Below are 52,974 nucleotides of genomic sequence, written 5' to 3'. Positions count from 1 at the left end.
GCCGGTGAGGGGCGGGCCGTCCGGGCACGGGCTTTTGACGAAGCGATACTAGTCATATCGTGTGATTGGAGTGAAAGCCCGTTCGCTGCCTAGGTGGTACTTGGGCACGAACCGGACACAATGTCACCCGCACGTTGACCGTTTGTGCTCGAAGCACCCGCTTCCAGCCGTGCCCGTTCCATCCTCGGGGTGGCCCGCAGCCGCTGGATGGACTCGGTGTGAAAACTGTGTGACGCCCCGGCAGCCCGTCCCCGTCCGCCCGGCCGCCCGTCCCCGCTTGCCCGACTGCCGGCCTCCTGAGCGGCCCTCAGGAGGCCAGCAGTCGGGCCCGGGTCGCCTCCAGCTCCGCCGCCAGCACCCGCCCGGCCTCCGCCGGATCGCCCGCGTGCAGCGCCCGCACCAGCTCGGCGTGGGTGTCGTAGCCCTGGTTCGGGTCGCCCTCGCGCAGCCCGAACAGGCCGACCAGCTCGACCAGGTGCTCCCGCAGGATCGGGGCGAACTGGGCGAACAGGTCATCCAGGACGGGGTTGTGGGCGGCGGCCACGATCGCCGTGTGCAGGGCGATGTCGGCCTCGACGAAGTCCTTGTCCTTCGCCCCGCCGGCGGCCCGGCGCGCGGCCAGCGCGGCGTCCACGGCGGCGAGGTCGGCGGCCGTGCGGCGCTCGGCGGCCAGTCGGGCGGCCTGCACCTCGACCATGGTCCGCACCTCGTAGATGTGCGCCAGCTCGGCGGCCCGCAGCCGGGTGGCCCAGTCGTCCCCGGTGCTCGGGCGGTCGGCGGTCACGAACACCCCGGAGCCCTGCCGGGCGTGCACCATCCCGGCCGCGGCGAGGGTGCGCAGCGCCTCCCGGACGGTCGAGCGGCCGACGCCCAGCTCCTTGGCGAGCGCCACCTCGCCGGGCAGCTTGCCGCCGACCGGCCACTCGCCGGACCGGATCCGCTCCTCGATCTGCGCGGCGGCCTGTTCGGCGAGGGGGGAGGGGCGGAGGGCGGGCATCGTCGTCACCTGTCGGGTTGTCTGAGGACTTCTCTTCTGGCTACTCTACCCGGCATGAAGCCGTGGAGCGCCCTCCTTCTTGGTGGCCGCAGCGGGGCGTGACCTGACCGGCACCCCGCTGCGGGGCGCCGTCCTGCCGGTCCCCGGCCTCCCGTCATGAGGACAGCCCCGTGCGATTCCCGACCCTGCACGCCCCCGCCGGCCCCGTCCCGGCCGACGCCCCCGCCTGGAACCCCCAGCGCGGCGGCGCCATGCCCTCCCACCGCTACCGCCCCGCCCACGAGCGGGTGCACGTCCCCGCGCTGCTGCGCCGCTGGCCCGGCCGCCGGATCGAGCGCGCCCCGCTCTGGGTGCCCGTCGACCTGCGCGACGGCAACCAGGCGCTCGCCGAGCCGATGGACCCGGCACGCAAGCAGCGGATGTTCGACCTCTTCCTGGCCATGGGCTTCAAGGAGATCGAGGTCGGCTACCCCTCCGCCAGCCGCACCGACTTCGACTTCGTCCGCCGCCTCGCCGAGCACCCCGAAGCCCTGCCCGCGGACGTCACCGTCGTCGTCTTCACCGCCGCCCGGGCCGACCTCATCGACCGCACCTTCGAGGCCGTCGAGGGCCTGCCCAACGTCGTCGTCCACCTCTACACCGCCACCGCCCCGCTCTGGCGCGAGGTCGTCCTCGGCAAGGACCGGGCCGAGCTGCGGGCGCTGATCACCGCGGCCGCCGAGCGGATGGCCCGGCTCGGGGAGGGCCGGGACGGCCTGCGCTTCCAGTTCTCGCCCGAGGTGTTCAACCTGACCGAGCCGGACTACGTGCTGGAGGTCTGCAACGGCCTCAGCACGCTCTGGGACGCGAGCCCCGACCGGCCGGTCGTCCACAACCTGCCCGCCACCGTCGAGATCGCCACCCCCAACGTCTACGCCGACCAGATCGAGTACCTCGACCGCCACCTGGAGCGCCGCGACTCCGTCATCCTCTCCGTCCACCCGCACAACGACCGCGGCACCGGCGTCGCCTGCGCCGAACTCGCCGTGCTGGCGGGCGCCCAGCGGGTCGAGGGCTGCCTGTTCGGCAACGGGGAGCGGACCGGCAACGTCGACCTGGTCACCCTGGCACTCAACCTGCACACCCAGGGCGTCGACCCGATGCTCGACCTCTCCGACATCGACGAGATCCGCCGCACCGTCGAGCACTGCAACCGGCTGCCCGTGCACGAGCGGCACCCGTACGTCGGCGACCTGGTGCACACCGCCTTCTCCGGCACCCACCAGGACGCCATCAGGAAGGGCTTCGCCCGGCACGCCGAGACGGCCGCCGACCTCGGCCTGCCCGAGCGCGAGGCGCCCTGGTCGGTGCCCTACCTGCCGATCGACCCGGCCGACCTGGGCCGCGACTACGAGGCGGTGATCCGGGTCAACAGCCAGTCCGGCAAGGGCGGCATCGCCTACCTGCTGCAGACCGGCGCCGGGCTGGAGCTGCCCCGGCGGCTGCAGATCGAGTTCGCCCGGGTGGTGCAGGAGGCGACCGACGACAGCGGGCGCGAGGTGACCGGGGAGGAACTGTACGGGCTGTTCCGCGCCGAGTACCTGGACCCGGGGGCGGAGCGGGTCTGGCGGGTCGGCGAGGACCGGGCCGGCGAGGACCGGGCCGAGGTGGACGGCCGCCCTGGCACCGGCGCCGGACCAGTGGCCGCGGTGGCGGACGCGGTCGGGGTGGAGATCCTCTCCTTCAACGAGCACGCCGTCGGCCCGGGTTCGGGCGCGGACGCGGTCGCCTACGTCGAGGCGCGGGTCGGCGGCGCCGTGGTCTGGGGCGCCGGACGGGACGCCTCGGTGCTCACGGCGGGCATCCGGGCGGTGCTCAGCGCCGCGGAGCGGGCGGCCGCGCGGGCGGAACCCGCCGGGGCCGCCGCGTCCCAGGGACGGCTTGGGAAGCGGGGACGCTAGCGGGACGTCCGTGTGCCTCCTAGCGTCTCCCGACAGCGGCCGCTCGCGGTCGAACCGCCGTCGCGGCCGCCGCTTCCCTCTCCTGCGCCCCGCGCGCCGTCCGTCAGTGAGGAAACCTCATGAAGCGCATCCCGGCCATCGTCGCCGCGATGTTCGCCGCGATACTCGCGGCACTGCTCGTCGCCCCCGCCGCCCAGGCCGCGAGCTGGCCGCTCGTCCGCAACGGCGACCACGGCGACAACGTGTCCACGGTCCAGTACCTGCTGAACGCCCACGGCGCCGGGCTGTCCGTCGACGGCGCCTTCGGCCCGGGCACCGAGGACAAGGTCAAGAGCTTCCAGAGCTCGAACAACCTGAACCCGGTCGACGGCATCGTCGGCGGGGACACCTGGTCCAAGCTGATCGTCACCGTTCGCAAGGGCGACAACGGCGACGCCGTCAAGGCGCTCCAGGTCCAGCTGAACGCCCACGGCGCCGGCCTCGCCGTGGACGGCGCCTTCGGCGACGGCACCGACGGCAAGGTCCGCAGCTTCCAGCAGTCCGCCGGCCTGAACCCGGTCGACGGCATCGTCGGCCCGGCGACCTGGGGCGCCCTGCTCGGTGGCGGCGGCAGCACCGGCGGCGGTGGCAGTGACACCCTGACCCAGTCGCAGGCCGCCTCCATGCTCTCCGGCGCCGGCATCACCTGGTCCTCCTCGGGCAACTGCTCCGACCGCAACAGCAGCAGCTGCACCTCCTTCGACGGCATCCGCCGCACCACCGTCAACGGTGCCATCAACCTCAAGCACGCCGTCGGCGGCTGCGCGCTGAACATCACCGGCGGCACCGAGACCGGCCACGCCAGCGGCACCTACAGCCACGGCACCGGTTACAAGATGGACTTCGCCATGTCGGGCTGCCTGACCGACTACATCCACGGCACCTTCACCCACAGCGGCACCCGCGGTGACGGCGCCGACCTGTGGACCGCCCCCTCCGGCAACATCTACGCCAACGAGGGCAGCCACTGGGACGTCACCTTCCTGAACTGACGCCCGCGGCAACCGCAGTGCACCAGGGCAGGGCCCGCCGGACACCTCCGGCGGGCCCTGCCCCGTTGGCGTTCGTCGCCCCCGGGTACCCGGCTTCGGATCCGGCCTCCGGGTGGCCGACACTGATCACCGGGCCGCCCGCCCCGGTCGGCCGGTCGGCCCGGTAAGTTCCGCCCAGTTCCGGTCAGTTCCGGTCGACGAGGAGCCTCCGTGTCCGCCCTGCTCATCCTGAACTACGACGTCACCGACCCCCGGCGCCTGGACGCCTACCGCCAGGCCGCCACCCCCGTCCTGCTGGGCCCGGGCGAGCTGGTCGCCAGCACCGACCGGACCGTCCACCTGGGCGAGGGCGGCCGCCCGCCCGGCGGCACCCACACCGTGGTGCTGCGCTTCGCCGACGCCGAACAGGCCCGCGCCGTCTACGAGTCGGAGGCTTACCGCGAGCTGCTGGAGGAGCGCCTCGCGGCCACCGTCCCGTTCACGGCGATGATCGTGCCCGCGCTCTGAGGCGTCGGTTCGCCGGCCGCTTCCCGGGACGGGCCGGACCCGTCCCGGGAACGGCGGGACGGTGGAGGGACGGTGCGGCGGGGCCCGAGAGTGAGGGCGTTCATCCATCGCCCCACCGCCCCATCGTTTCGGAGGACTCCGTGCGTTCCCTCACCCGCAAGGCCGCCACCGTCGGCGCCACCCTGGCCCTGGCGATGTCCGGAGCGGTGCTCGCCGCGGTCCCGGCCTCCGCCGCCACCAGCTGCTACGCGAGCAGCTGCACCGGCCTGGACCCGGCCACCACCACCTGCGCCAACGACGCCGTCACCGTGCTCACCGACGGCCCGCTGGAGCTGCGCTACAGCCCGTCCTGCCGGGCCGCCTGGGCGCGGGACCAGCACGCCGTCCCCGGCGAGTCCGTGTCGATCCGCAACCACCAGGGCGACTACTGGGACTACGGCACCACCAACTACGGGGGCGGCAACACCTGGTCCGCGATGGTCAACGACAAGGACATCCAGTCGCAGGCCCACTCCAACGGCACCAACGGGACCCACCAGACCGGCTGGTACTAGCCGACCGCACCGCGGCCCCCGTCGAGCGCTCCGCCCGACGGGGGCCGCGCCGTGAGCGGGCATCGGGGGCGACGACTGCCATAGTGATCGACGGTAAGCGCTAGGTGGCGATGTGTCACTGAACGAATCGGAGATCGACGTGTCGAACATCCCCAAGTACCTCAAGTACACAGAATCGCACGAGTGGGTGCAGAAGGAGGACGACGGCACCTTGTCGGTCGGCCTCACCGATCACGCCCAGAAGACCCTGGGCGACATCGTCTTCCTGGAGCTTCCCAAGGTCGGCTCCCGGTTCGAGGCCGGTGACGCGATCGGGGTGGTGGAGTCCGTCAAGGCGGCCTCCGACATCTACACCCCGCTCACCGGCGAGGTCGTCGCCGTCAACCAGGACGTGGCGGACGCGCCGGAGGACGTGAACGGCGACCCGTACGACGCCTGGCTGTTCAGGATCAAGCTGGCCAAGGGCGCGACCACGGACCACCTCCTCGACGCCGCCGCCTATGCGAAGCTCCTCGACTGAGGCCGGCCGGCGGGGGTCGGACGGGCGGTGGCGCTACGTGATCGACAGTCCGTTCGGGGCGGTGTGACGGGGGACGGGCACCGGTCCGGCCCGCCGCTGGTGCGCGGCGGGCCGGTGGGGGAGGGCCGCTACTTCTGGTAGAGGGTCCACTGCTGGTTCGAGAAGCCGAGCGACAGCTCGGTGGTCACGGCCTGGTCCACGCCGTTCGCCTGGAGGACGTAGTCCTCGTACTTCGCGCTGGCGATGGCGGTCGCATTGGCGCCCAGCTCGACGTACCACCGCTGGGCGAGGTCGTTCGCGTTGCAGGCCCGCTGGACGACGACCTTGCCGGGCCCGTTGGTCGTGACGCACTTGCCCCAGTGGCTGCCCTTGATGGTGTAGGTGCCGTCACCGAGGGGAGTGAGCGTCCAGATCTGCCAGGTGAGGTTGGGGTCGCGGGTCCAGACGTCGTTCCCGAGGTACTCGTCCAGGTTGCTGCTGTCGCTCTGGACCTGGAGGGATCCGGTGACCGGGACGGCGGCCGAGGCCGTGGTGCCGTTCATGACGGCGAGGCCGGTGAAGGAGACGGCTGCCGCGATGGTCGCGACGGCCTTGTGGCTGAGGCGCACTGCTTCTCCTAGATTCGGGGTGTCAGCGGGCCCGATGTGGCCCGCTCGGCCCTGAAGCTAGGTCGGCGAGAGAGGTCGTTTGTAGGCGACTCGATGAGGGTAGGCCAACTGGTTCGGGGTTTCACTGGGAAAGCTCAGCTGCGGTGGACCGTCGGGCTCAGGTCGTGGTGGCGGTCGCGGCGAAGGCCACGAAGGCCTCCCAGGCGGCGGGGGTGAAGGTGAGGTGGGGGCCGCTCTTGTCCTTGGAGTCACGAACGAGGACGGCGGTGGTGGTCTCGGCGACCTCGACGCACTGGGCGCCCTCGTTGGTGCTGTAGCTGCTCTTGCGCCAGGCGACCTCGACGCAGTTCGCGTCCTCGTTGGTGCTGTGGCTGCTCTTGAACCAGGCAGGCTGCATGCTTTTGACGGTACGCCAACGGCCCGCCGCCCGGTAGGCGGTGGGCCGTTGAGAAGAGGTCGGTCAGACCTCGGCGGTGGCGGCGAACGTCACGAACGCCTTCCACGCGGCCGGCTCGAAGGCCAGCTGGGGGCCGCTCTTGTCCTTGGAGTCACGCACGTGGACGACACCGGGTGTCTCGGCGACCTCGACGCACTGGGCACCTTCATTGGTGCTGTAGCTGCTCTTGAACCACGTCAGCTCGGACATGTTCACCGCTCTCCCAAGATCGTCTCGATCAAGGCCAGGGACTCCCTCATATCGAGCGCCTGCGCCCGGAGGGTGCCGTATCGTGCCGCCATCTTACGGACTTCCTCGGGGTCGGTGATCAGCCTATTTACGTGTTGGATTTCCACGTACGCGATCTGGGGACGCCCGGGCGGGGTGAGGAGAGTGAAGGGCCCGCCCATGCCAGCGTTCTGGGCCTTGCCGAGCGGCATCACTTGGAGTTCTACGCCTCGGATCTCAGCCACCTTGAGCAGGTGGCGAAGCTGGTCACGGTAAGTGTCCGGATCCCCTAGCGGCCGCCTCAAGGTGCTCTCGTCCAGCACCCAGCTCATGACCGGCAGGGGCCACTTGGTCAAGATCTCCTGGCGTGCCATTCGCGCGGCCACCCACTTCTCGACCTGCTCCACTGAGAGCCAGGGCCTACGCATCTCGTACAGCGCTCTGGCGTGCGCTTCGGTCTGGAGAAGACCGGGGATGGCGAACATGCAGTACTCGTGGATCTCCAAGGCCTTCGCTTCTTCCTGCGTGAAGTCCTTGTTGAATGCAGGGTTCCGTGCAGCCAGCCGGACCTTGGCCTTCATCACGTCGTCCGCGACCACCCTCAGCGCGCCACCCGCGTTGAGGACGCCCTCGGCGGCCGTCAGGAACTCGATCCTCGCCGTCCGGACGCCCCGTTCCATCGCGCCGATCTGGGCCTCGCTGTACCCGGTGAGCTTGGCCAGCTCCTTCTGGGTGAGCCCCGCCCGCTCCCGGAACAGCTTGATCAGCTTTCCCACCGCGCTGTAGAACTCCGCGACCCCGTCGAAGTCCTCCACCGGCTCGTCGTCCTCGAAGACCGTGCGCTCGACGCCGCTCACAGCCATCACCCGCCCTTTCGATCGATTAATCCGGGCGACCCACCCGGCGAACTGTCCGCACCCATACAGACACTCTGAGTGTCCGTCATCCCCATGGTCAGGGTACGTCCGTCCCGTCACGCTTTTCGCCATGACGACCGAAATCCCCCTCGACAGACCCCGCCCCCACACCACCACGCTCCCCGCCACCCCCAAGGGCGCCGCGACGTGCCGACGCCTCGCCAGGCGTCAACTCACCACCTGGGGACTGAACTCGACGCACACCGAGCCCTTCTACTCGGCGCTCTTGATCGTCGCGGAGCTGGCCGCGAACGCGATCACGCACGGACGCGTTCCGGGGCGCGGGTTCGAGCTGCACCTCGCCCTCACCACCACCGTGCGCCGGGGCACCACCCTGCGGATCGAGATCAGCGACTGCCGGGGCGACAAGCTGCCCGTCCTCCCCACCACCCACAGCCCCAACTCCCAGTCCGGGCGCGGCCTCACCCTCATCGACGCGCTCTGCGACCGCTGGGGCACCATCCCGCGTAGTCCCAACTCCAAGACCGTCTGGGCCGAACTCGACCTCACCGCCCCCGCTGCCCTCGATGCTTCCTGAACCCCGCGATAGCGCGGCCCCGGGCGGCGCGATGCTCTGCACGATCCTCCCCTTCGCGCTCCTCATCGCTCTGCTGGTCTGGGCCTACCCCCTCACCGCGCACCACCGTCACCACCCCAATCACGCCACCCCCCAACCCACTTCGAGCCCCACTGCCACCCCGTAACGCACGAGGAGTGGGAAGTCGGTCCGGCCGACTTCCCACTCCTCGTCGCGTGTAGCCTGCCGTCCCATGCAGAGCCGCACCCGAATCCGCCTGATCGAGCCCGCCGACGCCGTCCCGATCGCCGCGCACCGGGCGCGCGACATCGACGCCGAGGCCTTCCGCCGGTACGAACCGGCCCAGCCCCCGGAATTCTTCACGGCGGACGGTCAGTTGGAGCGGATCCACCGCCTTCTGGACGGCCACCGGGCCGGCACCGCCTGGCCGTGCGTGGTACTCGACCAGGACGGCCAGGTGATCGGGCAGATCACCGTCACCGGCATCCTGCCCCAACCCCATGTGCGCCGGGCCTCCCTCGGCTACTGGATCGCCACCACCGCCGAGGGCCAGGGGCACGCCGGACGGGCCGTCGCCCTCGCGCTCGCGCTGATGACCGACGAACTCGGCCTGCACCGCGTCGAGGCCGGCACCCACCTGGAGAACATCGCCTCCCAACGCGTCCTGCGCCGCAACGGCTTCACCCCGTACGGCGTCGCCCACTCCTCGATCCACCTCGACGGGCGGTGGCACGACGGTCTGCTGTGGGAGCGCATCCTCGGCGACTGAAGCGTGCCTCTTCGACGGCCGGTCAGGGACGCCAGTCCTCGCGATCACGCCCGGCGGGCCTGTCCGACCACCTCGCTACGCTCGCGCCGTGAGCATCTCCCTCTACTACCGCGCGAGCCGGGCGGCGGCGATCACGCCCGCCGAGACGGCCGCTGTCGAGCGCATCGTCGCCGCGCACAGGTCGTCCTTCCCCTACGAGGACGAGGACGGGCTCCACCTGTACGACACCGCCGGTGGCGAACCGGAGGAGGTCGTGGCCGGGTCCACCAGGATTCCGCTCGACCCCGCCCGGGTGCTGCCGGTGATCGCCCAGGTGCTGAGCTCCGTCACGGAGTTGCGACGCGCTCTGCCGGGCGCGGACTGGCACGTGCACCTGGACGACCTCGACCTCCCGTGGGACGAGGGCGAGGGCTACGCCCTGCCCGCGGATCCGGGCGGCGCGCGTCCCGGGGGGTGAGGCGACACGTGGGGGAGTCCCGGGCGGCGGGCCCGTGATCGGCGGTCAGATCAGGAGCAGGGTCTTGCCCAGGGCCGTCCGGCCCTCGATCGCGGCGTGGGCGTCGGCGGCCCGCTCCAGCGGGAAGGTCTGGCCGATGACCGGCCGGACCCGGCCCGCGACCGCCTCCGCCATCACCTGTTCGGCCCACTCGTGCATCCGGGGGCGGAACCCGTAGAGCTGCTCGATCCCGATCACCTCTACTTCGTTCTTCCGTGCCTCCTCGGGCTCGATCGCCGTCAGCCCGCCGCTGGCGGCGCCGTGCACGGAGAACCGGCCGTGGCGGGCCGTCAGTTCGAACGCGGCCCGGCCGATCTCCCCGCCCACGCCGTCGAAGACGACGTCGACCCCCGCGCCGCCGGTCGCCCGGCGGACCTGCTCGGGCCAGTCCGGTGCGGAGTAGTCGACCGCCGCGTCTGCTCCCAGGCTGCGGATCAGGTCGAGCTTGCGCGCCCCGCGGGCCAGCCCGATGACCCTGGCCCCGGCCACCCGCGCCAGCTGGACCAGCAGGCTGCCGACCCCGCCGGCCGCCGCCTCCACCAGCACCCAGTCCCCGGGGGCGATCCGGGCCCCCGCGACCAGGCCGGTCGCGGTGCTGCCGTCCGTGTGCAGGGCGGCGGCCGCGCGCAGGTCCAGCCCTTCGGGCACCGGGATCAGGCCCTCCGCCTCGGCCGCCACCCGCTCGGCGAAGGCACCCGTCGCCCCGGCGTCGGCCAGCACGGGCCGACCGAGCCAGCCCGGATCCGTCCCGGCGCCGACCGCGCTCACCCGGCCGGCCACCATCCCGCCCGGCACGTACGGCAGTTCGGGCTTGGCGTGCCACCGGTCGACGCCGCGACGGATCCGGGTCTCGACGAATGTGATGCCCACGACGGACACCTCGACCAGCACCTGCCCCGGTCCGACCACCGGCTCCGGCGCCTCGCCCGGAACCAGCACCTCCGGGCCCCCGAAACGCACTGCCTGCACCGACCGCATGCTGATCACTCCCTGTTCTGGTGTCGGCGACTCCGACGTCAGGGATTCTTCGACCTCAAGTCGGCTTGAGGTCAACCCTTGATCGTCGGGCCCGGCCGGGCGTCGACGGTCGGGGCGTCAGGCGGGCAGTCGGCCGTCCAGGGGTGTCGGCGAGCCCGCAGGGAGCTTCGCTTCGTGGTGGCGCAGCAGCGCCCTAGCCGCGAGCAGCGCGACCGGGACGGCCACGGCCGGCACCGTCCACCACGGCAGGCCGGCCCAGAACGCGAGCACGGCGGGCGCGGCGCAGATGACCAGCGTCAGGAGGAAGAGCGGCCGGGCCAGGGCGGGTACGCCGGGGCGGCCGGTGAAGTGCATCGCGCCCAGGGCGGCGGTGAACACCGCGACCAGCGCGGCGAGGGTGCCCACCCCGGCGGTGAACTGCACCTCGTCGCGCGGTGCGTCGTAGGTGGCCTGGGTGACGCCGGCCTTCTCCAGGCGCATCACCTGTCCGCGCCACACCGTGCCGTCCACCCGGTCACCGGGCTTCAGACCCTCCAGCACCGGCCCGGCGTCGCCGAACCCCGTCTCGCCGCTCCAGTACGGTGCACCGTCCAGCGTCGCCCGGAACTCGGAGCTCTTGCCCGCCCTGTGGACGACGGTGCCGTTGACGGTGAACGGCACGGTCCGCACGCACTCCTCGACCGTCGCGCCCGGGCTGTCGGCCGGGCAGGTCGCCGCGGTCGTGTACGCGCGGTACCGCTCGGTGTCGTTCGGCAGCATCACGGCGAGCAGGTACCAGGCGACCGCCGCCGGGGCGAGCGCCGTCACGGCGAGCAGTGCGCCGCCCACGCGGGTCGATGCTGAGGGACGGTGGGTCATGACGGTTCTCCCCGTGGTCCGGTGGGTGGCCGGGCCGCCCTGGTCGCCGTCGCCGGGGCGTGCCGCCCCGCCCCTTCCGGGGCCGGACGGCACCGGACGGCCGGAACGCCGGACGGTGTCGCAGTTCTCGGAATCGGTTCGGAGTCCGCCGAAGCCCTCCGGCGAGCGGGCCGGAGTCGGCGGCCGCAGGGGCGGACCTCGCGTCGAGCGCCATGCACACCACCCCCGGACCGGCCTTCGGGCACAACTGTCCCTTGCTCGCCGACCAGGCTTCCCGGCACTCCTTCGTGCACGCTACCGGACTCCGACCTTGCTTCGCACGGGGGTTCGGCCGGGCGTTCGAGCCGGTTCGTACGACCGAACACCGCTGGTGACCGGCCGTGCGCGGGGTGCTGATCTTCGCCCGTACGGCGTCCCGCACCCCGCGCGTCACGGACCCCGAGACCCCGTCATACCTGGGTGCCACGCGCCGACTTGGCTCCCCGGTATGACGGCTCGGGCCGCACCCCGCCCGTAGCGTCGGTGGCCGTGGCGCGGGACCGCGCCGGAACGAGGAGGAACAGCGATGGGCAGGCGCGGACGGGGCGTGGCGGCGGTGCTGCTGGCGGCGACGGTGACCCTGGGCGTGGTGGTCGGCGCGCCGGGCGCGATGGCGGATGCGACAACGGGTCGGGGCGGTGGGTCATCGGCCCATGCCGCGCTGCCGCGACCGACCGGGCCGTACCCGGTCGGCACGACGGCCCTGCAGCTCACCGACGACGGCCGGGACGACCCCTGGCAGCCCGGGCAGCACCGCAAGCTGATGATCAGCTTCTGGTACCCGACCGCCCGGCCCGCCACCGGCGCCGACCGGGCGCCGTACATGGTGCCCGCCGCCGCCGAGCACTTCGGCAGCGCGGGCAGCGTCGCGCAGACCCAGCACCTCTTCGAGCCCGGCCGCACCGACTGGGCGGGCATCCGCACCCACGCCCGCGCCGATGCGCCCGCGTTGCCCGGCCTGCCCGGCTCGTCCGGTTCGCCCGACGGCAAGCGGCCCGTCCTGCTGTACGAGGCCGGCCTCGGCGACCCGCGCACCTGGAACACCGAACTGGTCGAGGACCTCGCCTCGCGCGGCTACGTCGTCGTCACCGTCGACGCCACCTACGAGGCCTCCGAGGTCGCCTTCCCCGACGGCGAGTTGGCCACCTCGGTGATCCCCTCGCTGATGGTCCCCGGCACCGACATCGGCGCCCTCCTGCGCAAGATGCTGCAGGCCCGGGTCGACGACACCCGGTTCGTGCTGGACCAGTTGGCCGGGCTGCGGGACGACCGGCGGCTGCCGGCCGGCCTCGGCGCCTCCCTCGACCTCGACCGGATCGGCATGGTCGGCCACTCCGGCGGCGGTTCCGCCGCCCTCCAGACCATGCACGACGACCCGCGCCTCAAGGCCGCCGTCAACCTCGACGGCCAACTGCACTTCCCGGGCCCGGACGGGCAGACGGGGGTGAATCTGACCAGCGTCGCCGCGGACGGCCTCGACCGGCCGTTCCTGCTCATGGGCACCCAGGAATCCGACTCCGGCAGCTACCACAACCAGCCCGGCTGGGACGCCCTCTGGCAGCACAGCACCGGCTGGCACGCCGACTTCACCCTGAAGGGCTCCCGGCACGGCTCCTACACCGACTCCGAATCGCTGCTGCCCCAACTCGCCCGCCAGGGCGCGATCAGCGGCACCCAGCTGACCCAGGACATCGGCGACGTCCGCCCCGACCGCGCGGTGCTCGCCACCCGCTCGTACGTGGCCTCGTTCTTCGACCGCTGGCTGCGCGGCCACGACGACCACCTGCTGGACGGCCCGTCCGGGCGCTTCCCGGAGATGGTGCACGAGGGGTAGCGGGCGGCACCCCGGCTCACCTGGGAAGGCCGCGTGGCGGGTGGATGGGCGGCCCTCGGGGCACCCTGTGCGGGCCGTATTGGCCTGAACACGTCTACGGTGTCATCGGGCCCGGCTCCTACGCTTCCCTCCGAGCCCCGGCCGCTCGGCCGGGAACAACCACGGGGGGAGCGCTCATGCGCCTTCGCCATGCCCTCGCCGCGACAACTGCGGCCGCCGCACTTGCCTTGACCACCGCCGGAGTCGCCACGGCCGCACCGGAGTCGACGCAGTCCTGCGGCTGGTTCGACATCGGCAGCCCGGGCAACATCACGATCGGCGGCAACTACGCCGGGCAGGTCGAGCAGCAGTACGACGGCTGCGGCAACTCGCGCGGCCACTTCCAGTGGGCCGGACCGTTCCAGGCGAACTACGCGACGGTGACGGTCTTCATGTGGGCGTCCAACGGTACGCAGGCCGGCTTCTACACCGGCGACACCAACTCCAAGGACGTGTACTCGTACAACGTCGGCATCCACTCCACCAGCCCGGACGCGTGGGAGGCCTCGGCGACGGTCTCGGGATGCAACGCGACCGGCACGATGCACAACTACGCCGACGGCGGCACGTGGTGGGACCCGAACAACGCCTACTGCTGACCTGCGCCTGACCGAGGTGTGCCCGGGCACCGGCCGATGCCCGGGCACACCTCGCACCCGTACGGCGTCGCCCGTTCCGCGCCTAGGGTGATTCCTTCCGCTCGGGCCGGTCATGCGCCCCGGCCTGCTGGTAGAGCGTCACCAGCAGGCCGTGCACCGGCTCGCCGTCCGGCTCCTCCTCCGCCTCGTCGACCAGGGCGGCCAGTGCCTTGGCGAGCCGCGCCGCCTTGGCCGGGCTGAGCCGGATGTGGCGCAGGGTGAGCAGGTGGCCGACCGGGGAGCGCTCCAACTCCTGGGCCACGGCGCCGAACAGCGCCGCCGTGCCCTCGGGCTGCGGGTCGGCGACGACGAGCCGCTCGGCGGACCGCCGGTAGTACTTCTCGGTGCCGCCGCGCACCCGCCGGGTTCCCGCCTCCTGGATCAGCCCCGCCTCGCACAGCACCCTGAGGTGGTGGGAGACGCCGCCCTTGTTCACCCCCAGCTGCGCGGCGAGCCGGCTGATCGTCGACGGCCGGCTGCTCAGGGCGAAGAGCAGGCGCTGGCGCGTCGGGTGGGCGAGGGCGGTGTGCTGGGAGGGGGTGCTGATCCGCTGGACGTCGTCGACCGGTTGTTGGCTCATCGGATCAAGCGTTAAGTGTGATTGACGCTTTGACAAGCCGCTGGTCTACTCGCTGCCCATGACCTCCACCACACCCTCAGCCGCCCTGCTCGACACCGTCGCCGTCGTCGAGTCGATCGCCGACCTGGTCGCCGGGAACTACGTCTTCCCCGACGTCGCCCGCCAACTCGCCGACCTGCTGCGGCGCCGGAACACCGAGGGCGGCTACCGGGCCGACTCCGCCGAGGAGTTGGCCGAGGCCGTCACCGCGGACCTGCGGTCCGTCAACGGTGACCTGCACCTGGCCCTCAAGCACCACGCCGTACCGGTGCCGGCCGAGCGGGGCGCGGCGGTGCTCGCCGCGATGCGGCGGGACTTCGACACCTCGCTGGGCGGGGTCCCCCGGGTGGAACTCCTCGACGGCGGCGTCGCCGTCCTGGAGATCGGGCCCAAGATGTTCCCGCTGGACTGGGCCGCCCAGCCGCTGGCCGCGGCGCTCTCCCTGGTCGCCCCCGCCCGCGCCCTCATCCTGGACCTGCGCCGCAACACCGGCGGCGACCCGAACACCGTCGCCTTCGTCTGCGGCTACCTGCTCGACGGCCGCACCCACCTCAACACCCTGCTCTCCCGACAGGGGGAGCTCGCCGAGCAGTCCTGGACGCCCCCGTACGTCCCGGGTGCCCGCTTCGGCGCCGACAAGCCGGTGTACGTGCTGACCAGCGGGGACACCTTCTCCGCGGGCGAGGAACTCGCCTACGACCTCCAGCAGCTCGGCCGCGCCGAGACCGTCGGTGAGGCCACCCGGGGCGGCGCCCACCCGCGCGACGGCTGGACGGTCCACCCGCACCTGGAGCTCAGCGTGCCCGTCGCCCGCGCGGTCAACCCGGTCTCCGGCACCAACTGGGAGGGCACCGGCGTCCGTCCCGACGTGCCGTGCGACGCGGGGGAGGCACTCGACCGCGCGCTGTCGCTGGCCGTGGCGCGCCTGGCGTGAGGCCTGCCGGGCCTGGTCAGGGCTCGTAGGGGCCGCCCCGGAAGTACAGGCTCCGGTGCGCGCGGGGGTGGTCGCCGCGCTCGTACGCGGCATCGGAGCGGTCGCCGGGGGCCGTCCGGCCGGCCAGCTCCCGCAGCGTCGCCAGGCCCGCCAGCACCTCCGCGCGCTGGTCCGACCGCTTCATCCAGGCCGGCAGCCGGGCGAACATCGCCCCCGTCGGCCGTGCCCCGCCGCGCTCCCGCAGCCGCGCACCGACGTGCGCGGACAACGCGTCGACGTGCTCCTCGCCGTAGGCCCACAGGACCCGACCGGCGCACCGGGTCTGCAACCACAGCGGCCGCCGGAAGAACGGGTCCGCACTCCCGCCCGGCACCGCGCCCACCAGCCCGGCCCCCGACACCTCGGGCTGCCGGTCGGCGACGGCGCCGCACCCGCCGCAGGCCAGCCGGCGCGGCTGGAACAGCAGCTCGCCGTAGTACCGGGGCACGGCGACGCCCGGCCGGGGGACCACCAGGGCGCGGCCGCCGCAGCGCGGGCAGACCACGAGGATCCGGCCCGTGAACCGGGCCAACGAGACCCCCGGATCGTGGTGCCGGGAGGGGGTGGTGCGCGGCTCGGGATCCATGCCGGACAGCCTCCCAGGTGTCCTTGCCTGACCGGCACCGGATTCTGCCGTCGTCGCCGGTCCCGTCCTCCGGCAGCCGCCGCCACCTGCGGGATCGGTGCTGCGACGGGTGGCGGCGGCGGCCCGCCGGGGACGGTGGGGACGGCCGGCCCGGGGAATGTGCGGGGTAGTGTCATCGACCGGCGGCGAGGTCCTGACGGTTGCCGGGCAACTCGCCCGACGACGCAGGCCAGTTGGGCCGGTGCGGCCGCCGCGGTGCTCTCCCGCGTGGTGGGGAGGTGCCGCCGGGACCGGCCGATCCGATGCTCCCCGGAGTCCCGCCCCCGTGGGCTCCGGGGCCTTTCCGAGGAGTCCGCATGTCCCGCCTCCGATCGCTCCGGCCGCTGCTCGGCCTGGGCGCCGCGCTGGCCCTGATCGCCCCCGCGGGCCCCGCCGGCTCCGCGGTGGCCCAACCCGCGCACCACCGGGCCGAGTTCAAGGTGCTCGTCTTCTCCAAGACCGGCGCCTACCGGCACACCTCGATCCCCACCGCCGTCCAGGCGATCAAGGACCTCGGCGCCGCCCACGGATTCGCGGTCGACGCCACCGAGGACGACAGCGTCTTCACGCCGGCCAACCTCGCCCACTACCGGGCCGTCGTCTTCGCCCTGACCAGTGGCAACGTCCTCACCGACCCCGAGAAGGCCGCCTTCGAGGGCTACATCCACGCCGGCGGCGGCTACGCGGGCATCCACTCCGCCTCCGACACCGAGTTCGACTGGCCGTTCTACGGCCAGGTCGTCGGCGCCTACTTCAAGAGCCACCCGCACGGACAGTTCCAGGCCCGGGTGATCGTCGAGGACCACGACAACCCCAGCACCGCCCACCTGCCCGCCGTCTGGACCCGCACGGACGAGTGGTACAACTTCCGCACCAACCCCAGGAACACCGTGCACGTCCTCGCCTCCGTCGACGAGACCAGCTACGACGCGGGCCCCGACCGGATGGGCGACCACCCCGTCACCTGGTGCCAGGACGTCCAGGGCGGCCGGTCCTGGTACACCGCGATGGGACACGGTGACGAGTCGTACGCCGACCCGGCCTTCCGGGGGATGCTCCTCGGCGGGATCCGGGTGGCGGCGGGGGCCGCCGAGGCGGACTGCAGTCCGTCGGACGAGCCGGGGGACGGGTCGGGGGACGACAGCCAGTGAGCGGCGGTGGCGACGGGCGCCACGGCGAGTGCCGTCAGAGGGCGGTGCGATAGGCCTCCAGGCGTTCGGCGAGCTCCTTGGGGTGGCCGAGCATCGGGAGGTGGTCGCCGGGCATCTCGTCCGACCGGATGCCGAGTCGCTCGGCCGTCACCCGGCGCATGAACTCGGCCGGGAAGAAGCGGTCACCGGTCGCCAGCAGGGCCCTGGTCGGCACCTCCGGCCAGGCGTCCAGCGGCCAAGGGGCCCCGAACGGCGTTGCGGCCTGGGTGCGTTGGTGCCCGGCCAGCAGCTCGGCGGCGAGGGCCGGCGGGGTGTCGTGGAGGAAGAGGGAGAGCGGGTCCTCCTCGGCGCCCTCGGGCACGCCCCGGCGCCGGTCGGCCTCCTGCCGGGCCGGCCCGTACCCCGTGGCGTCCCACCACCGGCCGGGGGCCTCGCCCGGTGCCGGGATCTGCGCCTGCAGCATGACCAGCAGGTCCACCGGCAGGCGGTCGCACACCAGGGGGCCGGTGAAGCCGCCGAAGGAGTGCGCCACGACCACGAGTTCACGCCGGTCGCCGACCGCACCGACCACCGCGTCCGCGTACTCGGCGAGCCCGGCCGACTCGTCCTCGCACGGCAGGTCCGGCGCCACCACCTCGTGGCCCCGCCCCCGGAGCTCGGCGGCCAGCGGCCCCCAGCACCACGCATCCGCCGCCGCGCCGTGGACCAGCACGTACGTCGCCACCGTGCACCACCTCCGTCACCCGGAACCCACCGCCCACCGACGGCACTTCACCCACCGCAAGCTACCGCCCCGCACCGACAACCGGTGCCTCACCACGAGGGGGCGAGGTTGGCGAGGGTGTACGCCTCCGCGATGCCGAACACGCTTGCGCAGCGCGGGCACTCCGCCCGCCCGAACAGGTGACGGATGCCCTCGGCGAGTCGGGGCTGTCCGTCGCGCACGGCCGTGGCGTGCAGCCACCGGCCGAGGTCGGACAGGTCCTCCGCCGGCGCCGTTCGCAGCGCGCGCCGGTCGATGTCGCCGCGGTCCCAGTCCCGGATCGCCGAGTAGTGGCCGTGCTCGCCGATGGCGACGATCACCTCCGCGTCGCAGCGGGGGCACGGCACGGGGTAGAAGTCGTCGGTGAAGCCCTCCATGGCGGCGGCCCAGTGGTACTGGCCCGCGAGCGCGAGCAGGTCGCCGAAGGCCCGCTGGTAGTCGGACGGCCGGGACCGGAGCCGCCGGTCCGCGAGTTCCCGCAGGGCGGCGATCGCCTCCGTGCAGGTCGCGAGCAGGGCATCGCCGCCGTGGTGCTGCACGGCGCCGCGCATGATCGCGCAGGCCAGGTCGAGGGCCCGGTCTCGGTGCGGGGCCAGCGCCGCGAGGCGGGGAAGGGCCGCGAAGCTGGCCGGGGAGACGGTCTCCCCATGGAGGCAGAGACGGTCTCCCAGCTCGTCCCAGGCGGCTGGGTCGTCCGACCGTTCGACCAGCTCCAGCAGCGCCGGCACCCGCGCCGTCTCCCCGTGGGCGTCCATCACCTGCGTCCAGTTCGTCACCCAGGCATTCAACCGGCTACCGAATCCCGGGCGCGGCGGGGCGCGGCTCTGTGGGGCCGGTGGCGGTGGGGGTGGAAATCGGGGAGGCTCGGGCGCATGGTTTCGGTGGTGCAGAACGTGGCGATCGACTGTGCGGATGCCTATGGGCTGGCGCAGTTCTGGAGCAGGGTGACCGGCAGGCCGTTGGGGCCGGAGGACGGGCCGGGGGACCGGGAGGTGGCGGTGCGGCTCGCGGAGGGGCCGGTGCTGTACTTCAGCGAGGTGCCCGAGCCCAAGACGATCAAGAACCGGATCCATCTGTGCCTGCGCCCGGAGGACACCCGGGAGCGGGAGGTGGAACGCCTGTTGGCCCTCGGCGCCACCATGGTCGCCGACCGCCGCAACCCCGACGGCTCCGGCTGGGCCGTCCTCGCCGACCCCGAGGGCAATGAGTTCTGTGTGCTGCGCAGCGAGTCCGACCGGGCCGCGACGGGTTCCTGACGCCCGCGGGCGTCTCCTCGCGGCCCGGTACGGACCCGGGCCCCGGCGGTCGGCGGTCGGCGGCCGCCGGGGTCAGCCCACCCCGACCACGTTGGTCTGGGACAGCGGGAAGCAGGCCGGGGTCTCCTTGGTCAGGGAGATGTCCAGGGCGCTGACCGTCCCGGGGTGGAGCGCGCCCTCGGGCGCGGTGTCGAGCAGCAGCAGGCGCTCGCCGGGCGGGACGGCGGCGGGGTGGAGGATCGCGATGCGACCGTTGCGGGGGTCGAGCGACATCACCGCGTCCAGCCGGCTGCTGTCGGTGGTCACCGGGGTGTGGCAGGACGCCGAGGGCTTCATGACCAGGGCGGGCACCCCCACCGAGCGCAGGGCCTCCTGGAGCCCGGACCATTCGGCGCCGGTCAGTTGGACGGAGACGGTGCCGTCCTGGTTCGGGGTCACCGTGTAGGAGGCGGTGCTGAGCCGCACCGGGGTCGGGGCGTCGCCCGCCGCGGACCGGGTCGCGGTCGGCCCGGCCTGGGGGGCCTGGGCGGACGGCGAGGTGTCGGCCTGCGGCACCAGGACGGCCGCCGTGACGGCCGCGGTGACGGTGGCGGCCAGGCCGAGGCCGGTCGTCAGCAGCCTGCGGGTGGGGCGCGGCCGGAACGGGACCGGGGTGCCCGGGGTGGGGCGTTCGGCCGTGGCCAGGTCGGCGGCGCGGGCGGTGAGTTCGGCGCCGAGCCGCTGCTGGAAGTTCAGGGGCGTGCTCACGGGGCGACCTCCAGGAGGGTGTTCACGGACTCGTAGTCGGTGCCGGTCTGCGGGGCGGCCTTGCGCAGCTCGTTGCGGGCGCGGTGCAGCCGCACCCGGGCGGTGGCCGCGTTGATGCCCAGCGCCTTGGCCGCGTCGCGGACGGTCAGCCCGTCGACGGCCACCAGGTCGAGCACCGCGCGCAGCGGTTCGGACAGGGCGGCGTGCCGGGCGGCCAGGGCGCGGGCGTCGCGGGCCGCGTCGATGCGTTCCTCGATCGCGGCGACGTCCTGGTCGTCCAGCATCCGTCGGCCGCCGATCCTGGCCGCCGCGTGGAGTTCGCGGGCGTTGCCGCGGAAGTGCGAGGCCACGACGTTGCGGGCGATGCCGTACAGCCAGGCGGCGGGCGTGCCGCGGCGGGCGTCGTAGCCGTCGGCCTGCTCCAGCGCGGTCAGGAAGACGTCGGCCGTCAGATCGGCGGCCAGGTGCGGGCTGTCGGTGCGCCGGGTGACGAAGCCCAGCACGGTGTCGAACTGCTGCCGGTAGAAGACGGCGAACGCCGCCGGGTCGCGCGAGGGTGGGGCCGTTTGTTGCTCCGCTGACACGGGTGACTCCTTGGAACGACGATCACTGCCTTACGTCTCTACTTGGCTCCGGCCGTCCATGGCGTTACATCCGTCTCCGTCCTGGTCCCCTGTCGTAGCCCCGCCAGTTCCTCCGCCGAGAGCAGCAGCCCGCCCGCCGCCGCCGAGTCGCGGATGGAGGCGGGGCGGCGGGCGCCCGGGATCGGCAGGACGGCCGGGGACTGGGCCAGGTGCCAGGCCAGGCAGACCTGGTGCGGGCTGACGCCACGGGCGCGGGCGAGCGCGTGGAACGGGGTGTCGGTCGGGGGCGCGTCCGTGCCCGGGTCGTCGACGGCGCTGCGGGAGATGCCGCCGAGCGGGCTCCAGGGCAGGAAGGCCAGGCCGAGTTCGGTGCACAGGTCGAGGGTGTCCCGGGTCTCCTGGTGCGCGGGGGAGAAGCGGTTCTGCACGGAGACCAGGTGCGGGCCGAGGATCTCCCGTGCCGTGCGGATCTGCGCGCAGTCCACATTGGAGACTCCGGCCATCCGGATGGTCCCGGCGTCCACCAACTCCCGTAGTGCGCCCACCGATTCGGCGAAGGGGACGGTCGGGTCCGGCTTGTGCAGCTGGTAGAGGCCGATGGCCTCCAAGCCGAGCCGGACCGCTGAGGCCTGGGCGGCCCGGCGCAGGTGGCGCGGGTCGCCGTCGACCGTCCAGCTGCCGTCGCCGGGGCGGCCCCGGCCGCCCTTGGTGGCCACCAGGACCGGGGTGCCGTGACCGTGGGCGGCCAGTGCGCGGGCCACCAGCCGTTCGTTGTGGCCGAGTTCGTCCGCGTGCCAGTGGTAGGAGTCGGCGGTGTCGATCAGCGTGACACCCGCGTCGAGGGCGGCGTGGATCGTCGCGAGTGCCTGGTCCTCGTCCGGGCGGCCCTCGACGGACAGCGGCATCGCGCCTAGGCCGACGGCGCCGACGTGGACGCCGTCGATGTCGCGGGTGGCGCTGGTGGCGGGAGTCGTCCTGGTCGCGGTCATGCGCGGGCCTCCTTGACGGCCAGGGGCAGCCAGTCGGTGACGGGGGAGAAGGGGAAGCCGAGCCGGGCCGCCCGGCCGGTGTCCATCGCGTAGCAGCGGTCGAAGGAGAAGGGGGAGGGGGATGCTGCCGCGCCCGTGTCGAACACCGGCTCGGCGCCGACCTCATGGCCCACCACCGCGCACAACTCCCGTACGTCCAACGGCCCTTCGGATGCCGCGTTGACCGGTCCGGTGAAGTCCGCGGCCGCCGCCCAGGCCAGGAAGCGGGCCATCTCCGGCGCGTGGACGAAGGACGCGCGCTGTGGTGCCGGGTGGACGGCCACCGGCAGGCCGTGCTCGATCCGCTCCACGTAGTGCGCCAGCCGTCCGGTGAAGTCCGCGCCGCCGAGCACGTGCGCGGTTCGGACGGTGACCAGGTCGAAGGGTGCCTGCCGGGTGAGCAGCGCCTCCGCCTGGCGCTTGCCCTCGGCGTAGTGGGCGCTGGCGAACTCCTGCTCCTGCCACGGAAGTTGCAGGTCGACGGACTCCGTCGACAGGTCGAGTGCCTGCTCCGCGAGCGGTGGGCCGCCGGGTCGGCCGAGGTGGGCGTAGACCTCCACGGTGGAGGTGAGCAGATAGCGCGGGGTGCGCCCGGCGAACACCCGGGCGGCGACGGCGGCCTGGGCGGGGGTGTAGCAGACCTGGTCGACGACCGCGTCGAAGCGCCGTCCGCCCAGCGCGGTGCGCAGCGCCTCCTCGTCGGCGCGGTCGGCGCGCAGCCGGGTGACGCCGGTCGGGGCGGGGGTGGAGCCGCGGTTGATGACGGTCACCGCCGCGCCCGCGTCCCGGAGTTCCTCGACCAGCCGCCTCCCGAAGTAGCGGCTCCCGCCGATCACGCACACGTCCATGCTTCCGATTCCTTCCCTCGTCTCCGGCTTCCGCTGACCAGCCTGCCGTGGAACGTTCATCAGCAGTAGTGTGGAAGCAGTGGATCCGTCGTTAGGAGAACTGTTGATCGACGTCCAGCGGCTCGCGGTGCTCCGGGAGGTCGCCCGCCGCGGCAGCTTCAACCAGGCGGCCCAGGCGCTGCACTGCACCCCCTCGGCCGTCTCCCAGCAGATCGCCGCACTCGAACGCGGCCTCGGCACGCCCGTCGTGGCGCGCTCCACCCGTGGTGTCACCCTCACCGGCTCGGGCCGCCTCCTGGTCGAGGCCGCCGACGCGATCGCCGCCGAACTCACCGACACCCAGCAGCGGATCGCCCGGCTCACCGCCGAACGCACCGCGCTGACCGTCGCCGCCTTCGCCAGCGGCGGGCGGCGTCTGCTGCCCGAGCCGCTGGCCCGCTTCGCCGCCGACCACCCCGAGGTCGAACTGACCATCCTGGAAGCCGAACCCGAGGAGAGCCTGCCCGCCGTCCGCGAGGGCCGCGCCGACCTCGCCCTCGCCTACCACCTCGACGGCCCGCCGCCGGCCCGGCCCGGTGACCGCTCCGGGCTGGACTGGACCCCGCTCGGCGCGGACCCGCTCCGCATCGTGCTGCCCGTCCACCACCCGGCCGCGGCCCGCTACCGGGACCGGCCTGAGGCCCCGCACCTCGCCGAACTCGCCGACCAGCGCTGGATCCTGGGCTGCCGCAAGTCGGCCGGCCAACTCGCCCGGTACGCCGACCTGACCGGCGTCGAGCTGCGGATCTGCTGCACCGCGACGGACTACGAGTTCGCCCAGTCCCTGGTCCGGGCCGGCATCGGCATCGCGCTGATCCCCGAGATCGGCCTCGCCCCGCACCCGGACCTGGTCGCCCTCCCGCTCGCCGAACCCGGCCCGCGCCGCCACTTGGGGCTCGCCCTCGCCCGCCGCCGGCGCGGGCCCGTCGCCCGGCTGGCCGAGGAACTGGCCGCGCGCCTGGCCTCCCGGCCTGCCTCGGGGGTGCGGCCGTGAATTCGAACCGCTGCCGGAGGTGCGCGGACTGACCGACACCTGGTGGCGGGGCCCGACCCGCTGGTGGAGGTCCACGTGGGTGAGGCCGAAGCGCACCCCGCCGACCGCTTCTTCGCCCGCGGCCGCATCGCGCTGGTCTACTCCGGCCTCGACGACTGGGGACTGCGCGGAGGAGGCCCCGACTCCGGCGACCGAGGCCCCTCGGCTGGTCCCGGGGCGGGGTCGGTTAGGGCCGGTTGAGGCCCAACAGGCGGACCAGCTGGCCGAGTTCGGACTGGAACAGTTTGTCCGGCGCGAAGGTCTGGGCGCGCAGGTGTCCGTAGATCTCCAGGGTGACCAGGCCGTGCAGGTGTCCCCAGATCCGTAGGGCCAGGGCGACTCCGGCCGGGGGGAGGTCGGGGAACGCCGGGCGGACCTTGTCGAGCAGGCCGGGGTCGAAGTCGTCCCAGTCGAAGTCGCCTCCCTCTTCCTCGGCGGCCGGTTCGCCGTCGCTCCAGGCCGCGTCCGCGAGGGCTGCGATGCCGATGCAGACCCGCCGGGCGGCGTCCGGGGCGGCGCCGCCCTCGGGGGCCTGGTACCCGGGGACGGGGTCCCCGTAGATCAGCCGGAAGCCCTCGGGATTGACCAGTGCCCAGCCGCGGAAGGTGTGCGCCCAGGCCGTGATCCGTTCGGCCGGGGACCGGTCGGTGGAGCCGGCCCAGGAGGTGTCGAGGGCGTCGGCGAGCGCGGTGTAGACGTCCGCGATGAGGGCGGTGACCAGGTCGTCGCGGGTGGCGAAGTAGCCGTAGATCGCGTTGGCGGTCATGCCCATCTCGCGGGCGATGGCGCGCAGGGTGATCGCGTCGGGGCCGCCGGAGCGCATCAGGGCCAGCGCGGTGCGCTTGATCTCGGCGGTCGTCTCGGCCCGCAGCCGCTCGCGTCGTCCGGTGCTTCGGGTTGCTGCCACGGGCTCACCCTATCGCGCAGCTGTACGCCGTCACCTTGCTGATTGCCGTTCATAAACTTCACACCGTATAGTTTTCGCACGGCGTGAGGAGATCTCGTCCCGCGCCGTCCATTCGGCATGGCCACGCATGAATCAAGGGGAGAACCATGCACATCGGCGTCATCGGAGCCACCGGCACCGTCGGGAGCCGGGTCGTCACCGAGGCCCTCCAGCGCGGCCACCGCGTCTCGGCGTTCAGCCGCGACGCCTCCGCGATCACCGATCACCGCGAGAACCTGACCTGGGCGAGCCTCGACGTCTTCGACGCCGCCGGCGTCGCCGCCGTCCTGCCCGGCATGGACGTCCTGATCAGCGGCTACCAGCCCGGCAACGCCGCGCAGGACTTCGAGGACACCGTCCGCCGTTCGATCGCCGACCCGGCCGTCTACGCGACCGCCGCCCGGACCCTGCTCAAGGCCTTGGAGAGCCACCCGCGCACCCGGGTGATCGTCATGGGCGGCGCCGGCAGCCTGGAGCTCGAACCGGGCGTCGTCCGCGCCGACCACGACCACCTCCTCCACGCCGCGCTCGACGAACTCGGCCTCCCGCGCGAGTACGCGGCCGCCGTGCGCGGCCACCGCGCCGCGCTGGACGTCCTGCGGGCCTCGAACCGGCTCTGGACGTACTTCAGCCCCGCCGAGTGGATCGGCCCAGGTGAGCGCACCGGACGCTTCCGTGTCGGGGGAGACCAGCCCGTGCTGGACGCCGAGGGGAGGAGCCGGATCTCGGCCGAGGACGCCGCGGTCGCACTGGTGGACGAGGCGGAGCTGCCGCGCTTCGTCCAGCGCCGGTTCACCGTCGGCTACTGAGGCGGGAGCGTACGGAGCAGGAAGTCGGCCGGGCCGACTTCCTGCTCCGCCGGTTCAGTGCCACGGCGATGCGACGACACGGCGATGCGACCCGCCCGGTCCGGAATCCGCTGGCCCGGCGCCCGGCCGGGCGCCAGACTTCCCGTCATGCAGACGATCGACGAGCGCATCGCGTCCATGGCCCGCCAACTCGCCGAAGTGCCGGGCGTGGTGGGGGTGATGCTCGGGGGGAGCCGGGCGCGTGGCGAGCACCGGCCCGGGTCGGACTGGGATCTCGGCGTCTACTACCGGGGCGCACCCGACCTGGCCGCACTGCGGGCGCTGGCCGGGCCGGAGGTGGAGGTGGCCGGGCCCGGCGGCTGGGGGCCGTGGGTGAACGGCGGTGCGTGGCTGCGGGTCGACGGGGTCGCCGTGGACTGGATCCTGCGGGACCTCGACCGGGTCGAGCGGGTGTGGGCGGACTGTCGGGCCGGCCGTTACGAGGTCGGGGTGCAGGCCGGGCACCCGCTGGGCTTCTGGTCGCCCTGCTACCCCGGCGAGGTCGCCCTCGGGCTCGTACTCGCCGACCCGGCAGGGGAGTTGACCGCGCTCAAAGCGCGGACCGCCCGGTACCCCGAGCCGCTGCGCGAGGCCCTGACGGCCGGGGCGTGGGAAGCGGGATTCCTGGTCGACGTCGCGGCCAAGGGGGCCGCCCGGGGTGACGTCCTGTACGTCTCGCTCTGCCTGTCCCGGGCGGTGGGCGTCCTGGTGCAGGCGCTGTACGCGCACGACCGGCGCTGGTGCCTCAACGAGAAGGGCGCGCTCGCCGTGGCCGGGCAACTCCCGGGCGTGCCCGCGGACTTCGGCTCACGGGCGCGTCGTCTGCTGGGGTCCGTGGGGGAGGGGCCGGAGGTGTTGACCGCGACGGTGGAGCGGGCGCGGGAGCTGGTCGGGGAGGTGTCGGCAGTCCTGCGCGGATGACCCGACCGAGGACACACGCGTTCCCCGCCATTCTCAAGCTATAGCGCACGGGGGGCCTTGCCGCAAGGCCCCGGTCATGCCGCAGAATCTCCAACTCCAGGGCGGGCCTTGGGTGAACGGGAGGAATGACGACATGCGAGTGGTGCTGTCCACGTACGGGTCGCGCGGCGACGTCCAGCCGTTGGCGGGTCTCGCGGTGCAACTGCGGGAGCTCGGTGCGGAGGTACGGGTGTGCGCCCCGCCGGACGAGGAAGGCGCGCGACGGCTGGCCGCCGTCGGGGTGGAGCTGGTGCCGGTCGGGGAGTCGGCGCGGTCGGTGGTGCGCAGGGCGCTGCCGGATCCGGGTGACCTCCCCCGCCGGGTGGCCGCGATGGTCGCGGACTTCCACGCGGCGGTCGCGGCGGCCGCCGACCCGGGCGGCGCGGTGGTGGCCACCGGGATCTTCCCGGCCGTGGCCGGCGCCCAGGCGGCCGCGGAGACGGTGGGCGCCCGCTTCGCGTACGTCGCCCTCCAGCCGACCATGCTGCCCTCCCCGCACCACCGGCCGTTCGAGTTCCCGCTCCAGCCGTACCGGCCGGGGCTGACCGACAACCGGGAGCTGTGGGCGGACAACGTCCGGACCATGAACGCCCTGTTCCGCGAGCAGGTCAACGCCCACCGGGCCTCGGTCGGCCTGCCGACCGTGGACAACGTGCGCGACCACGTGTTCACCGACCGCCCCTGGCTGGCGACGGACCCCCTGCTCGGCCCCTGGCCGCAGCCCGCCGAGCTGGAGGTCGTGCAGACCGGCGCCTGGCTGCTCACGGACGACCGACCGCTGTCCGCCGAGCTGTCGGCCTTCCTCGACGCGGGCGGGCCCCCGGTGTACGTGGGCTTCGGCAGCATGCCGCTGCGCGGCGCGCCGGACGCCGCCCGGGTCGTCGTCGAGGCCGTCCGGCAGCAGGGGCGTCGCGTGGTGCTCGCCCGGGGCTGGGCGGAACTGGTCCCGGACGAGGGTGCGGAGGACTGCTTCGCCGTCGACGAGGTCAACCAGCAGGCGCTGTTCCCGCGGGTCGCCGCCGTCGTCCACCACGGCGGTGCGGGCACCACCACCGCAGCCGCCCTGGCCGGCACCCCGCAGGTGGTCGTGCCGCAGATCGTGGACCAGCCCTACTGGGCCGGGCGGGTCGCCGAGTTGGGCATCGGGGTGGCCCACGACGGTCCCGTCCCGACGGTCGAGTCGCTGTCCGCCGCGCTCAAGCGGGCCCTGGTGCCGGAGGTCGGCGCGCGGGCGGCGGAGGTCGCGGGCGGGATCCGTACGGACGGGGCGGCGGTGGCGGCGCGGCTGCTGCTGGGCTGATCCGCGGCCGGCCGGTGGCGCGGGAACGCGTGCGCGGGAACGCGTGTGCGGGAGTGGGAAGTCGGCGACGTCGACTTCCCACTCCCGCGACCTACTCCCGGAAGAACTGCTCACCCGAGTCCGGGAGTTGGACGTCGTTGCGGTCCAGGTACTCCCAGAGCTTCGCCTTCTTGCCTTCCGGCCGGGCCACCGTCACGTGCCGCAGCGGCGAGTCGCCCACGCTGACGAGCGGGGGCTCGGTGACCGTGCCGTCCGTCCAGGTCACCTTCACCCGGGCGATGTCGGGGCCGACGGCCAGCGTGACCACGTCGGCCGGAGCCACCGTGTCGCCCTTCCCGCGGTGGCCCGGCGCGCCCCCGGACAGGTACGCCCCGTTGCGGGGGTCGAGCTTGCCCGGAGACGGGGCGGTGCCCTCGGAGTCGTGGCCCAGGCGTTCCCCGTCCAGCGTGAAATAGGTGTTGGTCACGTCGACGTCGGGATCGTAGTACCGGTTGACGAAGTCCTCGGTCGGCCGGCTCAGCGTCTGGTCGAACGGGCTGCGGTCCTGCCACACCGCCAGCGCCTGCTCGTACGCCCGCTCCTTCGGCGCCGCCGGCCACAGCGCCTCCCACAGGATCCACAGCTTGCCGTCCGCCGTGGTGCCCTGCTCCAGGGGCACCCGGACCGGGGTGAGCGGGTCCCGGACCGCCGGGGTGGCGGCCGCCGACGGCGGGCCGCCGGTGCCCGAGCCGGGACCGCTGCCGGCCGGGACCAGCGGGTGGCCCGCCGTCGGCTCCGGCCGCAGTTCGGTGATCGCCCCGCCCGCCAGCACCAGCACCGAGGCCAGCGCCAGCGCACCGACCACCGACCGGCGGCGGCGCCGGATCCGCCGTCCGCCCGCCAGGATGTCCGCCACCGGCGCCGGGCCGATCCGCGCCGTCGACGCCGCCTCGGCCAGACCCAGTCCGACCCAGAGGTCGGAGTCCCGGCCCGGCCCGGCGCTCCCCGTGCCCCCCGCGTTGCCCACGTTCTCCATGCTCATACCGCCCCTCCGACCTCAGACCTGTCCTTGAGCTCCACCAGCGCCGAGACCTGCCGCAGCCGCCCGATGCCCTTCGCCGCGTGGCTGCGCACCGCACCCACCGAGCACCCCATCGCGACCGCCGTCTGGCTGTCGCTCAGGTCCTCCCAGTACCGCAGCACCACCGCCTCGCGCTGCCGCGGCGGCAGGGTCGCGAGCGCCGCCAACAGCGCCCCGCGCTGGTCGGAACGGGCGTAGCCGTCCTCCGACCCCGCCGCGTCCGGCACCGCGTCGACCAGCAGCTCCGGCGGCCGACGGCGCCAGCGGCGGGCGTGCTGGTTCACCAGGATCCGCCGCACATAGGCGTACGGATCGTCCGCCCGGCGCACCTTCGACCAGGCCGCGCAGGCCTTCTCCGCGGCGGACTGCACCAGGTCCTCCGCCGCGTACTGCTCGCCGGCCAGCAGGAACGCCGTCCGCAGCAGCCGGGGCCAGGCCGTGACGATGAACGCCTGGAACTCCTCGTCCCGTGTGTTCCTCGGTTCTCCCATGAGCACCTCCTCACCCACCCAGAGCCCGGGCGGGGCCGGAAGCGCTTACTCCTCGTGGAACTCTCCGTGGAAATGGTTCCGCCGGTGCGCCCCGCCGGCGCCACCGTCCGCCGGATGATCCTCTCCCACGACGACGCCGGGACCGGACCCGCAAGGATGTTCGGGACCGGTGCCGGGCCGAAGGGTGTGCCGTCGCGTTCCGGTACGCCCTTCCGGGTGACTATCGGCCAGCGGGGCGAAAGGCCGGACTCGAACGTGTGTCGGTGGCCATCATGGGTGGGTGCACTTCACCTCGGAGAGTGGTTCTGACGGCGTCTCGGAACGCCGCTTCGTCGTCGACGGCGTCCCCGGCCTGCTCTGGCAGCCGGACGGATCGGCCCTGGGCGGGCGCCCGTTGGTGCTGCTGGGGCACGGGGGCGGGCAGGACAAGTCGGGGCCGCGGGAGCGGGCGCGACGGTGTGCGGCGCGGTACGGGTGGGCGGCGGTGGCGCTGGACGCGCCCGGGCACGGGGAGCGGGCGCGCACCGCGCAGGACGAGCGGTTCGCCACCGAGATCGGGGAGTTGCTGGCGGCCGGGCGGCCGATCAGCGCCTGGGTGGCCCGGCACACGGCGGCGCTCGCGGAGCGGGCCGTGCCGGAGTGGCGGGCGGTGCTGGACGCGCTGGAGGGCCTGGCGGCGGGGGAGGGGATCGGGCCGGTCGGGTACTGGGGGTTGTCGCTCGGGACGGCGATCGGCATTCCGCTCGCCGCGGTCGAACCCCGGGTGGTGGCCGCGGTGTTCGGGCTGGCGGGCCACGCCACCCTGCTGGAACCGGCCGCCCGGGTGGCGGTGCCGGTGGAGTTCGTCCTGCAGTGGGACGACGAACTCCAGCTGCGCGAAGCCGCGTTGGCGTTGTACGGCGCGCTGGGTTCGCGGGAGAAGTCGCTGCACGCCAACCCCGGCGGCCACCTGGGGGTGCCCGACTTCGAGCTGGCCTCGGCGGAGCGCTTCCTGGCCCGCCACCTGCCGCGTGCCACCGGCTGAGCCACCCCACTCGGCGGGCTGAGCCACCCCGTTCGGCCGGCTGATTCGCCCTGTGGAGCCCGTTGACGGGACCGCACGCCAATGCGCCGCGCCGTGCGCACAATTCCGTCACATCACTCCCAGGCCTCCCAGTTTTCCCACAGTTTCGGATGTCCGTATTGCCGGGGCGGCGGGAATTTGTCGCGACTTGGTTGGCATGCTCATATTCCGGCGCTTGTCAGCAGTGAGTAAAACTTCGCAAAGAATTGCCCTTCGCAACCGCCCGCCCCGGGGTCGGAATCAACAGAATGTTGCAGCTCAGGGCAATGGTGGTCACCCGACGTGGATTTGGCGTGACCCGCCGTGCCCACCCCGTTCCACAATCCGCAGGAGTACGGTTCCCAACGAATCGCCGAACGGGCTCCCGAGCAATCTCCCGAGCCCCCTCGGCCGTACCGGGGAATTGGTGCGCCGCATGGGTCAGCTAAAGGGTGGGGAAGGAACCTCGGAAGAGGTTCCCGGTGTCGTCCGTCCGATATCCGTCAAGTTAGTCGTCGAAGTCCTGCGCGGGATCGCCCAGGTCGATTTCATGCCGTCCGCCGTGTGCGGGCTCTTCTTCGTCGCCGCACTGTTCGCCGCCGGCTGGCAGTACGGCCTCTACGGCCTGCTCGGCAGCGCCGTCTCCACGGCCGTCGCCCACGGCCTCGGGCTGCGGCGGGACACCGTGGAGGCCGGGCTGGCCGGGTACAACGGGTGCCTGGTGGCGCTCGCCTGTGCGGTGTTCCTCGGGCCCGGGCATCCCGCCACGGTGGTGGTCGCGGTGCTCGGCGCCGCCGTCGCGGTGGTGGTCGCCGCCGGGGTCGGGACGCTGCTGGCGGGGCGTGAACTGCCCGCGCTGACCGCGCCGTTCTGCCTGGTCGCGACCGCCGTGACGGTCGCCGCGCCCGGCTTCCGGCGGCTGTGGCCCACGGGTGCCGGACCGGCCGCGCTGCCCGTACCGGCGGCCGGGGGAACCGCGCTGAGCTGGGAACAGCTCTGGCACGGGTTCTTCGCCAACATCGGCCAGATCTTCTTCATGCCGCAGTGGTACGTCGGTCTGCTGTTCCTGGCGGGCCTGTTCGCGGCCAGTCGGCTCGCCGGGGCGGTGGCCTGCGGCGGCAGTGCCGTGGGACTGCTCACCGCCTGGGCGTTCGGTGCGCCGGCCGAGGCGGTCGGACAGGGGCTGCTCGGGTACAGCGGGGTGCTGGTGGCGCTCGCGCTGTGCGGGGTGTTCGTCGCCGCCGACGGCTGGAGCGCGGCCTACGCCGTGCTCGGCGCGGCCGCGGCCACCGTGCTGACCCCGGCGCTCGGCGCGGTCACCGCGCCGTTCGGCGGCCACGCCTTCACCTGGCCGTTCGTGCTGACCACCCTGCTGTTCCTGGCGGCGGTACCGGCGGTCCCCCGATTGCGTCGGGCCTGATCCCGCGGGCGCCCTAATCTGGTATTCCCGCTCCGGCGCTCGCGTCCCGGTCCCTCGGTCGTCCAACTCCCTTGTTTTTCATCTGACTTGTAATTCCGTCGGATTCTCGGAAAGGAGGAGTGGTTCCCGTGAATCTCTCCCCGCGTGAGATGGACAAGCTCTACATCTACGTCGTGGCCGATCTGGCCCGCAAACGCCGCGACCGCGGCGTCAAGCTCAACTACAGCGAGGCCTGCGCGCTGATCAGCGAGGCCATCATGGAAGGCGCCCGGGACGGCCGCACCGTCGCCGAGTGCATGGAGATCGGCAAGCAGGTGGTCAGCAACGCCGAGGTGATGCCGGGCGTGCGCGAGATGCTGCCGCTGCTCCAGGTCGAGGCCGCGTTCCTGGACGGCACCAAGCTGGTCTCCTGCCACGACCCGGTCGGTGCCTGACCGATGACCGTACGTCAGCCTGCCCTGGTCGTCCTGGCCGGTGGGCACGAGAGCGACGGCGGCCGGCACCTGGCCGACCTGACCGACCTGGCGGATCCGGCCGGGCGCAGCGGTCACGGGTTCACCGTGCACGCCACGGCCGCCCCCGGCCGTCCGTTGGCCGAAGCCGTCCGCTCCGCGCTCGCGGCCGGCGACGCACCGGTGTGCGTCGTCCCGATGACACTCGGACGGGACCCGAGACTGGTCGCCGACACCGCCCGCGCGTTGCGCTGGCTCGCCGCCGGCGAGGGCCGCGGACGGCTCGCGCTCACCGCGCCCTTCGGCGCCGCCGAGCACCTGATCGGCTGGCTGCGCGCCGCCGCGGCGACGGCCGGCGACGGGGACGCCGTCCTGGTCACCGCCCCGGCGGCCGGTCCCTTCGAGGACGCCGAACTGTTCCGGATCGCCCGCCTGGTCCGCCAGTACGGGCGGCACCACCGGGTCGAGGTCGCCTTCACCGGCGGCGACCCGGATCCGGCCGAGGGCGTCGAACGCTGCCGCCTGCTCGGCGCGGAGCGGGTCACCGCCGTCCCGGCCTCCTTCGGCCCGGCGCTGCCGGCCGCGCTGCTCGACGGCCCCGCCGACCGCGGCCCGACCGCGCACGTACGGGACGGCGGCCCGCTGCTGCGCCCGTCCGCGATCGCCGGGGTGGTCGCGGCCCGCACGGCGGCGGCCCTGCACCTGCTCGGCCACGGCGAGGACGGCATCCTGGCCGGCCTCGACGCCGAGCACGGCCACGGCTACGCCCACAGCCACGGGCCGGGCGACCAGTCCCACGGCCACACCCACACCCACGGCCACCCCCACGGCCACACGCCCAGCCACCCCCACGCACACACCCCCACCGAACCGGCAGAGAGGAAGGCCAGCCATGTCCGGTAGCGCCGCATACCTGTACGGCGACGACCCCGTGGAGATCAACGCCGGCCGTACCAAGGCCACCATCACGGTCAGCAACACGGGCGACCGCGCGATCCAGGTCGGTTCCCACTACCACTTCTTCGAGGCCAACCGCGCCCTCGACTTCGACCGCAACGCCGCCTTCGGCAAGCACCTCGACATCCCGGCCGGCACCGCCGTCCGCTTCGAGCCCGGCGACACCAAGGACGTCACCCTCGCCGAGTTCGGCGGGCACCGCCGCCTGGTCGGCTTCAGCAACCTGGTGGACGGCGGCGTCACCGCCCGGGACACCCGCGTCCGCGCCATCGACCGGGCGATCGCCCGCGGCTTCAAGGGCACCCACCTGGAGAACAAGGACGACGACCTGCACGGCAGGGACTTCCACACCCACATCCACCCGGAGACCCACGAGGAGGGCGACCGCTGATGGCCATGCTGTCCCGCAAGCAGTACACCGACCTGTTCGGCCCCACCGTCGGCGACCGCTTCCACCTCGCCGACACCAACCTGGTGGTCGAGGTCGAGAAGGACCACAACCAGGGCCACTACGGCGACGAGGCCGTCTACGGCGGCGGCAAGGGCATCCGCGACGGCATGGCGCAGGACCCGGCGGCGACCTCCGTCCAGGGCGCGCTCGACTTGGTCATCACCAACGTCGTCGTGCTGGATCCGGTGCTCGGCGTGGTCAAGGGCGACATCGGCGTCAAGGACGGCTTCATCACCGCCGTCGGCAAGGCCGGCAACCCGCACACCCAGAGCGGGGTGCACCCCAAGTTGGTGATCGGCCCCGGCACCGAGGTGATCTCCGGCGAGCACCTGATCGCCACCGCCGGCGGCATCGACACCCACATCCACTTCATCGCCCCGCAACAGGCCCAGGAGGCGCTGAGCAACGGCATCACCACGCTGATCGGCGGCGGCACCGGCCCGTCCGACGGCACCAACGGCACCACCTGCACCCCCGGACCGTGGAACATCGGCCGGATGTACCAGGCGGTCGAGGACCTGCCGGTCAACGTGGGCCTGCTCGGCAAGGGCAACGGCTCGCTGCCGGGCGCGCTGCGCGAGCAGGTCGAGGCCGGTGTGTGCGGCCTCAAGGTGCACGAGGACTGGGGCAGCACCCCGGCGGCGATCGACAGCGCGCTGAGCGTCGCCGACGAGTACGACGTGCAGGTGGCCATCCACACCGACACCCTGAACGAGTCCGGCTTCTTCGAGGACACCCTGTCCGCGATCGACGGCCGCACCATCCACACCTTCCACACCGAGGGCGCGGGCGGCGGACACGCCCCCGACATCATGCGGATCGCCGGCGAGCCCAACGTGCTGCCGTCCTCCACCAACCCGACCCTGCCCTACACCGTCAACTCGGTGGACGAGCTGCTCGACATGGTGATGGTCTGCCACCACCTCAGCCACGACATCCCCGAGGACGTCTCCTTCGCCGACTCCCGGGTGCGCGCCGAGACCATCGCCGCCGAGACCGTGCTGCACGACGAGGGCGTCATCTCGATCTTCTCCTCCGACTCGCAGGCCATGGGCCGGATCGGGGAGTCCTTCACCCGCGCCTTCCAGACCGCCCACCACTGCAAGGCGGAGCGCGGCAAGCTGGCCGGCGACAGCGAGCGCAACGACAACTTCCGGGTGCTGCGCTACCTCGCCAAGCTCACCATCAACCCGGCGATCGCCTCCGGCACCGCCGAGCACATCGGCTCGCTGGAGCCCGGCAAGCTGGCCGACATCGTGCTGTGGCCGATCAACTCCTTCGGTGCCAAGCCCAAGTTGGTCATCAAGGGCGGCCTCATCAACTGGGCGCTGATGGGCGACCCGAACGCCTCGCTGCCCACCCCGCAGCCGGTGTACTACCGGCCGATGTACGGCGCGCTCGGGCGGGCCAAGCAGGCCACCCGGATCACCTTCATGTCCCAGGCCGCCGTCGACCTCGGGGTGCCGAAGGAACTCGGCCTGGACAGCCGGGTGCTGCCGGTGCGGCACTGCCGCTCGGTGGGGAAGCAGCACATGGTGCGCAACGACGCCCTGCCGAGGATCGCGGTCGACCCGGAGACGTACAAGGTCACCCTGGACGGCGAGCCCGCCACCATCGAGCCGGCCCGCGAACTGCCGCTCAACCACCTGTTCTACCTCGCGTGAGCGGCGTCGCCGGGCCTGGTCCCGGTCCCGGTCCCGGTTCCGGGCCTGGTTCCGGTTCCGGTCCTGAGGAGGGTGGCGGCGCGGGCCTGGACGCCCTGCTGGTCAGCCTCCAGCTGACCGACTCGGCCTTCCCCAGCGGCTTCTACACCCTCTCGCACGGTCTGGAGGGCTACGCCCAGGCGAAGGCCGTCACCGCCGACACCATGCCCGCGCTGCTCGTCGACCTGCTGCGGCACAGCGTGGGACCGGCCGACGCCACGGCGCTCGCGCTGGCCCACCGGGCCGCCGCGGCCGGCGACTGGGAGCTGCTGGTCGAGACCGACCAACGGCTGCACGCCACCAAGCTCAACCGTGAGCTACGGCTCGCCGCAACCCGTACCGGACGCCAACTCCTGGACATCGCCCGGGAGTCGGTGGGCGGCGAGCCGCTGGAGCGGTACGCCGCCCTGGTCGCCGAGAAGCGCGCCCCCGGCTGCCAGGCGGTGGCCGCCGGGGTCGCCTACGCCTCGGCCGCCGTACCGGTCGAACAGGCCGTCGCCAGCGACCTGTTCGCCTTCTGCACCAGCTTCGTCGGCGCCGCGCTGCGGCTGCGGCTGACCGACCACCGCAGGGCGCAGGTGGTCCTGCGGGCGGCCGCCCCGGTCATCCGGGAGGTGGTGGCGGCCGCGCTGGTACGGGAGTTGGCGGACCTGGGCGGCTGCGTGCCGATCGCGGACGCGATGTCCGGCCGGCACGAGCGGGCCGAGGCCCGGCTGTTCGCGAGCTGAACCCACTCATTCCGTTTCTGCTTCCGCTGCTACTGCTTCCGCTTCCGCTTCTGCTTCTGCTTCTGCAAGGAGATCCGCATGACCGAGAACGTGCTCCGGGTGGGCATCGGCGGCCCGGTCGGTTCCGGCAAGACGGCGCTGATCGAGGCGCTGGTGCCGGTGCTGATCGCGCGCGGCCACCGCCCGGCGGTCATCACCAACGACATCTACACCCAGGAGGACGCCCAGCACGTCCGCCGCACCCTGGCCGGGGTGCTCGACCCCGAGCGGGTGGTCGGCGTCGAGACCGGCGCCTGTCCGCACACGGCGGTGCGGGACGACCCGACCATGAACCTCGCCGCCGGGGCGGAGATGCTGGAGCGCTTCCCCGACGTCGACACCCTGCTGTTCGAGTCCGGCGGCGACAACCTGACCCTCACCTTCAGCCCGGTGCTGGTCGACCTCTTCCTGTTCGTGCTGGACACCGCCGAGGGCGAGAAGATGCCCCGCAAGCGCGGCCCGGGCATCACCGAGTCCGAGCTGCTGGTCATCAACAAGATCGACATCGCCCAGTACGTCCGGGTGGACCTCGGCGTCATGGAGTCCGACGCCCGCCGGGTGCGCGAGGGCGGTCCGGTGGTGCTCACCAACTGCCTGACGGGGGAGGGGCTGGAGGAGATCGCGACCTTCCTGGAGACCTTCCGGAAGGTCCCGGCGTGACGACCCTCGCCCCGGGTTCCGTCCCCCGGCTGGACCCCCGGCACTACGAGCCCGCCCGGGTCCCGTCCGAGGTCCGCCGGTACGCCGGGACGCCCGACACCCTCGCGGTCGGGCGCCCCGGCAAGGTCGGGCTGCTGGAGCTGGCCTTCGAGCGGATCGGCGGGCGCACCGAACTCACCGGCCACTACCAGAAGTCGCCGCTGCAGATCATGCGCCCGCTGTACTTCGACCCGGCCCGCCCCGACCTCGCCGTCACCCTGCTGATGTCCACCGGCGGCGGCATCCTCCAGGCCGACCGGCTGCGCACCGACATCCGCTGCGGCGCCGACACGGCCGTCCACCTCACCACTCAGGCGGCCACCAAGGTCTACCGGATGGAGTACGACTACGCGACGCAGCTGGTCAACCTGGAGGCCGGGCCGGGCGCCTATGTGGAGTACCTGCCCGAGCCGGTGATCCCCTTCGTCGACGCCCGGTTCTACCAGCGCACCGTGCTCACCGTGGACCCCGGGGCGACGGTGCTGGCCGGCGAGACGGTGCTGGCCGGACGCCTCGCCCGGGGCGAGCGCAACGCCTACCGGGTGTTCGCCTCGGACCTCGAAGTCCGGCGCCCGGACGGCGAGTTGGTGGCTCTGGACACGGTGCGGCTGGAGCCCTCGGGCGGCGGCACGACGGGCCCGGCGGTGCTCGGCGGGCACGACGTGATGTCCAGCCTGTACGTGCTCAGCCCGCTCGCCCCGGCGGCGCGGATCGCCGACGTCCTGCACGAGGCGCTGGCGGGGCGCGGGCTGCTGTACGGGGTCAGCGTGCTGCCGCAGGACAGCGGCGCCTGGCTGCGGCTGCTCGACTCCGACACCCGGGCCTGCGCCGCCGCGCTGCGGGCGGCCTGGGACGCGGTGCGGCGGCTGCTGATCGGGGTCCCGGCGCCGGAGCTGCGGAAGACCTAGGGTCGCGCGGTCCGAAGTACCGTCGGCCTGGCTCTAGAGGTCCTTCTCGGCCAGCCGGGCGATCTGCCGGTGGCTGAGCTCGACCGTGCGGCTCATGTGCCGGAGCAGGAAGTCGAGTTGGTCCTCGCTGTCCTCGGCGTACATCGCCACCCAGTCGACGCTGAGGGCGCGCCACACCTCCCCGAAGCGCTCCAGCGCCTCGGGGAGCACGGCGACCAGCACCCGGCGCCGGTCCGTCTCGTCCCGTCGCCGGACCACCAGGCCGGCCTTCTCCAGTCGGTCGACCAGTCGGGTGGCCGAGCCGCTGGTGAGCCCGGTCAGCTCGGCGATCCGGCCGGTGGTGACCGGGCCGTCCTCCAGGGTGAGCAGGTTGAGGCACTGGACGTCGGTCGGGTGCATGCCGAGGTGGTCGGCGACGGCCTGGTTGAACAGCACGTAGGAGGCCAGGTAGCGGCGTGAGACCGGCCAGAGCCGGGCCATCAGTTCGTCGCGGGAGGGCGTCATGGGGCCAGGGTAACCGGCGGCCCGATCAAAAGTTGCGTCGCGCAGAGATATCTCCTTACATTGACTGCATGACGCAGATAAATGCTCGACTCCCCGTCGCCGTGACCGGCGCCACCGGCGCCCAGGGCGGCGCCACCGCCCGCGCCCTGCTCCGGGCCGGCCGTCCGGTCCGCGCCCTCACCCGCGCCGTCGGCTCCCCGGCTGCCCGCGAACTCGCTTCCCTCGGAGCCGAGTTGGCGTACGCCGACTTCGACGACCCGGCCTCGCTCACCGCCGCCCTCGACGGCGCCGGCGCCCTCTTCGCGATGTCCACCCCGTTCGGGACGGACCTCGACACCGAGATCCGCCAGGGCACCGCCCTGCTCGACGCGGCGGCCGCCACCGACTCCGTCCGGCACGTGGTCCTCACCTCCGCCAGCAACGCCGACCGCTCCACCGGCATCCCGCACTTCGACTCCAAGCAGCGGATCGAAGAGCACCTCGCCACCCTCGACCTGCCCTGGACCGTCCTCGGCCCGGCCGTCTTCCTGGACAACTACGCCAACGACTGGACCCTCCAGGCCCTGCGCGAGGGCGTCCTCCTCCTCCCGATGCCCGCCGACACCCCCATCCCGGTGATCGCCGCCGACACCATCGGCGCCTTCGCCGCCCACGTCCTCGCCCACCCGGACGGCTACACCGGCCGCCGCATCGACATCGCCTCCCAGTGGCGCACCGGCCACCAGATCGCCGCCGCCATCACCGCCGCCTCCGGCCGCCCGATCCGCTGCGAGCAGGTGCCGCTCTCCGTCGTCGAGACCTACTCGGCCGACCTCGCCGCGATGTTCCGCTACTTCCAGCAGGTCGGCCTCGCCATCGACACCGAGGCCCTGCACGCCGCCCACCCGACCGTCGACTGGCGCACCGCGGAGGCCTGGGCCGCCGACCAGGCCTGGGAGTTGTGAGCCGCACGCCGCGGGGCGGGAGCCCGGGCTCCGGGGTGGCGGGCGGTGTCACGGATGACGGACCTCCCCCCTACGATGACCGTCATGAATTCTGGGGGGCCGGGGCTCCAACTCATCGACGGGCGCTTCGAACTGGTGGAGCGTCTGGGCGGCGGAGGCATGGGTCTGGTGTGGCGGGCACGCGACACCGTCCTGCAGCGCGAGGTGGCACTGAAGGAGGTGCGCGCGCCGGATCCGGCCTACCTCGCCGGGGACCCGGGGGCGGCGGCGGTGCTGCGCGAACGCGTGCTGCGCGAGGCCCGTTCGCTGGCGCGGCTCAACCACCCGCACGTGGCGACGATCCACCACATCGTCGACCGGCCCGAGTACCCGCACCCCTGGCTGGTGATGGAGCTGGTCACCGGCGGCTCCCTGCACGACCGCCTCGCCCGCGGCCCGATGTCGCCGCTGGAGGCGGCCCGACTCGGCCGCGGCGTGCTCTCCGCGCTGAGCGCCGCGCACGCGGCCGGCATCCAGCACCGCGATGTGAAGCCCGGCAACGTCCTGCTGCGCCCGGACGGCAGCCCGGTCCTCACCGACTTCGGCATCGCCGCGCTGGCGGAGTCGCCCAGCCTGACCACCACCGGTGCCCTGATCGGCTCGCCCGAGTACATCGCCCCCGAACGCGTCCGCGGCGAGGAGGGCAACCCGGCCTCGGACCTGTGGTCGCTGGGGATGATGCTCTTCGTCGCGGTCGAGGGCTACCACCCGCTGCGGCGCGGCACCAGCCTGGCCACCCTCGCCGCCGTGCTGGACGAGCCGGTCCCGCCGCCGGTGCGGTCCGGGCCGCTGGGCCCGGTGCTGGCCGCCCTGCTGGTGCGCGACACGGCCGCCCGGCCCGACGCCTGGCTGCTCGACCGGCAGCTCGCCGAGGCCGAGTACGCGGCCGCGACCGCGGGGGAGGCCGGCACGGTCGGCACGGTGCGCCTCCAGCCGGCCGCCGGCACCGTACCGCCGCAGGCCACCGAGCGGGTCACCGGATACTCCGGCGGGTACCCGGGCGGACACCCCACCGGGTACCCCACCGGTGCGACCGCCGGGCAGACCTTCGGCCCGCCGCGGCCCCCCGCCCAGGAGCCGAGCGACGCGGGACCCCGCCCCGGCCGCAAGCGCGGCCGGCTGCGGTCCGGCTACCTGCTCCTGGTGCCGGTGCTGACGATGTCCGTCGTCTACGGCATCCAGTACTTCGCGGCCAAGGACGCCGGCAAGATCCCCGGCAGCGACACGCCCGCGCCGTACCCGGGCCTGCTCACGCCCGCCGGCGTCCGCGGCGCGATCCAGTCCATGAACCAGAAGGCCGGCGGCCGTCCCGTCCTGGAGTTCACGCTCCAGCAGGACTCCGGGGGCGTCGTCGTCGCGACCGCCGCGAACCCGAAGCTCTACGACTCCTTCGACTACCGCGACGGCAAGACCACCCAGGGCCTGCGCTCCGGCACCGTGGCCTTCGAGGAGAAGCCGGTGGACCTCCAGGCGGTCAACTGGGACGCCCTCCCGGCCCTGTTGCAGCGGGCCGACGCCGAGCTCGGCATCGCCCACCCGACCAGCCACCACATAGCCGTGCGCAACGCCCCGGGAATGGGCGACACCGGTCCGACCCTGCTGGTGTACGTGGGCGACTCCTACGGCAGCGGCTACCTGCGGGCGGATGCCAACGGCACCGTCACGAAGACCTATCCGCGCAGCTGACGGTCATCCGTCACGGTCACGGTCACCGTCACCGTCATCCGTCACCGGTCGGGCCGGCCCAACCGCTCCACGAACCTGCGCTGCCACGGCGTCTCCACCGCGTGCCGGCTGTAGTGCTCCCGCACGTAGCCGACCGCCTCCGCCGCCGGGACGCCGTCCAGCACCGCGATGCAGGCGAGGGCGGTGCCGGTGCGTCCCCGGCCGCCCGCGCAGGCGAGTTCGACCCGCTCGTCCGCGCAGCGCTGCCAAGCCTCGCGGAAGGCGTCGGCCGCGTCGGTGCGGTCGGCGGGGAGGCGGAAGTCGGGCCAGCGGACCCAGCGGGTCTCCCAGGGGAGCGGCTTGGGCGGGCGGCCCAGCAGGTAGAGGCCGAAGTCGGGGTGGGGGCCGGGCGGGAGCGGGTTGAGTACGCCGCGGCCGCGGAGCAGGCGGCCGGAGGGCAGCCGCAGCAGGCCGGGGGTATCGGGGGTCCAGGTGGGCATGTCGCCTCTCAGTCGTCCGCGCTCAGATGCCCGGGTGCCCGACGAGCTTCAGGCTGCGCTCCCACAACTCCGTACGGGCGCGCAGGTCGTAGGCCTGGCGGTTGGCACGCGCCTCGCGCAGGCGGTCGTAGTAGCGGCCGGTGACGCCGGCCAGGGCGGGGTCGGTGACCAGCCGGTGGGTGGCGGCGAGGCCGTCCTCCAGGCTGTCGATGCTGTAGCCGATCTCCTGGAGCACCATCTTGGTGGGCATGTACGTCGACGGGTGGAGGCTGTTGACGGTCACCTCGGCGGCGGGCACCCGGGCGGCCAGTTCGAGGCCGCAGGCGATCTGGGCGAGCTTGCTGCGGCAGTACGCGCTGGTCCCGCTGTAGTCGCGCTCCAGCATCAGGTCGTCGAAGTCGACCTCCTCCTGTCCGGCGGAGGCGACGTTGACGATGCGCGCGGGGGCGCCGGCCCGCAGCAGCGGCAGCAGTTCGAGGCTGAGCAGGAGGCCGGCCAAGTGGTTGACGGCGAAGCGCAGTTCGTGGCCGTCGACGCTGGTGCGGCGGGTGCGGCCGTCGGGCTCGCCGGCGCCGACGCCCGCGTTGTTGACCAGGGCGTCCAGCCGGTCGGTGGTGGCCCGGACCCCGGCGGCGAGGGCGCGGACCTGGTCGAGGTCGGCGAGATCGGCGCGCAGGGTGACGGGGCGGGCGACGCCGTGGGTCCCGGCGATCGAGTCGGCCGTGCGGTCCAGCTTGCCCTGGTCGCGGCCGTGCAGCAGGACGGTGGCGCCCTCGGCGGCGAGCCGGTGGGCGAGGGCCCGGCCGAGGCCGTCGGTGGAGCCGGTGACGAGGACGGTCCACGGCGGGGTGGGCGGGGTCATCGGGACTCCTGGGGCCGGAGGGGGACGGGGGACCGGTTCAGGATGCCACGTGCAGTCGCGAGGCGCCGGGCATTCCGGCCCGGTGGGCCAGCGCCGCCGCCTCGCCGCGCGAGCTGACGCCCAACTTGGCCAGGATGTTGGCGACATGGAACTTCACCGTGGACTCGCTGATGTGCAGCGCCTCGGCGATGTCCCGGTTGCGGCGGCCCTGGGCCAGCTGGTCGAGTACCTCCAGTTCGCGCGGCTGCAGCCCGTCCAGCGGATCGGTGGCGGCGATCGGCGCGGGCAGGCCGAGCGGCAGGTCGACGGTCACGGTGGTCCCCCAGCCGGGGACGGACTCGACGCCGTAGCGCCCGCCCAGGGCGGCGATCCGCTCGGCGGTGCGGTGCACGGCCAGGGCGTCGGCGGCGAGCAGCCCGAGGCCGTCGTCGCGCACCACCGCGCGCAGCGCGCCGTCCGTCGTGAATTGCCAACTCACGTGGAGCCGGGCCGGCTTCTCCTGTTCCAGCATCAGCATCACGGCGACCCGGACGGCGTCCCGGGCGGTGTGCGCGGTGTCCGCCGGGACGGACCGGGCGGCCTCCGCCGGGGGCGCGAGGTCCAGCCTGACCCGGGTGTGCCGCAGCAGCGGGCGCAGTTCCCGGGCGAGCCGGGCGAACGCGGCGTCGGCGGGCTCCTCGCTGAGCGTGCGGTCGAGGTCGGCGGTGTGGCGCAGGTCCAGCAGGGCGGTGACGGCCAGCTCGGTGGCGGCCCGGCGGGCGGCGGCGTCGTCCAGGTCGGCCGAGCGCAGCGGTGCCAGGATCGCGCTGAGCGTCGCGCCGTGGGTGCCGGTGAACTCGGCGGTGGCCCGGGCGCGGGCGTCGGCGGCGGCCCGGGAGGCCGCCGCCAGGCTGGGCGCGGCGTCGGTGGAGCGGTGGGCGGAGTGGGCGATCACCAGCTCGCACAGCTGCTGGAGCACGGCGAGCGCGGCGGGCGCCACCGGCTCGGCGTCCGCCCGGACCAGCACCAGGACCGCGCCCCTGCCGTCGCCCTGCTCGGTCGCGACCACCACCACCGGCCGGGCCCGGCCCGCGAGTTCGGCCTCGCCCTGCCAGGGCCGGCCGGTCGAGGTCGTCCCGGCCGCGCGCTCGGCCAGCCGGGACAGCTCCAGGCCGCTGGTGCCGCCGGTCAGCTCGGGCGGGCCGTAGGCGAGTGCGGGGGAGTGGGTGCAGACGCCGCTGAGGTGGGCGATCGCGAGGTGCGGGACGAGCGTGCGGACCACCTCCGACAGCCGCGGCATGAGGTCGGGCCGGGGTGTGCGCAGCACCTCGACGGCCCGCGCCAGTGCGTCCTCGGGTCGGCTCCAGTGCTGCTGCCAGGTCTCGTCCATGCACCCCAGCCTAGTCCGGGTGCCCGCGAGGGCCACCCCTCCCTTCGGCCAGGTCGAACTGTCCGAAGGACCGGCCGGAGCGAGGGGGCGGCCGGAGCAGGATGGAACCCGTCGGAACGAAACGGCGCCGGGCGATTCCCGGCCGGGTCCCGGGCCAACCCCCGGACCAGCCAAGGACGAAGAGGACCTCCCATGACCAAGGCCATCGCCTTCCCCCAGTACGGCGACGCGGACGTGCTGCGCCCCGTCGAGATCGAGCTGCCCGCCCCCGGGCCCGGCCAGGTGCGGGTCGCGGTGCGAGCGGTGGGCGTCAACCCGCTGGACCACAAGGTGCGCAGCGGCGCACTGGACGGCTTCTTCCCGGTCACCTTCCCCGCCGTCCCCGGCTACGAGGTGTCCGGGGTGGTGGAGGAGGTCGGCCCGGAGGTGACCGGCTTCGCGCCCGGCGACGAGGTGTTCGGCGCGCTGATGGGCGGCGGCTACGCCGAGCACGCGCTGCTGGACGTGGACCGGCTGGCGCACAAGCCCGCCACGCTGAGCTGGGAGGAGGCCGCGGCGATCCCGACCGTCGCCGAGACCGCCGAGCGGGTCCTCGCGAACCTGGGCGTCCGGGCGGGCGAGACGCTGCTGGTGCACGGTGCGGCGGGCGGGGTCGGCACGCTGCTGCTGCAGTTCGCCCGGGCCCGCGGGATCACCGTGGTCGGCACCGCGAGCGAGGCCAACCACGACTACCTGCGCGAGCTCGGCGCGATCCCGGTGACGTACGGCGACGGCCTGGCCGAGCGGGTGCGGGCGGCCGCACCGGGCGGGGTGGACCGGGCGCTGGACGCGGCCGGTCAGGGCGGCGTCCTGCCGCTGTCGATCGAGCTGACGGGCGGTGCGGACCGGGTGCTGACGATCGCCGACATCCCGGGGGCGGAGCAGTACGGCGTCCGCTTCACCGGTGGCGCCGAGGGCGAGCAGATGTACCACCGGGAGGGCCTGGACGCCGCGCTGGCCCTGCACCGGGCGGGCACCCTGCAGCTGCCGCTGCACCGGGTGCTCCCGCTCGCGGAGGCGGCGGAGGCGCAGCGCCTCAGCGAGTACGGGCACCTGCGCGGGAAGATCGTCCTCACGGTGTGAGGGCCTGAGAGTGTGAAGGTGTGAGGGCCTGAAGGTCTGACGGATGGAAGGCCCAAGGGCCTGCCGGCCGCCGGCCCGCTCGGTAGAGTCCCGTCCATGGTGACTGTGAACCCGGCGGGCCGGTTGGCCGGCCGTTCCTGTGTGGTGACCGGCGCGGCCAGCGGCATCGGCCGGGCCGTCGCGGAGCGCTTCGTCCGTGAGGGTGCCTCGGTGGTCGCCACCGACCTGGACGCCGAGGGGCTGGCCCGGCTGGCCGGACGCTTCCCGGGCGCGGTCGGCACGGTGGTCGGTGACGTGGCCCGTGACGAGGACGCCCGCCGGATGGTCGAGGCGGCCGTCGAACGCCACGGCCGGCTCGACGTCCTGGTCGCCAACGCCGGGGTGATCCCGCTGATGGACATCACCGAGGCGACCGCCGAGGACTGGGACCGGGTGATGGCCGTGGACGGCCGCGGCATGTTCCTCACCTGCAAGTACGCGATCGAGGCGATGACCGCCCAGCAGCGGCCCGGCGGTTCGATCGTCTGCCTGTCCTCCATCTCCGGGGAGGCCGGCCAGCGCGGTCAGGCGGTGTACGGGCCCGCCAAGTTCGTCGCCTCCGGGCTGACCAAGCACCTCGCCGTCGAGTGGGCGGACCGCGGCATCCGGGTCAACGCCGTCGCCCCCGGCACCATCGGCACCGAGCGGGTCGCCCGGCTGCGGGACGAGCCCGGCGGGCCCGAGTACCTCGCGGCGATCGAGAAGATGCACCCGATGGGCCGGCTCGGCGACCCGGCCGAGGTCGCCGCCGCCGTCCTCTTCCTCGCCTCCGACGAGGCCTCCTTCATCACCGGGGCCGTCCTGCCGGTGGACGGCGGGTACCTGGCGCAGTAGCGGCGGGCCCGGCACGGGGCCCTCGGCGCGGCGGGCGGTGCTCAGCGCACCGGGTCGGCGATCAGCTCGACCAGGGTCGACACGCCGTCGGCCCCGTGGCCGTGGTCGACCGCGCGGCGGGTGACCGCGAGGGCGGCGTCCAGGACGGTGGTGTCCAGGCCGCGGGCCCGGGCGGTGTGGGCGACGTGCGTCAGCCCGGCCGCCGCGGAGGCCACGCTGCTGCGGTCGCCCGGGTGCCGGTGTTCGTCCGCGCGGCGGGCGAAGTCCTCGATCACCGCGGGCAGCAGCTGCGGCAACCCCTGGGCGTACGGGGCGAGTTCGGCACCGCTGATGCCCTCGGTGCGGGCCAGGGCGAGGGCGTGGACCAGGCCGTGCACGGTGGTCCAGAACAGGTCCAGCAGGGCCGCGTCGAAGGCGGCCGCCCGTCCCTGGTCGGTGCCGACGTGCCGTACGGTGCCCAGCGCCCGCAGGGTCGGCCGGTGCTCGGCGAAGGTCCCGGCGTCGCCGCTGAGCAGGACGGTGCCCTCGGGGCGGCCGATGGTCGGGGTGGGGGTGAGGATCGCCGCGCTGAGGAGGCGGTGGCCGCGGGCCCCGGCCTCGGCGGCGTCGGCCCGGGCGTCCTCCGGGGTGATGGACGTGGCGTTGACGACCGTCCGGCCGCGCAGCGCCTCCCCGGCGTCGTCCAGGACGGTCCGGGCGGCGGCCCGGTCGCGGACGCAGAGCAGCACCAGTGGGGCGTCCGCCACCGCCTCGGCCGCGGTGGCGGCCACCCGCGCGCCCCGGGCGGGCAGGTCGGCCTCCCGGCCCGGGGTGCGGTTCCAGACGGTGACGGGGTGCCCGGCGGCGAGCAGCGCCCCGGCCAGCGCGCGGCCCATCGGGCCCAGGCCGAGGACGGCAACGGCGGTGGCGGAGAAGTGAGTTGACGACGGTGCGGAAGATCGTTCGTTCGGCATGGCGGTTACGCTAGACCTTCACGCCGACGGCAGAGTCAAGGCCGGTGGCCGTCGGTGCTCGGTGCTCGGTGGCCGGTGACGGGCGATGGGTGAGGGAAGAGGTGCCGTGATGCGGATCGGAGAACTGGCCCGGCGGACCGGGGTCACCCCGCGCGCCCTGCGCTACTACGAGGAGCAGGGCCTGCTCACCCCCGAGCGCCGCCCCAGCGGCTACCGCGAGTACGGCGACCGGGACGTGGACACCGTCCACGGCATCCGCACCCTGCTCGCGGCCGGGCTCAACAGCGCCGTGATCGCCGAGATCCTCCCGGGCCTGCCGCTCCCCGGGCAGCGCCGTCCCGGTCCGACCTGCCCGGAGCTGCTCACCGTGCTGGCCCGCGAGCGGGCCCGGATCACCCGGCAGATGGACCAACTGGAGGCCTCCCGGAAACTCTTGGACGCCGTCATGGGCGCGGACGCGCCGAGCGAGGTGATCCGTACGCCGCAGCGGTGAACGGGCCGGGTGGGCGGCGGCCGCGGGTCGGGCGAAAACGGGTGGCGCGTGCCCGCGCACCCGTGTTGAAGTGGGCGGATGGATTCTGATCATGTACTCGCCCTGTTCGACCAGCGGCTCCGGCGCGACGCGCGGCCGGACGGCCCCGGGGTCCGCGTCGAGCGCGACGGCGCCGTGGTGCGCCAGGTCGGCGGGGAGCACGCCTGGAACGGCATCGTCTGGTCCGACCTGGACGAGGCCGGGGCGGACGCCGCGATCGCCGCGCAGGTCGCCCACTTCGCCGGGCTGGGCCTGGAGTTCGAGTGGAAGTCCTACTCCCACGACCGCCCCGCCGACCTCGGCCGACGGCTGCTCGCGGCCGGTTTCACCGCCGAACCGGACGAGGCGCTGATGATCGCCCGGATCGACGAGCTGCCCACCGACGCGGCGCTGCCCGAGGGCGTCCGCGTGGAGCCGGTCGCCGACGCGGCCGGGGTGGACCTCATGGTCACGGCCCACGAGCTCGCCTTCGGCACCCCGGGGGACACCCTGCGGGAGCGGCTGCTCGACCACCTCCGGCACGACTCGGACACGCTCAGCATGATCATCGCGATGGCCGGCGACCAGCCGGTGAGCGGCGCCCGGATGGAGCTGAACCCGGGCACCGGCTTCGCCGGCCTGTGGGGTGGCGGCACGGTGCCCGCCTGGCGCGGCCGGGGCATCTACCGGGCCCTGGTCGCCCACCGCGCCCGTCAGGCCGCCGCGCTCGGCTACGAGTACCTCCAGGTGGACGCCAGCGACCAGAGCCGTCCCATCCTGGAGCGGCTCGGCTTCGCCCGGCTGAGCACGACCACGCCGTACGTGTACACGCCGTAGCGGCGGCCTGCCGCCTTCCGGCTCCCAGCCCGCGTCGCCTCCTGTGCGGCCCCGCCCCTCACGGCAGCCGCTCGACCAGCACCATCGCCGCGTCGTCGTCCAGCCGTCGGCCGACGTGGGCGAGCAGGTCGCGGCGCAGGCGGTGCAGCAGGACGCCGGGGCGTTCGGCCTGCCAGGCGGTGACCCGTTCGGTGAGCGGGTAGAAGCGGCGCTGGGCGTCCCGGGCCTCGATCACGCCGTCGGTGTAGATCAGCAGCCGGTCGCCGGGGCGGAACGCGAAGGTCTGCACCTCGTAGGAGACCGGGGCGAGCTCGCCGAGCCCGAGCGGCGGCGCGGGGTGGGGGGTGGTGAGGGTGGTGAGGCCCTCCGGGCGCAGCAGCAGCGGGGGCGGGTGCCCGCAGTCGATCAGGTGGACCAGTGCGCCGTCGTCGGGGATGTCGAGCAGGACGGCGGTGATGAAGGACTCGCCGCCCTCGTCCGGCGCGCCCTCGGGCGGGTCCGGGCGCCGGGAACGTTCGGCCTGCCGGCTCTGGGCCAGTTGGGCGAGGTCCCAGCAGACGCTGCCGTCCAGGTACGCGGCCAGGTCCGGCAGCTCGGCGTGCAGGTGGGCGGCGGCCCGGAAGGCGCCGAGCAGCAGGGCGGCGTCTCCGAGCGAGGACAGCCCCTTGCCGCGTACGTCGCCGACCAGCAGCCGGGTGCCGGTGGCGGTGCGGGCGGCCGCGTACAGGTCCCCGCCGACCTGCGCCTCGGCCTCGGCGGCCAGGTAGACGGAGGCCAGGTGCAGCGGCCCGATCCGCTCCGGCAGCGGGCGCAGCAGCACCCGTTGGGCGGCCTCGGAGACCGAGCGCACCCGGGCCAGTTCGCGTTCGTGCCGGTCGCGCAGCACCCGCAGGCCGACGATCAGCACCGAGACGATCACCTGGGCGCTCAGCTGGGTCTCGATGTTGGCGCTGGTGAGGCCGTCCCGGACGGCGCCGATGAAGGTGAGCGCGCCGAGCGCGAGCAGGGCGACCCCGGCGGTGGCCCGGGGGCCCGCGATCGAGGCGGTGAGGGCGGGGGCGACGATCAGCAGCGGCCCGAGGTGGATCTGCGGCGGCGAGAGGATGTCGACGACGGTGATCACGACGATCAGTGCGAGCGGCAGCGCCGTCATCACTCGGCGGTCCGGCCGCCAGGAGCGGCGGCGGGCGCGCGGACGGGGTTCATCGGGGCGCTGCCGGAGGGGCACCCCTCCTCTGTACACCGTGTGGGCGGTGGGGCGCACCCCGGGACGGCGGCCGGGCCCCAGCGGGTGGTCCGCCCGCCGGTCGGCGTGGTGCGTCCGGGGCCGGTCAGCCGTCCTTGCCGTAGCGGACCAGGTACGCGGCGAAGCGGGCGATGTCCTCGTCGGACCAGTCGGTGAAGCGGGCGGTGAAGGAGAGCCGGCGCTGCTCGTTGGCGTCCTGCAGCAGGGTGAGTCCGGCGTCGGTGGCGCGCAGGATCTGGCCGCGCTGGTCGTCCGGGTCGGCCTCGCGGCGCAGCAGGCCGAGCTTCTCCAGGGCGGTGACCTGGCGGCTGACGGTGGACTTGTCGAGCATGAAGTGCGCGGCCACGTCGGCGGCCCGGCAGCCGCCGCGCTCGGTGATCAGGTCGAGGATGCTGTACGTGACCAGGGAGAGGTCGGGGTGCAGCTGGGAGGCCTTGTGCCGGGCACGGCGGGCGAAGGCGGTCAGCTCGCGCTGGATGGTGTCGATGGACGACTTGCGGCCGGGCACGGCGTTGCTACCTCCTGGAGATTTGTTGCACTATACAACGGATTTGCCCGGAGTCGTGCGCGTCGGCGCCGCCCCGCCCGGGTCGTCGCCCGCCGGTCCGTCCGTGCCCCCGCCTCCGCCCGCGTCCCCGCCCGCGCCCCTGCCTCCGTCCGCGCCCCCGCCCGCCGTCCGGGCCCGCTCGGCCTGCCAGGCGCGGGCGGCCGCGATCCGGCGGGTCGCACTCGGGTGAGTGGCGAACAGTAGCTCAAGCACCCGGGGCGGGTCGACATCCGAGACGTTCACCACCGCCAGTCTGCGCTGCATCGCCACGAACTGCTCGGCGTCACCGGTCAGTTCGAGTGCGTGCCGGTCCGCCCTGGCCTCGATCCGGCGGCTCACCGCGCACTGCACCGGCCCCGACAGGGCGCCGATCAGCGCGGCGAGCGCGGCCAGCAGCGGCAACGCCCGCGGGTCGGCCGCGTCCGCCGCCCCGGCGGCCGACAACAGCGGGTGCCAGTTGGCCAGCAGGCCCAGCACGGCCACCGCCCCGGCGGCGCCCACCGCGCCGAGCGCCGTCCCGACCGCCACGTCCCGGTGCTTGACGTGCCCCAACTCGTGCGCCACCACCAGCTCCACCTCACGCGGCTCGGCGGCCGACAGCAGCGTGTCGTACGCGACGATCCGGCGGGTCGCACCCAGCCCGGAGACGTACGCGTTCAGCGCGGTGGTCCGGCGGGAGGCGTCCGCCACCAGGACGTCCCGGACCCGTACGCCGTCCCGCTCGGCCAGCGCCAGCAGCGCGGTCCGCAGCTCGCCCGGGGGCATCGGGGTGAACCGGTTGAACACCGGCTCGATCAGCAGCGGGTGGAGGAAGGACAGCGCGGCGGTCAGCAGCGCCGCGGCCCCCGCCGCCGGGAGCCACCAGTGCCGCGGCGACCAGGCGGTCAACGCGAACAGGCCGAGCACCAGCGGGAGGACCAGCAGCAGGGTGAGCGCCAGCGAGCGCACGGCGTCCACCGCCCAGCCGGCCCAGCCCTGGGTCACCAGCCCGTACCGGGCCCGCACGGTGCGGGCCCCGGCACCGAAGGGCAGCTGCAGCGCCTGGCCGAGCAGCACCAGGGCCGCCGCCCCGGCGAGCACCCCGGCCGTCCGGGAGCCGCCGAACCACCGGCCCGTCGCGGTCACCAGCGCGGCACCGGCCGGGCTCAGGCCCAGCACCAGGGTCAACGCCAGGCCCGCCAGGCGGCCGCCCAGCGCCCACGGCAGCTGGGCGCGGCGCAGTGCGCGGCCGCGGGCGCGCTCGGCGGGGGAGAAGACCGGCTCGGCGGGGGCGGCGGGGGCGGGCCGGCCGGGAGCGGTGGGCTCGGTTGACTCGGTCGGGTCCGTGGGGTCCGTGGGGGTGTTCATCGCTGCGGCTGGCTCCGGTGAGGTCGGGGGCGGTTCCAGCATGTCCTACCGCACGGTGCGGGCGCTCACCCGTCGCGTCCGCCCGGCGGCTCCGTGCGGCCCCGTGCGGCTCCCCGCCCCCGCCCGGGCTCCCGTTGCCGCGCTACTCCTCCGCCGGGCCGGTGGCCCCGTGGACGCCGGCGCGCAGCAGCTGGTGACCCAGGTCGACCAGGGCGCGGCCGACCGCGAACTCGTCGCCGACCGCCGCGGCCGGGGCGTCGCGGGGGTTGCGGCGGGCCAGGGCGTCGCTGTGCAGCACCTCGCCGTCGGCGTCCAGCACGGCGTGCACCCGGGTGGTGTCCCCCTCCTCGGCCAGGTGCAGGCTGAGCCGCCAGTCCTTGGTGCGGACGGTGCCCGGGGCCGGACCGTTCTCCGGCTCCGCCGTCGGTGGCCGTTCCCCGCCCGCGGTGGCAGCACCGTCCGCACCGTCCGCCCGGACGATCACCACCGGGCAGACCCCGTGCACCGCGCAGCGGGTGGACACCGAGCCGAGCAGCGCCCGGGCGAAGGTGCCCCGGCCACGGCTGCCGAGCACCAGCAGATCCGCCTCCTCGGCGGCCGCCAGCAGCACTTCGGCGGCGTGCCCCGGCAACAGGCTCTCCCGGATCTCCACCGGGTGCCGGGCGCCGACGACCTCGTTCACCTCCGCCGTCAGGGTGCGGTGGGCGGCCTGTTCGAAGCTCTCGTCCACCATCGGCGAGAACCAGCCGTACAGCGACGGGTACTCCCAGGCCGCCACCGCGTGCACGGCGGCGCCGGTGAGGACCGCCTGGCCGACCGCCCAGCGCAGCGCCGCCTTCGACGGCGCCGAACCGTCGATCCCGACCACGATCCGGCGCTCCCGGCCGCCGGGGACCGGTTGACTGCTGGCCATCACGCACCTCCTGCGGCATCCGGGCACGCCCGCGCGGCCCGCCCGCGGCCTTCTCCCTCCACGCTGCGCGCCGCCCGACCCGGTGCGCCAGGGACGCGGCGGCCAGGTCGGGCGGGAGATCGGGACGGCCGGGCCCGCCGGGACCTCGTGCCGCGCCGCCCTGCCGGGACCTTGTCCCGTGCCGCCCTGCTGTGTCCGGAATGTTGTGGGCAGGGGATCAATCCGTGGCGATTCGGTGGCATAGGCTGACCGCTCTTGCATCGACACCGGGGGGAACCACTCATGCGCCGTGCCGCGGCCGCCGTCGCCGTGTTCGTCGGGCTGACCGCCGTCGCCGCCTGCGGGCCGGACGATCCGGCGCCCGCCAAGGCCGCACCGGCCGCGTCGACCACCCCGGCCGCCGCCCCGCCCTCCGCCGGGACCTCCGGTACGGCTCCGGCACCGCTCCCCACCAAGGGCGGCGCGCCCCGCCCGGACGGCACCATCACCGTCGCCCTCGCCGGGGACGTCCACTTCGAGGGCCGCACCCAGTCCCGGCTGTCCGTCCAGCCGCCCGAGCCGGCCCTCGGTCCGATCTCCCGCACCCTCGCGGAGGCCGATCTCTCCGTGCTCAACCTGGAGACCGCGATCACCGGCCGCGGTGCGCCGGAGCCGAAGACCTACACCTTCCGCACCACGCCCAAGGCGCTGTCCGTCCTCAAGGACTCCGGCGTCGACGTCGTCTCGATGGCCAACAACCACGCCGTCGACTTCGGCGCCGACGGCCTCACCGACACCCTGGCCGCCAAGGACTCCTCGCCCATCCCGGTGGTCGGCGTCGGGCGCAACGCCAAGGAGGCGTACGCCCCGTACGTGACCACTGTGCGCGGGGTGAAGGTCGCCGTGGTCGCCGCCAGCCAGGTCGAGGACATCACCAACCAGAAGTGGCGGGCCGGTGCCAACAAGCCGGGCATCGCCTCGGCGCTGGACGTCCCCGCCCTCGTCGCGGCGGTGCAGGCGGCCAAGCAGCAGGCCCCCGTGGTGATCGTCTACCTGCACTGGGGCGAGGAGGGCAAGGCCTGCCCGACCGGTCCGCAGACCGCCGTCGCCAAGAAGCTGGCCGCCGCAGGCGCCTCCGCCGTGGTCGGCACCCACGCCCACACCAT

General features: G+C 73.9%; 61 protein-coding genes and 2 pseudogenes (2 of these 63 running past the window's edge). 34 read left to right on the top strand and 29 right to left on the bottom strand.

What is annotated here, in order from left to right; genetic code table 11:
* Positions 1 to 28, bottom strand: the beginning of a protein-coding gene (locus ACIP4P_RS18230; protein ID WP_400919577.1) for a nitrate- and nitrite sensing domain-containing protein. Its footprint begins 2,939 nt before the window's first position; the window shows 28 of its 2,967 coding nt (coding positions 1-28); the start codon lies at positions 26 to 28; the stop codon falls past the left edge of the window.
* A 279-nt stretch (positions 29 to 307) separates the two neighbouring features.
* The gene (locus tag ACIP4P_RS18225; RefSeq protein WP_350518531.1) at positions 308 to 997 is read right to left on the bottom strand and encodes a FadR/GntR family transcriptional regulator; all 690 of its coding nucleotides are present in this window, start codon (positions 995 to 997) and stop codon (positions 308 to 310) included.
* A 251-nt stretch (positions 998 to 1,248) separates the two neighbouring features.
* On the opposite strand from ACIP4P_RS18225, the gene ACIP4P_RS18220 reads away from it, so the two are divergent.
* From ACIP4P_RS18220 to gcvH, 6 genes and pseudogenes are all read left to right on the top strand, one after another.
* Positions 1,249 to 2,937 (top strand): 2-isopropylmalate synthase, encoded by a 1,689-nt coding sequence (locus tag ACIP4P_RS18220; RefSeq protein ID WP_400919806.1) that lies wholly within the window; start codon positions 1,249 to 1,251, stop codon positions 2,935 to 2,937.
* 119 nt (positions 2,938 to 3,056) lie between these two features.
* A pseudogene (locus ACIP4P_RS18215) lies at positions 3,057 to 3,326 on the top strand (peptidoglycan-binding protein); the annotation flags it as partial.
* Positions 3,309 to 3,968: a peptidoglycan-binding protein gene (locus ACIP4P_RS18210; RefSeq protein WP_400919805.1), complete on the top strand. Its 660-nt coding sequence runs from the start codon at positions 3,309 to 3,311 to the stop codon at positions 3,966 to 3,968. The pseudogene ACIP4P_RS18215 and the gene ACIP4P_RS18210, both read left to right, overlap by 18 nt.
* Positions 3,969 to 4,178: 210 nt before the next feature.
* Positions 4,179 to 4,475, top strand: coding sequence for a DUF1330 domain-containing protein (locus ACIP4P_RS18205; RefSeq protein WP_400919574.1), 297 nt, complete (start codon positions 4,179 to 4,181; stop codon positions 4,473 to 4,475).
* A gap of 140 nt (positions 4,476 to 4,615) precedes the next feature.
* The gene (locus ACIP4P_RS18200) at positions 4,616 to 5,029 is read left to right on the top strand and encodes a DUF2690 domain-containing protein (RefSeq protein ID WP_400919572.1); all 414 of its coding nucleotides are present in this window, start codon (positions 4,616 to 4,618) and stop codon (positions 5,027 to 5,029) included.
* A gap of 112 nt (positions 5,030 to 5,141) precedes the next feature.
* Positions 5,142 to 5,549 carry a glycine cleavage system protein GcvH gene (gene gcvH, locus ACIP4P_RS18195; RefSeq protein WP_400919571.1) on the top strand — a complete coding sequence of 136 codons (408 nt, stop codon included), beginning with the start codon at positions 5,142 to 5,144 and terminating at the stop codon, positions 5,547 to 5,549.
* 128 nt (positions 5,550 to 5,677) lie between these two features.
* On the opposite strand, the gene ACIP4P_RS18190 is transcribed toward gcvH, so the two are convergent.
* The 4 genes from ACIP4P_RS18190 to ACIP4P_RS18175 form a co-directional block, all read right to left on the bottom strand.
* Positions 5,678 to 6,157 carry an RICIN domain-containing protein gene (locus ACIP4P_RS18190; RefSeq protein ID WP_400919569.1) on the bottom strand — a complete coding sequence of 160 codons (480 nt, stop codon included), beginning with the start codon at positions 6,155 to 6,157 and terminating at the stop codon, positions 5,678 to 5,680.
* Between the two features lie 157 nt (positions 6,158 to 6,314).
* Positions 6,315 to 6,554, bottom strand: coding sequence for a DUF397 domain-containing protein (locus ACIP4P_RS18185; RefSeq protein WP_400919567.1), 240 nt, complete (start codon positions 6,552 to 6,554; stop codon positions 6,315 to 6,317).
* Positions 6,555 to 6,617: 63 nt separating this feature from the next.
* On the bottom strand, positions 6,618 to 6,803 hold the full coding sequence (locus tag ACIP4P_RS18180; RefSeq protein ID WP_400919565.1) for a DUF397 domain-containing protein: 186 nt from the start codon (positions 6,801 to 6,803) through the stop codon (positions 6,618 to 6,620).
* Between the two features lie 2 nt (positions 6,804 to 6,805).
* Entirely contained in the window at positions 6,806 to 7,684 is an 879-nt protein-coding gene (locus tag ACIP4P_RS18175) for a Scr1 family TA system antitoxin-like transcriptional regulator (protein WP_400919563.1), read from the bottom strand.
* A gap of 124 nt (positions 7,685 to 7,808) precedes the next feature.
* Between ACIP4P_RS18175 and ACIP4P_RS18170 the strand changes: the two genes are divergently transcribed.
* The 3 genes from ACIP4P_RS18170 (at position 7,809) to ACIP4P_RS18160 (ending at position 9,502) form a co-directional block, all read left to right on the top strand.
* On the top strand, positions 7,809 to 8,276 hold the full coding sequence (locus tag ACIP4P_RS18170; protein WP_400919561.1) for an ATP-binding protein: 468 nt from the start codon (positions 7,809 to 7,811) through the stop codon (positions 8,274 to 8,276).
* 232 nt (positions 8,277 to 8,508) lie between these two features.
* Positions 8,509 to 9,045: a GNAT family N-acetyltransferase gene (locus ACIP4P_RS18165; protein WP_400919559.1), complete on the top strand. Its 537-nt coding sequence runs from the start codon at positions 8,509 to 8,511 to the stop codon at positions 9,043 to 9,045.
* A gap of 88 nt (positions 9,046 to 9,133) precedes the next feature.
* Positions 9,134 to 9,502, top strand: a complete 369-nt coding sequence (locus ACIP4P_RS18160; RefSeq protein WP_400919558.1) for a hypothetical protein — start codon at positions 9,134 to 9,136, stop codon at positions 9,500 to 9,502.
* A gap of 45 nt (positions 9,503 to 9,547) precedes the next feature.
* Here the strand turns inward: ACIP4P_RS18160 and ACIP4P_RS18155 are convergent, their stop codons facing one another.
* The gene (locus tag ACIP4P_RS18155; protein WP_400919557.1) at positions 9,548 to 10,519 is read right to left on the bottom strand and encodes a zinc-binding dehydrogenase; all 972 of its coding nucleotides are present in this window, start codon (positions 10,517 to 10,519) and stop codon (positions 9,548 to 9,550) included.
* A 117-nt stretch (positions 10,520 to 10,636) separates the two neighbouring features.
* On the bottom strand, positions 10,637 to 11,347 hold the full coding sequence (locus ACIP4P_RS18150; RefSeq protein WP_400919555.1) for a hypothetical protein: 711 nt from the start codon (positions 11,345 to 11,347) through the stop codon (positions 10,637 to 10,639).
* A 595-nt stretch (positions 11,348 to 11,942) separates the two neighbouring features.
* On the opposite strand from ACIP4P_RS18150, the gene ACIP4P_RS18145 reads away from it, so the two are divergent.
* On the top strand, positions 11,943 to 13,250 hold the full coding sequence (locus ACIP4P_RS18145; protein ID WP_400919553.1) for an alpha/beta hydrolase family protein: 1,308 nt from the start codon (positions 11,943 to 11,945) through the stop codon (positions 13,248 to 13,250).
* Between the two features lie 176 nt (positions 13,251 to 13,426).
* Positions 13,427 to 13,888: a hypothetical protein gene (locus ACIP4P_RS18140; RefSeq protein WP_400919551.1), complete on the top strand. Its 462-nt coding sequence runs from the start codon at positions 13,427 to 13,429 to the stop codon at positions 13,886 to 13,888.
* Positions 13,889 to 13,970: 82 nt separating this feature from the next.
* On the opposite strand, the gene ACIP4P_RS18135 is transcribed toward ACIP4P_RS18140, so the two are convergent.
* Positions 13,971 to 14,507, bottom strand: a complete 537-nt coding sequence (locus ACIP4P_RS18135) for an ArsR/SmtB family transcription factor (protein WP_400919549.1) — start codon at positions 14,505 to 14,507, stop codon at positions 13,971 to 13,973.
* Between the two features lie 58 nt (positions 14,508 to 14,565).
* On the opposite strand from ACIP4P_RS18135, the gene ACIP4P_RS18130 reads away from it, so the two are divergent.
* A complete protein-coding gene (locus ACIP4P_RS18130) occupies positions 14,566 to 15,480 on the top strand; it encodes a S41 family peptidase (protein WP_400919547.1) in 915 nt (304 codons plus the stop codon).
* 16 nt (positions 15,481 to 15,496) lie between these two features.
* Here the strand turns inward: ACIP4P_RS18130 and ACIP4P_RS18125 are convergent, their stop codons facing one another.
* Positions 15,497 to 16,105, bottom strand: coding sequence for a hypothetical protein (locus ACIP4P_RS18125; protein ID WP_400919545.1), 609 nt, complete (start codon positions 16,103 to 16,105; stop codon positions 15,497 to 15,499).
* Between the two features lie 356 nt (positions 16,106 to 16,461).
* On the opposite strand from ACIP4P_RS18125, the gene ACIP4P_RS18120 reads away from it, so the two are divergent.
* Positions 16,462 to 17,295 carry a ThuA domain-containing protein gene (locus tag ACIP4P_RS18120; RefSeq protein WP_400919543.1) on the top strand — a complete coding sequence of 278 codons (834 nt, stop codon included), beginning with the start codon at positions 16,462 to 16,464 and terminating at the stop codon, positions 17,293 to 17,295.
* 34 nt (positions 17,296 to 17,329) lie between these two features.
* On the opposite strand, the gene ACIP4P_RS18115 is transcribed toward ACIP4P_RS18120, so the two are convergent.
* Together ACIP4P_RS18115 and ACIP4P_RS18110 are read right to left on the bottom strand one after the other, a co-directional pair.
* Positions 17,330 to 18,019 (bottom strand): alpha/beta fold hydrolase, encoded by a 690-nt coding sequence (locus ACIP4P_RS18115; protein ID WP_400919542.1) that lies wholly within the window; start codon positions 18,017 to 18,019, stop codon positions 17,330 to 17,332.
* Between the two features lie 89 nt (positions 18,020 to 18,108).
* Positions 18,109 to 18,834, bottom strand: a complete 726-nt coding sequence (locus ACIP4P_RS18110; RefSeq protein WP_400919540.1) for a hypothetical protein — start codon at positions 18,832 to 18,834, stop codon at positions 18,109 to 18,111.
* Between the two features lie 96 nt (positions 18,835 to 18,930).
* On the opposite strand from ACIP4P_RS18110, the gene ACIP4P_RS18105 reads away from it, so the two are divergent.
* The gene (locus ACIP4P_RS18105) at positions 18,931 to 19,314 is read left to right on the top strand and encodes a VOC family protein (RefSeq protein ID WP_400919538.1); all 384 of its coding nucleotides are present in this window, start codon (positions 18,931 to 18,933) and stop codon (positions 19,312 to 19,314) included.
* Between the two features lie 72 nt (positions 19,315 to 19,386).
* Here ACIP4P_RS18105 and ACIP4P_RS18100 read toward each other — a convergent pair whose 3' ends face one another.
* The 4 genes from ACIP4P_RS18100 to ACIP4P_RS18085 are packed head-to-tail and all read right to left on the bottom strand — an operon-like array spanning position 19,387 to position 22,521.
* Positions 19,387 to 20,061, bottom strand: a complete 675-nt coding sequence (locus ACIP4P_RS18100; protein WP_400919536.1) for a hypothetical protein — start codon at positions 20,059 to 20,061, stop codon at positions 19,387 to 19,389.
* Complete coding sequence (locus ACIP4P_RS18095; RefSeq protein WP_400919534.1) at positions 20,058 to 20,645, bottom strand: RNA polymerase sigma factor; 588 nt, start codon at positions 20,643 to 20,645, stop codon at positions 20,058 to 20,060. Before ACIP4P_RS18095 ends, ACIP4P_RS18100 begins: the two co-directional genes overlap by 4 nt.
* Before the next feature lie 38 nt (positions 20,646 to 20,683).
* Positions 20,684 to 21,634 carry an aldo/keto reductase gene (locus tag ACIP4P_RS18090; RefSeq protein WP_400919532.1) on the bottom strand — a complete coding sequence of 317 codons (951 nt, stop codon included), beginning with the start codon at positions 21,632 to 21,634 and terminating at the stop codon, positions 20,684 to 20,686.
* Complete coding sequence (locus ACIP4P_RS18085; RefSeq protein WP_400919530.1) at positions 21,631 to 22,521, bottom strand: NAD-dependent epimerase/dehydratase family protein; 891 nt, start codon at positions 22,519 to 22,521, stop codon at positions 21,631 to 21,633. Before ACIP4P_RS18085 ends, ACIP4P_RS18090 begins: the two co-directional genes overlap by 4 nt.
* Before the next feature lie 103 nt (positions 22,522 to 22,624).
* Between ACIP4P_RS18085 and ACIP4P_RS18080 the strand changes: the two genes are divergently transcribed.
* Positions 22,625 to 23,554 (top strand): LysR family transcriptional regulator, encoded by a 930-nt coding sequence (locus ACIP4P_RS18080; RefSeq protein WP_400919528.1) that lies wholly within the window; start codon positions 22,625 to 22,627, stop codon positions 23,552 to 23,554.
* A gap of 226 nt (positions 23,555 to 23,780) precedes the next feature.
* Here ACIP4P_RS18080 and ACIP4P_RS18075 read toward each other — a convergent pair whose 3' ends face one another.
* The gene (locus ACIP4P_RS18075; RefSeq protein ID WP_400919526.1) at positions 23,781 to 24,500 is read right to left on the bottom strand and encodes a TetR/AcrR family transcriptional regulator; all 720 of its coding nucleotides are present in this window, start codon (positions 24,498 to 24,500) and stop codon (positions 23,781 to 23,783) included.
* A 146-nt stretch (positions 24,501 to 24,646) separates the two neighbouring features.
* Between ACIP4P_RS18075 and ACIP4P_RS18070 the strand changes: the two genes are divergently transcribed.
* The 3 genes from ACIP4P_RS18070 to ACIP4P_RS18060 all read left to right on the top strand — a co-directional run bounded on the left by ACIP4P_RS18070 (position 24,647) and on the right by ACIP4P_RS18060 (position 27,647).
* A complete protein-coding gene (locus tag ACIP4P_RS18070; protein ID WP_400919524.1) occupies positions 24,647 to 25,348 on the top strand; it encodes an NAD(P)-dependent oxidoreductase in 702 nt (233 codons plus the stop codon).
* 147 nt (positions 25,349 to 25,495) lie between these two features.
* Positions 25,496 to 26,308: a nucleotidyltransferase domain-containing protein gene (locus ACIP4P_RS18065; protein ID WP_400919521.1), complete on the top strand. Its 813-nt coding sequence runs from the start codon at positions 25,496 to 25,498 to the stop codon at positions 26,306 to 26,308.
* 133 nt (positions 26,309 to 26,441) lie between these two features.
* Positions 26,442 to 27,647 (top strand): glycosyltransferase, encoded by a 1,206-nt coding sequence (locus ACIP4P_RS18060; protein ID WP_400919518.1) that lies wholly within the window; start codon positions 26,442 to 26,444, stop codon positions 27,645 to 27,647.
* 91 nt (positions 27,648 to 27,738) lie between these two features.
* On the opposite strand, the gene ACIP4P_RS18055 is transcribed toward ACIP4P_RS18060, so the two are convergent.
* Together ACIP4P_RS18055 and ACIP4P_RS18050 are read right to left on the bottom strand one after the other, a co-directional pair.
* Positions 27,739 to 28,668, bottom strand: coding sequence for a hypothetical protein (locus ACIP4P_RS18055; protein WP_400919515.1), 930 nt, complete (start codon positions 28,666 to 28,668; stop codon positions 27,739 to 27,741).
* Positions 28,665 to 29,198, bottom strand: coding sequence for a SigE family RNA polymerase sigma factor (locus ACIP4P_RS18050; protein ID WP_400919513.1), 534 nt, complete (start codon positions 29,196 to 29,198; stop codon positions 28,665 to 28,667). Before ACIP4P_RS18050 ends, ACIP4P_RS18055 begins: the two co-directional genes overlap by 4 nt.
* A 280-nt stretch (positions 29,199 to 29,478) precedes the next feature.
* Between ACIP4P_RS18050 and ACIP4P_RS18045 the strand changes: the two genes are divergently transcribed.
* The 9 genes from ACIP4P_RS18045 to ACIP4P_RS18005 all read left to right on the top strand — a co-directional run bounded on the left by ACIP4P_RS18045 (position 29,479) and on the right by ACIP4P_RS18005 (position 37,597).
* Positions 29,479 to 30,222, top strand: coding sequence for an alpha/beta hydrolase (locus ACIP4P_RS18045; protein ID WP_400919511.1), 744 nt, complete (start codon positions 29,479 to 29,481; stop codon positions 30,220 to 30,222).
* Positions 30,223 to 30,676: 454 nt separating this feature from the next.
* Entirely contained in the window at positions 30,677 to 31,660 is a 984-nt protein-coding gene (locus ACIP4P_RS18040; RefSeq protein WP_400919509.1) for an urea transporter, read from the top strand.
* A gap of 128 nt (positions 31,661 to 31,788) precedes the next feature.
* Positions 31,789 to 32,094 carry an urease subunit gamma gene (locus tag ACIP4P_RS18035; RefSeq protein ID WP_188310190.1) on the top strand — a complete coding sequence of 102 codons (306 nt, stop codon included), beginning with the start codon at positions 31,789 to 31,791 and terminating at the stop codon, positions 32,092 to 32,094.
* Positions 32,095 to 32,097: 3 nt separating this feature from the next.
* Entirely contained in the window at positions 32,098 to 33,015 is a 918-nt protein-coding gene (locus ACIP4P_RS18030; RefSeq protein WP_400919506.1) for a cobalamin biosynthesis protein CbiX, read from the top strand.
* Positions 33,005 to 33,460 carry an urease subunit beta gene (locus ACIP4P_RS18025; RefSeq protein ID WP_350514464.1) on the top strand — a complete coding sequence of 152 codons (456 nt, stop codon included), beginning with the start codon at positions 33,005 to 33,007 and terminating at the stop codon, positions 33,458 to 33,460. Before ACIP4P_RS18030 ends, ACIP4P_RS18025 begins: the two co-directional genes overlap by 11 nt.
* Positions 33,460 to 35,184, top strand: a complete 1,725-nt coding sequence (gene ureC, locus ACIP4P_RS18020; RefSeq protein ID WP_350514463.1) for an urease subunit alpha — start codon at positions 33,460 to 33,462, stop codon at positions 35,182 to 35,184. The genes ACIP4P_RS18025 and ureC overlap by 1 nt, the downstream gene beginning before the upstream one ends.
* A gap of 86 nt (positions 35,185 to 35,270) precedes the next feature.
* Positions 35,271 to 35,951 carry an urease accessory protein UreF gene (locus tag ACIP4P_RS18015; protein WP_400919803.1) on the top strand — a complete coding sequence of 227 codons (681 nt, stop codon included), beginning with the start codon at positions 35,271 to 35,273 and terminating at the stop codon, positions 35,949 to 35,951.
* A gap of 78 nt (positions 35,952 to 36,029) precedes the next feature.
* Positions 36,030 to 36,650 (top strand): urease accessory protein UreG, encoded by a 621-nt coding sequence (gene ureG, locus ACIP4P_RS18010; protein WP_350514462.1) that lies wholly within the window; start codon positions 36,030 to 36,032, stop codon positions 36,648 to 36,650.
* Positions 36,647 to 37,597 carry an urease accessory protein UreD gene (locus tag ACIP4P_RS18005; protein WP_400919502.1) on the top strand — a complete coding sequence of 317 codons (951 nt, stop codon included), beginning with the start codon at positions 36,647 to 36,649 and terminating at the stop codon, positions 37,595 to 37,597. Before ureG ends, ACIP4P_RS18005 begins: the two co-directional genes overlap by 4 nt.
* Positions 37,598 to 37,630: 33 nt before the next feature.
* Here the strand turns inward: ACIP4P_RS18005 and ACIP4P_RS18000 are convergent, their stop codons facing one another.
* Positions 37,631 to 38,101 (bottom strand): MarR family transcriptional regulator, encoded by a 471-nt coding sequence (locus tag ACIP4P_RS18000; RefSeq protein ID WP_350514460.1) that lies wholly within the window; start codon positions 38,099 to 38,101, stop codon positions 37,631 to 37,633.
* A gap of 68 nt (positions 38,102 to 38,169) precedes the next feature.
* Here ACIP4P_RS18000 and ACIP4P_RS17995 point away from each other — a divergent pair, with 68 nt between their 5' ends.
* A complete protein-coding gene (locus ACIP4P_RS17995) occupies positions 38,170 to 39,045 on the top strand; it encodes an NmrA/HSCARG family protein (protein WP_400919500.1) in 876 nt (291 codons plus the stop codon).
* Positions 39,046 to 39,129: 84 nt separating this feature from the next.
* A complete protein-coding gene (locus ACIP4P_RS17990; protein ID WP_400919498.1) occupies positions 39,130 to 40,770 on the top strand; it encodes a serine/threonine-protein kinase in 1,641 nt (546 codons plus the stop codon).
* A 41-nt stretch (positions 40,771 to 40,811) separates the two neighbouring features.
* On the opposite strand, the gene ACIP4P_RS17985 is transcribed toward ACIP4P_RS17990, so the two are convergent.
* The 3 genes from ACIP4P_RS17985 to ACIP4P_RS17975 are packed head-to-tail and all read right to left on the bottom strand — an operon-like array spanning position 40,812 to position 43,480.
* A complete protein-coding gene (locus tag ACIP4P_RS17985; protein WP_400919495.1) occupies positions 40,812 to 41,249 on the bottom strand; it encodes a protein phosphatase in 438 nt (145 codons plus the stop codon).
* A 22-nt stretch (positions 41,250 to 41,271) separates the two neighbouring features.
* On the bottom strand, positions 41,272 to 42,111 hold the full coding sequence (locus ACIP4P_RS17980) for an SDR family NAD(P)-dependent oxidoreductase (RefSeq protein ID WP_400919492.1): 840 nt from the start codon (positions 42,109 to 42,111) through the stop codon (positions 41,272 to 41,274).
* A gap of 37 nt (positions 42,112 to 42,148) precedes the next feature.
* Entirely contained in the window at positions 42,149 to 43,480 is a 1,332-nt protein-coding gene (locus tag ACIP4P_RS17975; protein ID WP_400919489.1) for a LuxR C-terminal-related transcriptional regulator, read from the bottom strand.
* Between the two features lie 192 nt (positions 43,481 to 43,672).
* Between ACIP4P_RS17975 and ACIP4P_RS17970 the strand changes: the two genes are divergently transcribed.
* A complete protein-coding gene (locus ACIP4P_RS17970) occupies positions 43,673 to 44,602 on the top strand; it encodes an NADP-dependent oxidoreductase (protein WP_400919486.1) in 930 nt (309 codons plus the stop codon).
* A 96-nt stretch (positions 44,603 to 44,698) separates the two neighbouring features.
* Positions 44,699 to 45,475 carry an SDR family NAD(P)-dependent oxidoreductase gene (locus ACIP4P_RS17965; protein WP_400919484.1) on the top strand — a complete coding sequence of 259 codons (777 nt, stop codon included), beginning with the start codon at positions 44,699 to 44,701 and terminating at the stop codon, positions 45,473 to 45,475.
* Between the two features lie 41 nt (positions 45,476 to 45,516).
* Here the strand turns inward: ACIP4P_RS17965 and ACIP4P_RS17960 are convergent, their stop codons facing one another.
* Complete coding sequence (locus ACIP4P_RS17960; RefSeq protein ID WP_400919481.1) at positions 45,517 to 46,428, bottom strand: NAD(P)-binding domain-containing protein; 912 nt, start codon at positions 46,426 to 46,428, stop codon at positions 45,517 to 45,519.
* A 109-nt stretch (positions 46,429 to 46,537) separates the two neighbouring features.
* On the opposite strand from ACIP4P_RS17960, the gene ACIP4P_RS17955 reads away from it, so the two are divergent.
* Complete coding sequence (locus ACIP4P_RS17955; RefSeq protein ID WP_350514450.1) at positions 46,538 to 46,921, top strand: MerR family transcriptional regulator; 384 nt, start codon at positions 46,538 to 46,540, stop codon at positions 46,919 to 46,921.
* Positions 46,922 to 46,999: 78 nt separating this feature from the next.
* Positions 47,000 to 47,776, top strand: coding sequence for a GNAT family N-acetyltransferase (locus tag ACIP4P_RS17950; RefSeq protein WP_400919477.1), 777 nt, complete (start codon positions 47,000 to 47,002; stop codon positions 47,774 to 47,776).
* Positions 47,777 to 47,834: 58 nt separating this feature from the next.
* On the opposite strand, the gene ACIP4P_RS17945 is transcribed toward ACIP4P_RS17950, so the two are convergent.
* The 5 genes and pseudogenes from ACIP4P_RS17945 to ACIP4P_RS17925 all read right to left on the bottom strand — a co-directional run.
* On the bottom strand, positions 47,835 to 48,929 hold the full coding sequence (locus tag ACIP4P_RS17945) for a PP2C family protein-serine/threonine phosphatase (RefSeq protein ID WP_400919474.1): 1,095 nt from the start codon (positions 48,927 to 48,929) through the stop codon (positions 47,835 to 47,837).
* A gap of 178 nt (positions 48,930 to 49,107) precedes the next feature.
* Positions 49,108 to 49,530 carry a MarR family transcriptional regulator gene (locus ACIP4P_RS17940; RefSeq protein ID WP_350514448.1) on the bottom strand — a complete coding sequence of 141 codons (423 nt, stop codon included), beginning with the start codon at positions 49,528 to 49,530 and terminating at the stop codon, positions 49,108 to 49,110.
* Between the two features lie 30 nt (positions 49,531 to 49,560).
* Positions 49,561 to 50,916, bottom strand: a complete 1,356-nt coding sequence (locus ACIP4P_RS17935) for a M48 family metalloprotease (RefSeq protein WP_400919471.1) — start codon at positions 50,914 to 50,916, stop codon at positions 49,561 to 49,563.
* A gap of 142 nt (positions 50,917 to 51,058) precedes the next feature.
* Positions 51,059 to 51,400 (bottom strand): dsRBD fold-containing protein, encoded by a 342-nt coding sequence (locus tag ACIP4P_RS17930; protein ID WP_400919801.1) that lies wholly within the window; start codon positions 51,398 to 51,400, stop codon positions 51,059 to 51,061.
* Positions 51,386 to 51,829, bottom strand: a pseudogene (locus ACIP4P_RS17925) (universal stress protein); the annotation flags it as partial. The gene ACIP4P_RS17930 and the pseudogene ACIP4P_RS17925, both read right to left, overlap by 15 nt.
* A 282-nt stretch (positions 51,830 to 52,111) precedes the next feature.
* On the opposite strand from ACIP4P_RS17925, the gene ACIP4P_RS17920 reads away from it, so the two are divergent.
* A protein-coding gene (locus ACIP4P_RS17920) for a CapA family protein (protein ID WP_400919468.1) crosses the window boundary here: on the top strand, positions 52,112 to 52,974 show its 5' portion. 280 nt of this gene lie beyond the right edge of the window; the window shows 863 of its 1,143 coding nt (coding positions 1-863); its start codon is at positions 52,112 to 52,114; the stop codon falls past the right edge of the window.

The sequence above is a fragment of the Kitasatospora sp. NPDC089509 genome (assembly GCF_044749365.1).
Classification (GTDB): Bacteria; Actinomycetota; Actinomycetes; order Streptomycetales; family Streptomycetaceae; genus Kitasatospora.
The sequence above is the reverse complement of the archived record's forward strand: the minus strand, read 5'-3'. Positions and strand labels throughout refer to the sequence as shown.

Bases quoted from the DNA above. Each gene is read 5' to 3' on its own strand.
- ACIP4P_RS18130 (WP_400919547.1), top strand. From the start codon at position 14,566: ATGACCTCCACCACACCCTCAGCCGCCCTGCTCGACACCGTCGCCGTC.
- ACIP4P_RS17945 (WP_400919474.1), bottom strand. From the start codon at position 48,929: ATGACGGCGCTGCCGCTCGCACTGATCGTCGTGATCACCGTCGTCGAC.
- ACIP4P_RS18105 (WP_400919538.1), top strand. From the start codon at position 18,931: ATGGTTTCGGTGGTGCAGAACGTGGCGATCGACTGTGCGGATGCCTAT.
- ACIP4P_RS17960 (WP_400919481.1), bottom strand. From the start codon at position 46,428: ATGCCGAACGAACGATCTTCCGCACCGTCGTCAACTCACTTCTCCGCC.
- ACIP4P_RS17950 (WP_400919477.1), top strand. From the start codon at position 47,000: ATGGATTCTGATCATGTACTCGCCCTGTTCGACCAGCGGCTCCGGCGC.
- ACIP4P_RS18175 (WP_400919563.1), bottom strand. From the start codon at position 7,684: ATGGCTGTGAGCGGCGTCGAGCGCACGGTCTTCGAGGACGACGAGCCG.
- ureC (WP_350514463.1), top strand. From the start codon at position 33,460: ATGGCCATGCTGTCCCGCAAGCAGTACACCGACCTGTTCGGCCCCACC.
- ACIP4P_RS18155 (WP_400919557.1), bottom strand. From the start codon at position 10,519: ATGCGGTCGGTGCAGGCAGTGCGTTTCGGGGGCCCGGAGGTGCTGGTT.
- ACIP4P_RS18065 (WP_400919521.1), top strand. From the start codon at position 25,496: ATGCAGACGATCGACGAGCGCATCGCGTCCATGGCCCGCCAACTCGCC.
- ACIP4P_RS18070 (WP_400919524.1), top strand. From the start codon at position 24,647: ATGCACATCGGCGTCATCGGAGCCACCGGCACCGTCGGGAGCCGGGTC.
- ACIP4P_RS18170 (WP_400919561.1), top strand. From the start codon at position 7,809: ATGACGACCGAAATCCCCCTCGACAGACCCCGCCCCCACACCACCACG.
- ACIP4P_RS18185 (WP_400919567.1), bottom strand. From the start codon at position 6,554: ATGCAGCCTGCCTGGTTCAAGAGCAGCCACAGCACCAACGAGGACGCG.
- ACIP4P_RS18145 (WP_400919553.1), top strand. From the start codon at position 11,943: ATGGGCAGGCGCGGACGGGGCGTGGCGGCGGTGCTGCTGGCGGCGACG.
- ACIP4P_RS17980 (WP_400919492.1), bottom strand. From the start codon at position 42,111: ATGACCCCGCCCACCCCGCCGTGGACCGTCCTCGTCACCGGCTCCACC.
- ACIP4P_RS18050 (WP_400919513.1), bottom strand. From the start codon at position 29,198: ATGGGAGAACCGAGGAACACACGGGACGAGGAGTTCCAGGCGTTCATC.
- ACIP4P_RS18140 (WP_400919551.1), top strand. From the start codon at position 13,427: ATGCGCCTTCGCCATGCCCTCGCCGCGACAACTGCGGCCGCCGCACTT.
- ACIP4P_RS17985 (WP_400919495.1), bottom strand. From the start codon at position 41,249: ATGCCCACCTGGACCCCCGATACCCCCGGCCTGCTGCGGCTGCCCTCC.
- ACIP4P_RS18055 (WP_400919515.1), bottom strand. From the start codon at position 28,668: ATGAGCATGGAGAACGTGGGCAACGCGGGGGGCACGGGGAGCGCCGGG.
- ACIP4P_RS18125 (WP_400919545.1), bottom strand. From the start codon at position 16,105: ATGGATCCCGAGCCGCGCACCACCCCCTCCCGGCACCACGATCCGGGG.
- ACIP4P_RS17935 (WP_400919471.1), bottom strand. From the start codon at position 50,916: ATGAACACCCCCACGGACCCCACGGACCCGACCGAGTCAACCGAGCCC.
- ACIP4P_RS18000 (WP_350514460.1), bottom strand. From the start codon at position 38,101: ATGACGCCCTCCCGCGACGAACTGATGGCCCGGCTCTGGCCGGTCTCA.
- ACIP4P_RS18220 (WP_400919806.1), top strand. From the start codon at position 1,249: ATGCCCTCCCACCGCTACCGCCCCGCCCACGAGCGGGTGCACGTCCCC.
- ACIP4P_RS18135 (WP_400919549.1), bottom strand. From the start codon at position 14,507: ATGAGCCAACAACCGGTCGACGACGTCCAGCGGATCAGCACCCCCTCC.
- ACIP4P_RS18040 (WP_400919509.1), top strand. From the start codon at position 30,677: ATGGGTCAGCTAAAGGGTGGGGAAGGAACCTCGGAAGAGGTTCCCGGT.
- ACIP4P_RS17965 (WP_400919484.1), top strand. From the start codon at position 44,699: ATGGTGACTGTGAACCCGGCGGGCCGGTTGGCCGGCCGTTCCTGTGTG.
- ureG (WP_350514462.1), top strand. From the start codon at position 36,030: ATGACCGAGAACGTGCTCCGGGTGGGCATCGGCGGCCCGGTCGGTTCC.
- ACIP4P_RS18225 (WP_350518531.1), bottom strand. From the start codon at position 997: ATGCCCGCCCTCCGCCCCTCCCCCCTCGCCGAACAGGCCGCCGCGCAG.
- ACIP4P_RS18120 (WP_400919543.1), top strand. From the start codon at position 16,462: ATGTCCCGCCTCCGATCGCTCCGGCCGCTGCTCGGCCTGGGCGCCGCG.
- ACIP4P_RS18090 (WP_400919532.1), bottom strand. From the start codon at position 21,634: ATGACCGCGACCAGGACGACTCCCGCCACCAGCGCCACCCGCGACATC.
- ACIP4P_RS18085 (WP_400919530.1), bottom strand. From the start codon at position 22,521: ATGGACGTGTGCGTGATCGGCGGGAGCCGCTACTTCGGGAGGCGGCTG.
- ACIP4P_RS17990 (WP_400919498.1), top strand. From the start codon at position 39,130: ATGAATTCTGGGGGGCCGGGGCTCCAACTCATCGACGGGCGCTTCGAA.
- ACIP4P_RS17970 (WP_400919486.1), top strand. From the start codon at position 43,673: ATGACCAAGGCCATCGCCTTCCCCCAGTACGGCGACGCGGACGTGCTG.
- ACIP4P_RS17975 (WP_400919489.1), bottom strand. From the start codon at position 43,480: ATGGACGAGACCTGGCAGCAGCACTGGAGCCGACCCGAGGACGCACTG.
- ACIP4P_RS18165 (WP_400919559.1), top strand. From the start codon at position 8,509: ATGCAGAGCCGCACCCGAATCCGCCTGATCGAGCCCGCCGACGCCGTC.
- ACIP4P_RS17995 (WP_400919500.1), top strand. From the start codon at position 38,170: ATGACGCAGATAAATGCTCGACTCCCCGTCGCCGTGACCGGCGCCACC.
- ACIP4P_RS18030 (WP_400919506.1), top strand. From the start codon at position 32,098: ATGACCGTACGTCAGCCTGCCCTGGTCGTCCTGGCCGGTGGGCACGAG.
- ACIP4P_RS18180 (WP_400919565.1), bottom strand. From the start codon at position 6,803: ATGTCCGAGCTGACGTGGTTCAAGAGCAGCTACAGCACCAATGAAGGT.
- ACIP4P_RS18025 (WP_350514464.1), top strand. From the start codon at position 33,005: ATGTCCGGTAGCGCCGCATACCTGTACGGCGACGACCCCGTGGAGATC.
- ACIP4P_RS18060 (WP_400919518.1), top strand. From the start codon at position 26,442: ATGCGAGTGGTGCTGTCCACGTACGGGTCGCGCGGCGACGTCCAGCCG.
- ACIP4P_RS17955 (WP_350514450.1), top strand. From the start codon at position 46,538: ATGCGGATCGGAGAACTGGCCCGGCGGACCGGGGTCACCCCGCGCGCC.